Annotated in this window: 37 protein-coding genes and 1 tRNA gene; 29 read left to right on the forward strand and 9 right to left on the reverse strand. The window is 71.4% G+C overall.

Annotation, left to right across the window (positions count from 1 at the left end; all coding sequences use genetic code 11):
* The first annotated feature begins 241 nt into the window (after nt 1–241).
* On the forward strand, nt 242–961 hold the full coding sequence (locus AB0M18_RS33625; protein WP_365764786.1) for a DUF4232 domain-containing protein: 720 nt from the start codon (nt 242–244) through the stop codon (nt 959–961).
* Nucleotides 962–1040: 79 nt separating this feature from the next.
* Complete coding sequence (locus AB0M18_RS33630; RefSeq protein ID WP_365764788.1) at nt 1041–1523, forward strand: cupin domain-containing protein; 483 nt, start codon at nt 1041–1043, stop codon at nt 1521–1523.
* Here the strand turns inward: AB0M18_RS33630 and AB0M18_RS33635 are convergent.
* Entirely contained in the window at nt 1508–2620 is a 1113-nt protein-coding gene (locus AB0M18_RS33635; RefSeq protein WP_365764790.1) for a threonine synthase, read from the reverse strand. The two genes, AB0M18_RS33630 and AB0M18_RS33635, sit on opposite strands and share 16 nt — an antisense overlap.
* A 200-nt stretch (nt 2621–2820) precedes the next feature.
* Here AB0M18_RS33635 and AB0M18_RS33640 point away from each other — a divergent pair, with 200 nt between their 5' ends.
* On the forward strand, nt 2821–4401 hold the full coding sequence (locus tag AB0M18_RS33640; protein ID WP_365764792.1) for a S8 family peptidase: 1581 nt from the start codon (nt 2821–2823) through the stop codon (nt 4399–4401).
* 115 nt (nt 4402–4516) lie between these two features.
* Here the strand turns inward: AB0M18_RS33640 and AB0M18_RS33645 are convergent, their stop codons facing one another.
* Entirely contained in the window at nt 4517–5788 is a 1272-nt protein-coding gene (locus AB0M18_RS33645) for a serpin family protein (RefSeq protein WP_365764795.1), read from the reverse strand.
* 174 nt (nt 5789–5962) lie between these two features.
* Between AB0M18_RS33645 and AB0M18_RS33650 the strand changes: the two genes are divergently transcribed.
* The 6 genes from AB0M18_RS33650 (at nt 5963) to AB0M18_RS33675 (ending at nt 12557) form a co-directional block, all read left to right on the forward strand.
* Nucleotides 5963–7165, forward strand: coding sequence for a DUF4190 domain-containing protein (locus AB0M18_RS33650; RefSeq protein WP_365764797.1), 1203 nt, complete (start codon nt 5963–5965; stop codon nt 7163–7165).
* A 228-nt stretch (nt 7166–7393) separates the two neighbouring features.
* A complete protein-coding gene (locus tag AB0M18_RS33655) occupies nt 7394–8146 on the forward strand; it encodes a GntR family transcriptional regulator (RefSeq protein WP_365764799.1) in 753 nt (250 codons plus the stop codon).
* Nucleotides 8147–8461: 315 nt separating this feature from the next.
* Nucleotides 8462–8641, forward strand: a complete 180-nt coding sequence (locus AB0M18_RS33660; protein WP_365764801.1) for an SPOR domain-containing protein — start codon at nt 8462–8464, stop codon at nt 8639–8641.
* Nucleotides 8642–8702: 61 nt separating this feature from the next.
* Complete coding sequence (locus AB0M18_RS33665; RefSeq protein ID WP_365764803.1) at nt 8703–9134, forward strand: (deoxy)nucleoside triphosphate pyrophosphohydrolase; 432 nt, start codon at nt 8703–8705, stop codon at nt 9132–9134.
* A gap of 165 nt (nt 9135–9299) precedes the next feature.
* Nucleotides 9300–9722: an ATP-binding protein gene (locus AB0M18_RS33670; RefSeq protein ID WP_365764805.1), complete on the forward strand. Its 423-nt coding sequence runs from the start codon at nt 9300–9302 to the stop codon at nt 9720–9722.
* Between the two features lie 177 nt (nt 9723–9899).
* Entirely contained in the window at nt 9900–12557 is a 2658-nt protein-coding gene (locus AB0M18_RS33675; protein WP_365764855.1) for a SpoIIE family protein phosphatase, read from the forward strand.
* Nucleotides 12558–12589: 32 nt separating this feature from the next.
* Here AB0M18_RS33675 and AB0M18_RS33680 read toward each other — a convergent pair whose 3' ends face one another.
* A complete protein-coding gene (locus AB0M18_RS33680; protein ID WP_365764807.1) occupies nt 12590–13297 on the reverse strand; it encodes a PspA/IM30 family protein in 708 nt (235 codons plus the stop codon).
* 90 nt (nt 13298–13387) lie between these two features.
* Nucleotides 13388–15493, reverse strand: a complete 2106-nt coding sequence (locus tag AB0M18_RS33685; protein WP_365764809.1) for a TPM domain-containing protein — start codon at nt 15491–15493, stop codon at nt 13388–13390.
* A 141-nt stretch (nt 15494–15634) separates the two neighbouring features.
* Between AB0M18_RS33685 and AB0M18_RS33690 the strand changes: the two genes are divergently transcribed.
* A complete protein-coding gene (locus tag AB0M18_RS33690) occupies nt 15635–16660 on the forward strand; it encodes a hypothetical protein (RefSeq protein WP_365764811.1) in 1026 nt (341 codons plus the stop codon).
* Nucleotides 16661–16675: 15 nt separating this feature from the next.
* Here the strand turns inward: AB0M18_RS33690 and AB0M18_RS33695 are convergent, their stop codons facing one another.
* The 4 genes from AB0M18_RS33695 to AB0M18_RS33710 are packed head-to-tail and all read right to left on the reverse strand — an operon-like array spanning nt 16676 to nt 20429.
* Entirely contained in the window at nt 16676–17446 is a 771-nt protein-coding gene (locus AB0M18_RS33695; RefSeq protein WP_365764813.1) for a succinate dehydrogenase/fumarate reductase iron-sulfur subunit, read from the reverse strand.
* On the reverse strand, nt 17443–19371 hold the full coding sequence (locus tag AB0M18_RS33700; protein ID WP_365764815.1) for a fumarate reductase/succinate dehydrogenase flavoprotein subunit: 1929 nt from the start codon (nt 19369–19371) through the stop codon (nt 17443–17445). Before AB0M18_RS33700 ends, AB0M18_RS33695 begins: the two co-directional genes overlap by 4 nt.
* A gap of 1 nt (nt 19372) precedes the next feature.
* Complete coding sequence (locus AB0M18_RS33705; protein ID WP_365764817.1) at nt 19373–20194, reverse strand: hypothetical protein; 822 nt, start codon at nt 20192–20194, stop codon at nt 19373–19375.
* A 16-nt stretch (nt 20195–20210) separates the two neighbouring features.
* Nucleotides 20211–20429, reverse strand: a complete 219-nt coding sequence (locus AB0M18_RS33710) for a hypothetical protein (protein ID WP_365764819.1) — start codon at nt 20427–20429, stop codon at nt 20211–20213.
* A gap of 273 nt (nt 20430–20702) precedes the next feature.
* On the opposite strand from AB0M18_RS33710, the gene AB0M18_RS33715 reads away from it, so the two are divergent.
* The 13 genes from AB0M18_RS33715 (at nt 20703) to AB0M18_RS33775 (ending at nt 38903) form a co-directional block, all read left to right on the forward strand.
* The gene (locus AB0M18_RS33715; protein WP_365764821.1) at nt 20703–23147 is read left to right on the forward strand and encodes an ABC transporter family substrate-binding protein; all 2445 of its coding nucleotides are present in this window, start codon (nt 20703–20705) and stop codon (nt 23145–23147) included.
* A 444-nt stretch (nt 23148–23591) separates the two neighbouring features.
* A complete protein-coding gene (gene typA / locus AB0M18_RS33720) occupies nt 23592–25493 on the forward strand; it encodes a translational GTPase TypA (protein ID WP_365764823.1) in 1902 nt (633 codons plus the stop codon).
* A 457-nt stretch (nt 25494–25950) separates the two neighbouring features.
* A complete protein-coding gene (locus tag AB0M18_RS33725; protein ID WP_365764825.1) occupies nt 25951–27588 on the forward strand; it encodes an ABC transporter substrate-binding protein in 1638 nt (545 codons plus the stop codon).
* Between the two features lie 174 nt (nt 27589–27762).
* Nucleotides 27763–28695 (forward strand): ABC transporter permease, encoded by a 933-nt coding sequence (locus tag AB0M18_RS33730; RefSeq protein ID WP_365764827.1) that lies wholly within the window; start codon nt 27763–27765, stop codon nt 28693–28695.
* Complete coding sequence (locus AB0M18_RS33735) at nt 28688–29644, forward strand: ABC transporter permease (RefSeq protein WP_365764829.1); 957 nt, start codon at nt 28688–28690, stop codon at nt 29642–29644. The genes AB0M18_RS33730 and AB0M18_RS33735 overlap by 8 nt, the downstream gene beginning before the upstream one ends.
* Before the next feature lie 14 nt (nt 29645–29658).
* Entirely contained in the window at nt 29659–30717 is a 1059-nt protein-coding gene (locus AB0M18_RS33740; RefSeq protein WP_365764831.1) for an ABC transporter ATP-binding protein, read from the forward strand.
* Nucleotides 30710–31819 (forward strand): dipeptide ABC transporter ATP-binding protein, encoded by a 1110-nt coding sequence (locus AB0M18_RS33745; protein WP_365764833.1) that lies wholly within the window; start codon nt 30710–30712, stop codon nt 31817–31819. Before AB0M18_RS33740 ends, AB0M18_RS33745 begins: the two co-directional genes overlap by 8 nt.
* Before the next feature lie 151 nt (nt 31820–31970).
* Nucleotides 31971–33608, forward strand: coding sequence for an ABC transporter substrate-binding protein (locus tag AB0M18_RS33750; RefSeq protein ID WP_365764835.1), 1638 nt, complete (start codon nt 31971–31973; stop codon nt 33606–33608).
* Nucleotides 33609–33694: 86 nt separating this feature from the next.
* Nucleotides 33695–34618 carry an ABC transporter permease gene (locus AB0M18_RS33755; protein WP_365764837.1) on the forward strand — a complete coding sequence of 308 codons (924 nt, stop codon included), beginning with the start codon at nt 33695–33697 and terminating at the stop codon, nt 34616–34618.
* Complete coding sequence (locus AB0M18_RS33760) at nt 34611–35636, forward strand: ABC transporter permease (protein ID WP_365764839.1); 1026 nt, start codon at nt 34611–34613, stop codon at nt 35634–35636. Before AB0M18_RS33755 ends, AB0M18_RS33760 begins: the two co-directional genes overlap by 8 nt.
* Nucleotides 35637–35651: 15 nt before the next feature.
* Nucleotides 35652–36662: an ABC transporter ATP-binding protein gene (locus AB0M18_RS33765; protein ID WP_365764857.1), complete on the forward strand. Its 1011-nt coding sequence runs from the start codon at nt 35652–35654 to the stop codon at nt 36660–36662.
* The gene (locus AB0M18_RS33770) at nt 36655–37707 is read left to right on the forward strand and encodes a dipeptide ABC transporter ATP-binding protein (RefSeq protein ID WP_365764841.1); all 1053 of its coding nucleotides are present in this window, start codon (nt 36655–36657) and stop codon (nt 37705–37707) included. Before AB0M18_RS33765 ends, AB0M18_RS33770 begins: the two co-directional genes overlap by 8 nt.
* A 224-nt stretch (nt 37708–37931) precedes the next feature.
* Complete coding sequence (locus AB0M18_RS33775) at nt 37932–38903, forward strand: hypothetical protein (RefSeq protein ID WP_365764843.1); 972 nt, start codon at nt 37932–37934, stop codon at nt 38901–38903.
* An 11-nt stretch (nt 38904–38914) separates the two neighbouring features.
* On the opposite strand, the gene AB0M18_RS33780 is transcribed toward AB0M18_RS33775, so the two are convergent.
* Nucleotides 38915–41113: a prolyl oligopeptidase family serine peptidase gene (locus AB0M18_RS33780; RefSeq protein WP_365764845.1), complete on the reverse strand. Its 2199-nt coding sequence runs from the start codon at nt 41111–41113 to the stop codon at nt 38915–38917.
* Nucleotides 41114–41281: 168 nt separating this feature from the next.
* Between AB0M18_RS33780 and AB0M18_RS33785 the strand changes: the two genes are divergently transcribed.
* The 6 genes from AB0M18_RS33785 to AB0M18_RS33810 all read left to right on the forward strand — a co-directional run bounded on the left by AB0M18_RS33785 (nt 41282) and on the right by AB0M18_RS33810 (nt 45776).
* Nucleotides 41282–41476, forward strand: coding sequence for a hypothetical protein (locus tag AB0M18_RS33785; RefSeq protein ID WP_345485825.1), 195 nt, complete (start codon nt 41282–41284; stop codon nt 41474–41476).
* A 78-nt stretch (nt 41477–41554) separates the two neighbouring features.
* Nucleotides 41555–42535 carry an N-acetyl-1-D-myo-inositol-2-amino-2-deoxy-alpha-D-glucopyranoside deacetylase gene (gene mshB / locus AB0M18_RS33790; protein WP_365764847.1) on the forward strand — a complete coding sequence of 327 codons (981 nt, stop codon included), beginning with the start codon at nt 41555–41557 and terminating at the stop codon, nt 42533–42535.
* Nucleotides 42532–42969 (forward strand): DUF6113 family protein, encoded by a 438-nt coding sequence (locus tag AB0M18_RS33795; RefSeq protein WP_365764849.1) that lies wholly within the window; start codon nt 42532–42534, stop codon nt 42967–42969. The genes mshB and AB0M18_RS33795 overlap by 4 nt, the downstream gene beginning before the upstream one ends.
* A 174-nt stretch (nt 42970–43143) precedes the next feature.
* The gene (locus AB0M18_RS33800; protein WP_365764851.1) at nt 43144–45255 is read left to right on the forward strand and encodes a hypothetical protein; all 2112 of its coding nucleotides are present in this window, start codon (nt 43144–43146) and stop codon (nt 45253–45255) included.
* Between the two features lie 94 nt (nt 45256–45349).
* Complete coding sequence (locus AB0M18_RS33805) at nt 45350–45685, forward strand: hypothetical protein (protein ID WP_365764853.1); 336 nt, start codon at nt 45350–45352, stop codon at nt 45683–45685.
* A gap of 15 nt (nt 45686–45700) precedes the next feature.
* Nucleotides 45701–45776, forward strand: a tRNA-Trp gene (locus AB0M18_RS33810).
* Nucleotides 45777–46943 lie beyond the last annotated feature (1167 nt).

Below are 46943 nucleotides of genomic sequence, written 5' to 3' on the forward strand. Positions count from 1 at the left end.
CCTGTGGGAGAGTAGGACGCCGCCGAACAATCATTGTGGGAAAGCCCCGCACCTCTGGTGCGGGGCTTTTCTGCGTTCACCGCCGGAATCCCCCCGGAATCCCCCCCCCGGATTCCGGCCCGGAGCCTGCGGCAGCGGGGCGTTAGCGAGGCGACAGCGGGACGGCAAGGCCGGCAGGGATCGTGGTGTCATGGCGCCGAGCGCGCGCCGACCGACCGATTTGCACGGGGGAGAAACCACCATGCGCAGCACGCGTACGCATCGTAAGAACACCGTCCTGGCCGTCGCGGCCGTCGCCGTCCTCTCCATGGGGCTGACCGCCTGTGGCGGGGACGACACGGGGACGCGGGACGAGGGCGCGGCCACGAGCCACGCGTCGACGACGGCCTCGGCGCCGGTGACGTCGGCTGCCTCGACCACCGGCGAGACCGGGACCGGGACCGAGGCCGGGGCCGGGGCTGAGACCCAGGCTCCGGCCGGGACCGGGGCCCAGAAGGCAGCCGCAGCGAACAGCGGGAAGACCGGGAAGACGGTGTCCTGCACCTTCAAGGACGTGCGGATCAGCGCGGCCAAGGCCGACGAGACGCCGACCGAGCACATCGTGCTGACCGCCGTGAACCAGTCCGCGCGCGCCTGCCGGCTCGACGGCTACCCGCTGATCGCCTTCGGTGAGATCCATACCGCCAAGGACATCCCGGCCGTCGCCAAGAGCAAGCCGGCCGCCGCGGTCGTGCTGCAGCCCGGTGCCCCGGCGTACGCCAATGTCCGGATCTCCCTCGGCGGTGTCCACGAGGACAACAAGGTCGTCGACTCCTTCGACGTGAACCTCTTCACCGGAGACGCCCCCACCGAGGGCAGCATCGTGGTCAAGGCCCCGGCGGGCGGGATCGCGGTCGACGAGGCCGCCGCCAAGACCGGCTACTGGACCCGGGAACTCCGCAACGGCGCCGACGAGTTCTAGTCGGAGGGACGGGGGAGGAGGGGCAGGACCGCGTGCCGGCGCCTCCTCTTCCCCGTCCCCCTGACGATCGGAGCAACCCATGTCGTACCCCGAAGTCCGCTACCACGGCGAGACCGGCGAGATCAGCGCCGCGTACCGCCCGGCCGGCACGCCCCCGGAGTTCGTCTCCCCGGGCGGCACCCGCACCCACTACCTCGCCACCACCGCCTCCACCGGCGGCGAGTTCGGCCTCTACCGCATCGACATGCAGGCCAAGGCGGGCGGCCCGGCCACCCACTTCCACCGGACCATCTCCGAGACCTTCTTCATCCTCGACGGGACGGTCCGGCTCTACGACGGGGAGCGATGGGTCGACGCCGAGAAGGGCGACTTCCTGTATGTGCCCACCGGCGGCCTGCACGCCTTCCGGAACGACTCCGACGAACCCTCCTCCATGCTCCTGCTGTTCGCGCCCGGCGCGCCCCGCGAGGAGTACTTCGAGAAGGTGTCCACCGTCGCCGGCATGACCGACGAGGAGCGGACGGAGTTCTTCGTCAAGCACGACACCTACTGGACGGACTGAGCCAGGCCCGTCTTCGCGCCCGCGCCGCACAACGGCACCACTGTTGTGCCGGGACGCTCCGGCGCCGCCCGTACGGCCGCCCAGCAGGCCACCCCGGTCGGTTCCACGTACAGTCCGCGCCGGGCGAGGTCGAGCTGGGCGGCCCGGATCTGGTCCTCCGTCACGGTGCGGAAGGTGCCGCCGGAGGCGCGTACGGCGCGCAGGATCTGGGCGGCGCGGGGCGGGGCCGGGATGGCGATGCCCTCGGCGAGGGTGGGGCGGGCGGGGACGGCCGGGCCGGTGAGCTCGTCCGCGCCCGCGTGGAAGGCGGTGGCCAGGGGCGCGACCGCCTCGGCCTGGACCGCGACGAGCGCGGGGCGCCGGTCGATGAGCCCGTGCCCGTACAGCTCCTCGACGGCGAGGGCCACGCCGAGCAGCAGCGTTCCGTTGCCGACGGGGACGACGAGGGTGTCGGGGAGCCGGCCGCCGAGGTCCTCCCAGAGTTCGTACGCGTAGGTCTTCGTGCCGTGCAGGAAGTGCGGGTTGTAGACGTGCGACGCGTAGAAGACCCCCGGCTCGTCGGCCGCGGCGCGGGCCGCCCGCGCGGTGGCCTCGCGGTCGCCGGGGACGATGACCGGGTGCGCGCCGTGGGCGCGGATCTGCTCCAGCTTCTTGGGGGAGGTCCCCTCCGGTACATAGACGGAGCAGTCGAGCCCGGCGCGGGCGCAGTACGCGGAGACCGCCGTCCCCGCGTTGCCGCTGCTGTCGGCGAGCACCGAGCGGGGGCCGAGCCGGCGGGCGAGCTCGGCGAGCATCACGGCGCCCCGGTCCTTGAAGGACAAGGTGGGCATGAGGAAGTCGAGTTTGGCCGAAACCGTCTCGGTGAGCGGGACCAGCGGGGTGCGGCCCTCGCCGAGGGTGATGTGCGGGTGCTCGGTGGCGAGCGGCAGTGCTTCGGTGTAACGCCACAGTGAATTCACGCGGGACGCGAGGGAGTTCCGCGGCACCGGCGCGCTCGTGAAATCGAGGTCCCAGGGACCGCGGCAGCGGGGACAACACCAGGTGAGGGCGGATGCGGGGGAGCGGACGTCGCAGCGCGGGCACACGTAGGTCGTCATGATCCCAGGATGGCAGTGGTGTGAAGCGGGCGTGTCAAGGCGCTCGGAACCCTTGTGGGATTCCTATGGATCGGTCAATCTTTCGCCAGGCAACCGGAGATGACGAGCGGCGCGGATCCCTCGCGTTTGTCTTGTCATGTCCCTGCCGATTGCTCCACGACCCCCACAGCAACGCACCACCTATGAGGAGGACCCCTCACATGTCCGTGATGCGTGATTCGCGGCGCAGACTCGCCGCGGCCGGTGCCATAGCCGTCGCGGCCCTCGCGCTCGGCTCCCTCTCCGCCCTCCCGGCCAACGCCGCCGGGACCGCCGCCGAAGGCGTCATCCTGAACGCCGGCGCGGAGGGGACCGTCGCCAACAGCTACATCGTCACCCTCCGCGAGTCCGCCGCCCAGGCGGAGACCGCGCAGGGCCGGGCGGTGGCGACGAAGTTCGGCGCGAAGATCAAGCGGACCTACACGGCCGCGCTCAACGGCTACTCGGTCGAGCTCTCCGAGGCCCAGGCCAAGAAGCTCGCCGCCGACCCGGCCGTCGAGACCGTCAGCCAGAACCGCGTCTTCCACGTGGACGGCACGCAGCCCTCCCCGCCGTCCTGGGGCCTCGACCGGATCGACCAGAAGGCCCTGCCGCTCAACCAGAGCTACACCTACCCGGACAGCGCGGGCCAGGGCGTCACGGCATACATCATCGACACCGGCGTCCGCATCACCCACAGCGACTTCGGCGGCCGGGCCTCCTACGGCTACGACGCGATCGACAACGACAACACCGCGCAGGACGGGCACGGCCACGGCACCCACGTCGCCGGCACCGTCGCGGGCAACTCGTACGGCGTCGCCAAGAAGGCGAAGATCGTCGGCGTCCGCGTCCTCGACAACTCCGGCTCCGGCACCACCGAGCAGGTCGTCGCCGGCATCGACTGGGTGACCCAGAACGCCGTCAAGCCGGCCGTCGCCAACATGAGCCTCGGCGGCGGTGTCGACACCGTCCTCGACGACGCCGTCCGACGCTCGATCGCCTCCGGTGTGACGTACGCCGTCGCCGCCGGCAACGACGGGGCCAACGCGTCCAACTACTCGCCGGCCCGCGTCGCCGAGGCCATCACCGTCGGCGCCACCACGTCCTCCGACGCCCGCGCCAGCTACTCCAACTACGGCAGCATCCTGGACATCTTCGCCCCGGGCTCCTCGATCACCTCGTCCTGGAACAGCAGCGACTCGGCCACCAACACCATCTCCGGTACGTCGATGGCCACCCCGCACGTCGTCGGCGCCGCCGCCCTCTACCTGGGCGCCAACCCGACGGCCACCCCGTCGCAGGTCTCCTCGGCGCTCACCACGGCCGCGACCCCGAACGTGGTGACCAGCCCCGGCACCGGCTCCCCGAACAAGCTCCTGTACGTCGGCGACGGCGGCACCACCCCGCCGCCCACCGGCGACCGCTTCGAGAACACCGCGGACTACGCGATCAACGACAACTCGACCGTGGAGTCCCCGATCACCGTCAGCGGGATCAGCGGCAACGCCCCCTCCGGTCTCCAGGTGCCGGTGAACATCGTCCACACCTACATCGGTGACCTCCAGGTCCAGCTGATCGCGCCCGACGGGACCGCGTACACGCTGAAGGCCTTCGGCACCGGCGGCAGCGCGGACAACATCAACACCACCTACACCGTCAACGCCTCCTCGGAGGTCGCGAACGGCACGTGGAAGCTCCGGGTCACGGACAACGCCTACTGGGACACCGGGCGGATCGACTCCTGGGCACTGCAGTTCTGACCACCGGTCTGATGTCCACTCAGTGCCTGAGTGCCTGAGTGCCTGAGTGACCGAGTGATCGAGTGATCGAGTGATGGACCGAGGGGCGGTCGCCGTGACGGCGACCGCCCCTCGCTCACTCCTCGTCGAAGACGTACGGCACGGGTTCGTTCACCCATCCCGCCATGAGCACCAGACGCGAGGTGCGGTGTACGGCGAGAAAGCCGAAGGGGCGGTCGACATCCAGGTCGATCCGGCGGACCACGTGTCGAGTGCGCGGCGCGGCGCACCCGGCGGCCGCGGCGAACGCCGTCACCGACGCCGCCTCGAACCCCTGCGCGTCGAAGCGCGCCACGGTCGCCTGGGCGGCCTGGGTGAGCGCCAGCGGGAAGTCGCTGATCCCCGGGAAGTGGCCCCGCTCCAGGTCCCGGGCCGTGGTGAGGCCGAACACCTCGTGGTGGGCGAGGAGATCGTGCTCGGCGGTGAGCGAGAACGGCGAGGTCGTCACCGCGAGATACGGGTCGCGCGAGGTGCTGCGCACGTGGCGGACGTTCAGGCCGGGGCCCGGCTCGCCGAGCGGCAGCAGGTCACCCGGAACGGTCCGGCAGGTGCCTGACAGGACGTCGAGCCCGCCCTTCAGGACGGTGCCGCGGTCCGCCTCGTCCGGTCCGAGCAGCAGGTGCACGTCGATCCCGGTGCCGCCCAGGACCTTCAACACCGTGAGCGGGCCCGCGTCCGTCTCGGCCACCCCGACCCGGTCGAGCAGACCGGTCGTGCGGTGCAGCGCGGCCAGCTCGCGTCCTGCCCACGGGCCGGAGTCGGGAAGCATCCCGCCCTCCCAGAACGGGCGCAGCCAGCTCGTCCTGAGCGCCTGCGCGACGGCCAGGACCAGCTTCGAGGTCTCGTCGACGGTGACCGGCATGGTCGGGATCAGGCCATCCGTGCGCTTCGCGGCCCAGGCGTCCAGCTCCCGCTGGTTCTCGGCGTCGTCGGGGCCGAGCCGGCCGAGCGTCGCCGCGGGCAGTCCGGCCACCCAGGAGCCGTGCGGCTCCACGTCCGGCCGGGTCCACAGGCCGACCGCCGAGCCGACCCCCGGGATCCGCTCGACTCCGGCGAGCAGATCACGGGCCGCCTCCGCCGCCCGCTCGGCGGGCACGCCGAGCGCGTCCTCCAGCTCCGCCCGGGCCGGACCGGCCGCGCCGTCCGCCAGGAAGGCGAGCAGGGGCCAGACGCCGCACGCCGAGAAGACCGTGCCCGTGGCCTCGCCCGCGGCTGCGTCTGGGGCCTTGTCCCGGGCCGTCGGCGAGGTCGTCGGCGGGGCCGTGTCCGAGGCCGTGTCCGAGGCCGGGAGGGCGGTGGCCCAGCGCGCCGTCAGACCGTTGACCGCACGTACCGTCGAGCCCCACATGTCGCCCCCGCCCCGGGACCGCGTACGATGCGCGCGCCCGTTCGATTCCTTGAATTCGAAACCGTGAATCCGGTTCCCTGGATCCGCGCTCCCGGTGTCCTCGCGAGGATCCCCGCCACCAGGAGCCCTGTCCCACCCCTTCAGGATTCCCGCCCCAACAGGAGCACCGTACTCGTGGACCCGTTCAAGCCGCCTCAGGATTCCCCCTCCCCGGAGCAGCCCCCGCAGCCGCCCGGTCAGGGGTTCGGCCCGCAGGCGCCGGGACCCGTGCCCGGACCGTACGCCGCGCCCGGGCCGTACACCTCGCCGCCCGTCGGACCGTACGGCCCCTACGGGCCCGGCATGCCCGGCCCGTACGGGATGCCGCAGCAGTCCACCAGCGGTCTGGCGGTGGCCTCCATGGTCTCCGGCATCGTCTGCTGCCTGCCGCCGCTCGGCCTCGCCCTCGGGCTCATAGCCCTGCCGCAGATCAAGAAGAAGCAGCAGAAGGGCAAGGGGATGGCCGTCGCCGGCATCGTGCTCTCCTCGCTCGCCACGCTGCTCGTGGTCCTCGGCCTGGTGACCGGCGGACTCGGCGAATTCTGGAGCGGCTTCAAGAAGGGCCTTGACGACGCCGCGGCGGCCCAGTCGCCGTTCTCGCTGAAGAAGGGCGACTGCTTCCGCGTCGAGGGCAAGCTGGAGACGTACACGACGGACGTCGACACCGTGCCCTGCACCCGCCCGCACGAGGGCGAGGTCACCGGCAACTTCAAGCTCGCCGGCTTCGACAAGTGGCCCGGCGAGGACGCGATCGACAAGCTCGCCGAGGACCGCTGCGACCGCATGAACAGCGCCTACGCGCTGGACACCTGGGCGGTGCCGGAGGACGCGCTGGTCTACTACTACATCCCCAGCCGGCAGAGCTGGCGGGCCGGCGACCGCTCGGTGACCTGTGCCTTCGCGACCGAGGAGGCGCCCTTCACGCAGTCCCTGCGCAGTGACGCGAGCACCCTCGACGCCCATCAGCTGCACTTCCTGCGGACGATGAACCCGATCGACGACGTCATCGCCGAGGAGCCCGACGAGGACCCGGACGCCGACCTGGCGGCCAACAAGGCCTGGGCCCGCAAGATGCACCAGGCCGTCACGTCGGCGAGCACCGGCCTGCGCGGCCACACCTGGTCCGGCACCTCCGCCGAGCCGGTCGAGAAGCTGGCCGGCCGGCTCGACGCGGCCGCGGCGAAGTGGCAGAAGCTGGCCACGGCCAAGGACTCGGACGCCTACTGGGAGGTCTACGAGGACGCGTACGACGCCCTGTCGACCGACAACGAGTCGGCGTCGCGCGGCGCGCTCGGCCTGACCGACACCCTTGAGGACAGCAGCGGCGAGAGCGTCTGACGGGATGTGGACGTACGGGGCGCCGTACGCATCGGGGCCGCCTCGCCGGGGACGTTGCCGTTGAACCGTCAACGTCAGAGATTCCGACGGGAGTTCGGTGGCTATACCTGCGAAGAGGGGCCGCGTAAAGGCATGTCATCACTTCGGGTGAAACTCTGGCCCATGCTTGCGGCTGCGCACCCTCGGTTGTCAATCTGTAGCTGACAGTCAAGCTGAGGGGAGTGTCCAGTGACGTTCGGTGAGCAGCCCGCCTATCTGCGGGTGGCGAGCGATCTCCGCGAGAAGATCGCCAACGGCTCGCTTCCCCCGCACACCCGGCTCCCTTCGCAGGCACGGATCCGGGAGGAGTACGGGGTCTCCGACACCGTCGCACTGGAGGCGCGCAAGGTCCTCATGGCCGAGGGTCTGGTCGAGGGACGCTCGGGCTCGGGGACCTATGTGCGCGAGCGTCCGGTGCCGCGCCGGATCGCCCGCTCCGGGTACCGGCCGGCCGCCGGGGCCAGCCCCTTCCGTCAGGAGCAGGCCGCCGAAGAGGTGTGCGGCACCTGGGAGTCGGCGAGCGAGCAGGAACCGGCCGGTGCCGAGGTCGCCGAGCGGCTCGGCATCGAGCCGGGGGAGCGGGTCATGCGCACGCGGTACGTGTTCCGGGACGGCGGCGAGCCGATGATGCTCTCCACCTCCTGGGAGCCGCTCGCCGTCACCGGCCGCAGCCCGGTGATGCTGCCCGAGGAGGGGCCGCTGGGCGGCTGTGGCGTCGTCGAGCGGATGGCCGCGATCGACGTGGTCGTGGACAACGTGGTGGAGGAGGTCGGCGCGCGCCCCGGACTCGCGGAGGAGCTGCTGACCCTGGGCGGTGTGCCGGGCCATGTGGTGATGGTGATCGAGCGCACCTACTACGCCTCGGGGCGGGCCGTCGAGACCGCCGACGTGGTCGTCCCGGCCGACCGCTACAAGGTGGCGTATCACCTGCCGGTGCGGTGAGCATCGCCCGCGGGGTGCTTGCCGGCTGAGCCGCCGTCACCGGGCGAACGCCCGTACGGCGGCCCGCTCCGTAGCCCGCGACGGCCCCGCCACAGGTGTCTCATAGGCCTCTCGTGGCTCACCTGTAGGCCTTCTGCGGGCCTCTCGCGGCTCCGGAGACTCTCCCTCCGCCGGTTGTTACTGGCCAGATACGTATCTCTTTGTGAAAACCCGTATCCGGTGCGTAAAGGTCAGGCGTAAGGTCAGGCATATGCGCATTGCGGTTTCCAGGAGATCGTTAGACGTGGTGGCCGGACCGGCGGAGGGAGAAGTCCGATGAGCGACAGCGGTCCCGACCTTGCCTGGCTGGTCATACGACAGGACGACAACGGCAACCGCTACCGCGTCGGCCGGTACGCGACCCAGGACGAGGCCCAGAAGGTGGCCGACAGCCTCGACGCCCGCGGCCACAAGCAGCTCTACTGGGTCGAGCGCATCGGACAGCCCGCGCTCTGAGCCACCGGCCGGGGCGGTGACCCGGGCGGGCCCCGGCGCCGCCCGGGTTACGCTCCGGCTCATGACCGATCACCGCACCGACCGGGACCCCGTCGTGGTCGTCGTCGCCGGCGCCCTCTGCGACGGCGGCCGGCTGCTCGCCGCACGCCGCAGCGCCCCCGTCGAGCTCGCCGGCCGCTGGGAGCTGCCCGGCGGCAAGCTGGAGCCCGGGGAGAGCCCCGAGGAAGCCCTGGTCAGGGAGTTGCGCGAGGAGCTCGGGGTGGAGACCGAGACCGTCGAGCGGATCCCCGGCGAATGGCCGCTCAAGCCCGGCTATGTGCTGCGGGTGTGGACCGCCCGGCTGCTCTCCGGCGAGCCCGAGCCGCTGGAGGACCACGACGAGCTGCGCTGGCTCGCCCGCCACGAACTCGACTCCGTCGACTGGCTCGACCAGGACCGCCCCGCCGTCGCCGAGGCCGCGCTCCGGCTCCCGGCCGTGCCGTACGCACCCTGAGCCGGCTCCGGGGGTATGCGCCGCAGGAGCCGCGCCGCAGGGGCGCGCGGGCCGGGCTCCTACGCCGTTCGTGCCACCGTGCGCCGACGGGTCCAACCGGCGGGATATCCCGCTCCAGATTTCGGGTATGTCGTGATTAACCCCCCGAAATAGGACGTGGGCCTCGTGATCGACACCGAAGGCGACTGCGCGGAATGGCACTTTCCCGCGGAGGCCAACGCCGTGCGCACGGCTCGGCACGCGGTCCGCGACACCCTCCGGGCCTGGCGCCTCGACCATGTGATCGGCGACGTCACCGTCCTGCTCGTGAGCGAGCTGGTCACCAACTCGCTGCGCTACGCCTCCGGCCCCATCGGCGTCCGCCTGGTCCGGGTCGGCCCCGACGGCACCGGCCCCGGGCACGGCCCCGCGCTCCTCGTGGAAGTCTCCGATCCGCTTCCGGACAAGCCCACCGAACGCCCCGCCGGACCCGACGACGAGGGCGGCCGCGGCCTCCAGCTCGTGGCCTGTTCCGCACGCCGCTGGGGCACCCGTACGGGGCACGACGGGAAAACCGTGTGGTTCGAGCTGGCCCTCCCTGGTGAGTAAACAGGGTGGGACGACGATCAGCGGGACTCGGCCGGAAACGAACGAGACCACCCTGTGATCGTGAACGTCGTGCCGACGGGGGCCGTGGTGCTGAATACTTCGGTCATGGCCGGTCCGGTGCGGTGAGCTGGAGGGGACGGTCGCGTGAGCGAGATACCTGAGACGCCGAGTGGTGTCATGTGGCAGAGCAGCCCGCCCGGGTCGATCTATGACTACATCCGGGTCGCCTCCTTCTCGATCGGCCCCGACGGGCTGGTCGACCAGTGGAGCAGGCGCGCCGTCGAGCTGTTCGGCGTGACCGCGGAGGACGCCAGGGGCAAGGACCCGGTGGACGCGTTCATGCCCCCCGACCTGCGCGAGCGCGGCCACCGCAAGGTCCACGAGATCCTCGACGGCAAGGAGTGGACGGGCCTCGTCCCGTTCCGGATGCCGGGTCAGGACCGGCCGCACGGCCTCGCCGAGATATATGTGATGCCCAGTGAGACCCAGAGCGGCGAGCGGGCCGCGCTGTGCATCGTGGTCGACGTCCGGGCGCTGCGCCGTATCGAGACCGACCTCGCCGCCTCGCAGGCCATTTTCGGCCAATCCCCGTTCGGTTTTCTGCTCTTCGGCACCGACCTCACCGTGAAGCGCGCCAACCGCCGCTTCGCCACCGTCTTCGGCGGCAACGCCGACGACCACCGCGGCCGCACCGTCCACGACTACCTGCCCCGCGCCGAGGCCGACCGGATGACCGCCGCGCTCCGCAAGGTCCTGGAGACCGGAGAGTCCGTCACCGACCTGGAGATCGTCGGCGCCGCCCCCGGCGCCAAGGACAGCCGCCACTGGGCCATCAACCTCTACCGCGTGCACAGCGGCTCCGGCCGCCCCATCGGCGTCGCCGGCCTCGGCATCGACGTCACCCGCCGCTACAACGCGGCCCGCGAGGCCGCCAGCGCCCGCCGCAACCTCGCCCTGCTCAACGAGGCCGGCGCCCGCATCGGCAACACCCTCGACCTGGAGGCCACCGCCCGCGAACTGCTCGACGTCACCGTCCCCGGCTTCAGCGACCTCGCCACCGTCGACCTCTACCAGGGGCTGCTGACCGGCGACGAGGCCCCGCCCGGACGCTGGGGCAGCCCCCAGGACGTCGGTTACGGCTCCGGGAGCGCCGAACTCCGCCGGGTCGCCGTCGCCAGCGCCGTACCCGACAACCCCGTACGCGTCGGCAAGCCCCGCCCCAGCGGCGACGACGCCGTACCGGCGCCGGGCGAGACGGCCACTCAGGACGAGGCCGGCACCGGCACGAACCCCGGCACCGGCACGGACCCCGGCACCGGCACGGACCCGGGCACCACCACCGGCGGCGACCCGTGCTCCGGCGAACGCCCCATCAAGGTCGGCGCCGTCCACCACTACCCGTTCAACTCGGCCTGCGCCGGCGCCCTGCGCACCGGCCGGGTGCGTACCGTCCCCGGCGCCGAGGGCAGCCTCGTGCAGTCCACCCTCGTCGTGCCGATGGTCGCCCACGACACCGTCGTCGGCCTCGCCCAGTTCTCCCGCGTCAAGGGCAGCGAACCCTTCGGCGAGCGCGACCGCGCCCTCGCCGTCGAACTCGCCGCCCGCGCCGCCGTCTGCATCGACAACGCCCGCCTCTACCGGCGCGAACACGAACGCGCCCTCATCCTCCAGCGCAGCCTGCTGCCCCCCGGCGACCCCGAGGCCGCCGGACTCGACATCGCCTGCCGCTACCTTCCCGGCACCGTCGGCTCCGAGGTCGGCGGCGACTGGTTCGACGTCATCGAACTCCCCGGCCACCGCACCGCCCTCGTCATCGGCGACGTCATGGGACGCGGCCTGCGCGCCGCCGTCGCCATGGGCGAACTCCGCACCGCCGTGCGCACCCTCGCCCAGCTCGACCTCGAACCCGCCGAGGTCCTCTCCCACCTCGACGAGATCGCCCGCGGCCTCGGCGCCCCCGCCGGCGCCCAGCAGTCCGGCCGCGCCCACAAGGCCCGCGGCCCCGAACTCTCCGAGGTCTACCTCGCCACCTGCGTCTACGCCGTCTACGACCCGGTCACCCGGCGCTGCACCTTCGCCAACGCCGGCCACCTGCCGCCGGTCCTCGTCGAACCCGACGGCGAGGCCCTGCTCCTCGACGTACCGCCCGGGATGCCGCTCGGCGTCGGCGGCGAACCCTTCGAGGAGGTGCAGGTCGACCTGCCCGAGGGCGCGTTGCTCGCGCTCTACACCGACGGGCTCGTCGAATCCCGCGACCATCCGCTCGACGAGGGACTGAGCGCCTTCCGCAGCGCCCTCACCAACCGGGGCCGGCCGCTCGAGGACGTCTGCGACCACGTCCTGAACACCCTCGACACCCGGCACGGCGAGGACGACATCGCCCTGCTGATGGCCCGTATCCAGGGACTGCCCAGCGAGGCGGTCGGCGACTGGCGGCTGCCCAGGGAGCCCCGGTCGGTCGGCCGGGCCCGCGAACTGGCCCGCGCGCAGCTCACCGCCTGGGACCTCGAACCGCTGGTGGACACCGTCGAACTCCTCGTCAGCGAACTCGTCACCAACGCCCTGCGCTACGGCGAGGGCGAGATCCGGCTGCGGCTGCTTCGCGACCGCACCCTGGTCTGCGAGGTGTGGGACGCGGGCCTGGTCCAGCCGCGCCGCCGCCGGGCCAAGGACACCGACGAGGGCGGCCGCGGCCTCCAGCTCGTCGGCCTCCTCAGTGCCGCCTGGGGCTCGCGCCGCACCCCGCGCGGCAAGACCGTCTGGTTCGAGCTCCAGCTGCCGGACGGCGACGGCAACGCGGAACCGACGGTCGACCAGCTGCTCAGCATGTTCTGACCCTTGGACACACCGGCGCACACAGGCCCGGCTCAGCCCTTGAGGGCGGCGAGCCGGGCCTCGATCTCGGCCTGGTCGCCGAGGGCGTCCAGCTGCTCGAACTGCGCGTCCAGGGAGGAGGCGGCGAGCTCCTGCTTGCCCAGGGCCTTCGCCTCCTCCCTGCGCACCTTGTCCTCGAAACGGCTCAGCTCGCTCGACGGATCGAGCACGTCGATGTTCTTCACCGCGTCCATCATCGTGTTCTGCGCCTGCGCGGACTTCGCCCGCGCGACCAGCTCGTCGCGCTTGGCCTGCAGCTCGCCCAGCTTCGTCCTCATCTGGTCGAGGCCGGTCCTGAGCTTCTGTACGACCTCGGTCTGGGCGGCGATGGTCGGCTCGGCCGTCTTCGCCTCCTTCTCCGACTGGAGCTGGCGGCCGAGCGCGACCTTGGCGAGGTTGTCGAAGCGGTCGGCCTCGGTGGTCTGCCCGCCGGCCCGCATCTGGTCTCCCCGGCGGCTCGCGGCGAGGGCCTTCTCACCCCACTCCTTCGCCGCGGCCACGTCCTCCGCGTGGTCCTGCTCCATCAGCCGCAGATTGCCGATGGTCGCCGCCACCGCCTCCTCCGCCTCCGCGATGTTGTTCGCGTAGTCGCGGATCAGCTGGTCCAGCATCTTCTGCGGATCCTCCGCCTGGTCGAGGAGGGCGTTGATGTTGGCCTTCGCGAGCTGGGTGACCCGGCCGAGGACGGTCTGCTTGCTCATGTCCTTCTTCTCCTTGCGCGGTACGGGGGGTGCGGGGTTACGGGGAGGGTTACGGGGACGGGCGCGGGTGTACGGGTCGGGCGCCCGGGTTCAGAAGCGGCCGCCGCCGCCGAGCCGGCCGCGCGTGCCCCCGCCGCCGAAGCTGCCGGGACCGCCGCCGAAGCCGCCCCCGAAGCCGCCGGACCGGCCCCGGGACGGGCTGCCGGACGAGCCGCCCCCGCCGAAAAGGCCGCCCAGGATGATGCCGCCGAGCACCGCCCCGCCGAGGCCGCCGCCACCCGAGCCCGCGACGCCGCCCGTGGCACCGCCGAGGCCGTTGGGATTCCCGTACCGGCGCACGTCCTGCTCGGCGAGGTCCTGGGCGCGCCGGGCGAGTGCGTCCGCCTGCTGGGCCTCGGTCAGCGCCGCCGCCGGGTCCTCCTCGGCCAGCTGCTCCGCCCGGTCGAGCCGGCGCCGCGCCTCGGCGAGGCGGGTGCGGGCCTCCGCGCCGACCGCGCCGCGGTGGGTCGTCACGTAGTCGGTGGCGGCGCCGGTCGCGGAGCGGGCCGTGAGCAGGGTCTGGTCGAGCAGTGCGCGGGCCCGCCGGGAGCCGGACTCGCGCTCCCGGGCGCCCGCCAGGGCCTCGTCGAGCGCGGTGTCCGCCTCCTCGACCCGGCGCAGCGCGTCGATCGGGTCGTAACGGCCGGACTCCACCGCCGTCCGCACCGCGGCGAGCACCGACTCGGCCCGCCTGATCCGGCCCCGCAGGTCGGCCGTCGGCACGCCCTCGCCGATCCCCTCCAGGAGCCCGCGGGCGTCGGCGAGGTCGGCCTCCGTCTCGGTCAGCGCGCCGGACAGCTTTCCCACCGCCTCCGCGAGTTCCCGGGCCCGCCGGTCCACGGCCTCGATCAGCCGTGCCGCCTGGTCGACGGCGCCCTCGGCGGCGCGGATCTGCACGGCCGCGCCGCCGTTGTCGCCCCGGTCGATCAGCTGCCGGGCCTGGTCGACGGTGGCGGTGGCGAACACCAGACGGTCCTTGGCCTGTTCGACGTCGCCGGAGACGGGGGCCGCCGCGGACTCCGTGTAGCGCTCGCGCATCGCGGTCAGCGCCGCCTCCGCGCTGCCGACCCGGCCGGTCTGCTCGCGGAACGCGGCCTCCACGGCGGCGAGCGCGTCCGGGGCGGTGCGCTCCAGGTCCCGCAGCCGGTCGAAGTCCGCCGCCTCGCCGTCGAGGCGGGCGTCGGCGTCGGCGCAGCGCCGGAGGATCTCCTCCAGCATGGCGCGGCGGGTCGCGTCGTCCTCGGGGAACGCGTCGTCGAGCTGCTGCCGCAGCCGGAACGCGGCGGTCAGCTCGCCTCGCGCGTACGTCACCGCCTCCGTGAACGGCTTGACCGCCTCGTCGCCGAACTGGGCGGTCGCGAAGCCCAGTTCCTCCTGGCTGGTGCGGACGGCGTCGTCGGTGGCGACCAGGGTGGTGCGGGCCCGGCCGTCGAGCTCGTCGAGGGTGGGCTGCTGCGGGGCCTTCGGAGGTCCCCAGCCCTGGGAGTCGGCGGGGGTGGTGCGGGTCCGGGTCCGGCGGCGGCGTCTGGTGTACGCGTAGGCGGCGACGGCGCTCGCGCCGCCGACCAGGACCACGGGCAGGACGAGGTCGGAGGCGGAGGTCGAGTCCTCGTCGTCCGCGGAGCCGCCGGGGTCGGCCGGGCCGGGGGTGATCGTGGGGGCGGGGACGGGCTGTCCGGCGAGTACGGCGGTGTAGCCGTTCGCGGCGCCGACGGCCGCGCCGGCCCAGTCGTTCTGCCGCAGGGCGGGCTCGATGGCGGTGCGGGCGACGTCGTCGAGCTGGGCCTGGGTGAGGCGGGAGCCGGGGTCGGCCGAGTAGCCGTACCGGCGGTCGTGGGTGGCGACGGCGAGCAGCACGTCGTCCGTGCCGAGCCCGTTGCGCTCGGCGGTGGCGTCGGCCCAGTTCTGGGCGGCGCGGCCGGAGAAGTCCCGTACGTAGACGACGAAGAGCTGGACGCGGCGGGCGTCGTAGAGGCCGTCGAGGGCCCGGACCACCTCGGGCCGCCGGTCGCCGAGCGCGTCGACCCGGTCGGTGATCTGTCCCTCGCGGGACAGCACGACGGGGTCGTCGGCGTGGGCGCCGTGAACGGCGGGCACGACCAGCCACCACGTCGCCACCAGGACCGAGAGCAGGGCTCGGGCGGCTATTCGCGTCACATGAGGGAGGCTATGTCCGGGTTTGCGGGGGCGCGACCGGGGCGCGGGCGAATGCCGAAACCATTCTCCACAGGCTCGCGTCACTGTCGGTAGTCATCGCTACGGTGGTTCCAGTGATACGACAAGCCTTGGGGGGACCGGTTGAACGGACGGTGGAAGCGCGTGTGGCGGCGGGGCCGTCGGTGGGTGCTCGGACTCGTCCTGGCGCTCGTCGTGCCCGTTCTCGTCGCGGGCACGGCCCTGCGCCTCAACTACGCCGGCGATCCGGGGGAGGCGACGAAGAGCCGCGGCAAGGACGCGATATGGCTCGGGCACGCCTGGGTCGACGGCCGCAAGAAGGACGCCGACCTGACCGCCTTCGCCGCCCGGATCAAGGGCACCGGCATCCGTGACCTGTACGTCCACGCCGGACCGCTCGAACACGATGGCACCCTCCCGGCCGCCCGTCACCCCCGGGCCCGCTGGCTCGTCGACGGCGTGCACCGCACGATGCCCGGCATACGGGTGCACGCCTGGCTCGGCGATGTCCTCGCCACCGAGGGCCCCGACGGGCTGCGCCTGGAGGACGCCCGGACCCGGGCCGCCGTGGTGACGTCGGCCCGTCAGGTTCTCGACGCCGGCTTCGAGGGCGTCCACTTCGACCTGGAGCCGCTCCACTCCGACGACGCCGACTACCTCTCCCTCCTCGACGACCTCCGTGCCCTCACCCGCCCCCGCAAGGCCCCGCTGTCCGTCGCCGCCCACCAGATAGACCCGCTCCCGGCCGCGCACACGGTCCTCGGCGCGGTCTCGTCCAACGGCAGCGAGAAGTGGTGGTCGCAGGAGTTCTTCGGCCAGGTCGCCCGCCGCGTCGACCAGATAGCCGTGATGTCCTACGACACCTGGATGCCCCTGGAAGGGCTCTACGGGGGTTACGTCGCCCAGCAGACCGCCCTCGCCCTGGAGGTCACGCCCGAGGACACCGACCTCCTCATGGGCCTCCCCTTCTTCCACGAGGACGACCTCGGCCACCACGAGTCCGCCGAGACGGTCACGGCAGCCGTCCGCGGCGTCCGCCTCGGCCTGGGCCGGACGGATCCGGGACGGGACCGGTTCGGGGTGGCCCTGTACGTCGACTTCGCGGCGGAGGAGGGCGACTGGCAGGCCTACCGGGAGGGCTGGCACTGACCGGCCCCGCCGGGCTCAGCCCTTCCGGCGGCGGATGCGGCTGCCGAGCCAGACGACGGGGTCGTACGAGCGGTCCACCACGCGTTCCTTCATCGGGATGAGGGCGTTGTCGGTGATGGCGATGTTCTCGGGGCAGACCTCGGTGCAGCACTTGGTGATGTTGCAGTAGCCGAGGCCGTGCGTGTCCTGGGCCGTGCGGCGGCGGTCGAGGCCGGAGGCTCCGGCCGCGTCGAGGGGGTGCATGTCGAGTTCGGCGATGCGCATGAGGAAGCGGGGCCCGGCGAAGACGGCCTTGTTCTCCTCGTGGTCGCGGACGACGTGGCAGGTGTTCTGGCACAGGAAGCACTCGATGCACTTGCGGAACTCCTGCGAGCGGTCGACGTCCTCCTGCTTCATCCGGTACTCGCCGGGGGCGAGGTCGGCGGGCGGGACGAAGGCCGGGATCTCGCGGGCCTTGGCGTAGTTGAAGGAGACGTCGGTGACCAGGTCGCGGATCACCGGGAAGGCGCGCATCGGGGTGATGGTGACCGTCTCGTCGCGGTCGAAGACCGACATCCGGGTCATGCACAGCAGGCGCGGGCGGCCGTTGATCTCGGCCGAGCAGGAGCCGCACTTGCCGGCCTTGCAGTTCCAGCGGACGGCCAGGTCGGGGGCCTGGGTGGCCTGGAGACGGTGGACGATGTCGAGGACCACCTCGCCGTCGTGCACCTCCACCGTGTAGTCGGTCAGGCCGCCGCCCCCCGCGTCGCCCCGCCAGACCCGGAACCGTGCCTCGTACGTGCTCATGACCCCAGCTCCTTCGAGTCCAGCTCCTCCTCGGCGAGGTACTTGGCCAGCTCCTCCTTGTCGAACAGGGCGAGCAGATCGGGACGGATCGGCTCCGTGCGCACCCGTTCCAGGGCGATGCCCGCGCCCTCGGTCCGGCACAGCAGGTTCACCGGGCGCCAGGAGCGGTCCATGGCGGGGCGGTCCTCCCGGGTGTGGCCGCCGCGGGACTCGGTGCGTTCCAGGGCGGACCGGGCCACGCACTCGCCGACGAGCAGCATGTTGCGCAGGTCGAGGGCGAGGTGCCAGCCGGGGTTGAACTGCCGGTGGCCCTCGACGGCGACCCGCCCCGCCCGCTCGCGCAGCTCGGCGATCCGTTCCAGGGCCTCGGCCATCTCGCCCTCCCGCCGGATGATCCCGACCAGGTCGTTCATCGTCTGCTGGAGTTCCTGATGGAGGGTGTACGGGTTCTCGGCGGCGTCGCCGAAGGAGTCGCCGTCGAACGGGGCCAGCGCCTCCGCCCGCGCCGCCGCGACCGCCTCCTCACCGACCTCGGCGGCCCCGGCCCCCGCCGCCTGCTCGGCCGCGTACTCCGCCGCGTGCAGTCCGGCGCGGCGGCCGAACACCAGCAGGTCGGAGAGCGAGTTCCCGCCGAGCCGGTTGGAGCCGTGCATGCCGCCGGCGACCTCGCCGGCCGCGAAGAGACCGGGGACGCCGACGGTGGCGGCGGTCTCCGAGTCGACGTTGATGCCGCCCATCACGTAGTGGCAGGTCGGCCCGACCTCCATCGGCTCCGCCGTGATGTCGACGTCCGCCAGCTCCTTGAACTGGTGGTACATCGAGGGCAGCCGGCGCCGGATCACCTCGGCCGGCATCCGTGTCGACACGTCCAGGAACACCCCGCCGTGCGGGGAGCCGCGGCCCGCCTTCACCTCGGCGTTGATCGCCCGTGCCACCTCGTCGCGCGGCAGCAGCTCGGGCGGGCGCCGGTTGTTCTCCGGGTCCTCGTACCAGCGGTCGCCCTCCTCCTCCGACCGCGCGTACTTCTCCTTGAAGACCTCGGGGACGTAGTCGAACATGAATCGCTCGCCCTCGGAGTTCCTGAGCACTCCGCCGTCGCCGCGCACCGACTCGGTGACGAGGATGCCCTTCACCGACGGCGGCCAGACCATCCCGGTCGGATGGAACTGCACGAACTCCATGTTCATCAGCGGCGCCCCGGCGAGCAGGGCGAGGGCGTGCCCGTCGCCGGTGTACTCCCAGGAGTTGGAGGTCACCTTGAAGGACTTGCCGATGCCGCCGGTCGCGAGGACGACCGCGGGCGCCTGAAGGACGAAGAAGCGGCCGGTCTCCCGCTCGTAGCAGAAGACCCCCGCGACCCGTCCCGAAGCGTCCTCGAGGCTGTGTTCTTTCAAGATCCGAGTGACCGTGGACTCCTGGAAGACCTTCAGGCGGCTCTCGTGGTCGCCGGTCTCCCGGAAGTCCTCCTGCTGGAGCGCGACGGTCTTCTGCTGGAGGGTGCGGATCAGCTCCAGGCCGGTGCGGTCGCCGACGTGGGCGAGCCGCGGGTACTCGTGGCCGCCGAAGTTGCGCTGGGAGATCCGCCCGTCCGCCGTGCGGTCGAAGAGCGCGCCCCAGGTCTCCAGCTCCCACACCCGGTCGGGGGCCTCCTGGGCGTGCAGCTCGGCCATCCGCCACTGGTTGAGGAACTTCCCGCCGCGCATGGTGTCGCGGAAGTGGGTCTGCCAGGTGTCGTGCGGGTTGGCGTTGGCCATGGCGGCGGCGATGCCGCCCTCGGCCATCACCGTGTGCGCCTTGCCGAAGAGGGACTTGCAGATGACGGCGGTACGGGCGCCCCGCTGCCGTGCCTCGATCGCCGCGCGCAGCCCGGCGCCCCCGGCGCCGACCACGATCACGTCCCACCGCTGGCGTTCCACAGAAGTCATGTCAGAAGAACCTCGGGTCGTCGAAGGCGCCGGTGGCGAGCAGGTACACGTACAGGTCGCAGAGGGCGACGCTGATCAGCGAGGCCCAGGCGAGCCGCATGTGGTGGCGGTTCAGCCGGCCGACCCAGGTCCACAGCCGGTAGCGGACGGGATGCTTCGAGAAGTGCCGCAGCCGGCCGCCGACGACATGCCGGCAGGAGTGGCAGGACAGGGTGTACGCCCAGATGAGGACGATGTTGACGAGGAAGACCAGGGTGCCGAGGCCCGCGTGGCCCCAGGCGTAGTGCTCGTCGCGGAAGGCCAGCACGGTGTCGTAGGTGAGGATCCCGGCGACCGGCAGGGCGAGGTAGAAGAAGTAGCGGTGGACGTTCTGCAGGATCAGCGGGAAGCGGGTCTCGCCGCTGTACGCGCGATGGGGTTCGGCCACCGCGCAGGCCGGGGGAGAGGCCCAGAAGCCCCGGTAGTAGGCCTTCCGGTAGTAGTAGCAGGTCAGCCGGAAGCCGAGCGGGAAGACCAGGATCAGCAGGGCGGGGGAGAGGGTCCACCAGCTGCCGAAGATCTCCCAGTTGGGGCCGCCCCGCATCGGGACGCAGTTCTCGGCGAGGCAGGGCGAGTAGAACGGGGAGACGTAGGGGGCGGCGTAGTAGTGGGCGTTCGCGAAGGCCCGCCAGGTCGAGTACGCCACGAAGGCGAGCAGTCCGGCCGCGGTGGCGGCGGGCGCCAGCCACCAGCGGTCGGTGCGCAGATGGGGTGCGGCGAGGGAGGCGCGCCCGGTCGAGCGCACCCCCGTGGTCGCCGATGGGGGTTCCGTACCTGTGGCCAACAGGGCCTCCTCGGCTCTACGGCGCGTGGCGGTCGCGTGCTCCCAGGCCCTCGTCGTCGGTGTCCGTCCACTTCTGGGAGTCGTACGGGGTGTCGGGGATCGTCACCATGGGCTCGGTGCGGCTCCCGGCCGGCGTGCCCCGTTCTGCCCCGACGCGGCGTTCCAGCTCTTCGACCGTGTGTTCCAGGTCCTGCAGGCGGCGCCTGACGGCCGCCAGGTCGTCCTGAACGGACATGGTTGCCCTCACTTCCGCGAGCGACTTCCGCCGGTTTCCGCCGGTGCGGGACTCACGCGAGTGTCGCGCGTCACATCCCGCTTGGGAAGCCGTGTGCACGTGATTCCACTCGTCCGGAGCGCCCTGGTGTGCGGGCGATTGGGCCGCACGAGTGGGGTTTGCCGACCGTGCCGCCGTGTCGCCGTCACCGGATCCGCTCCGTCCTTTTCAGTGTATGAGCAATAGGTGTGATCATCTCCAAATGGCATAAAACTGGACGAAGGGGTACAAGTCATGTCCCAGGTCGGCGCCCCTCGCGGAAGGACATGCTCCAGGAGCCCCCGCTCCCGCACGCTCCGCTCCGTCGCCTCCCTCGGCAGCGCGGTCCTCGCCCTGGCCGTGCTCGCCGGATGCAGCTCCGGGGACGGCGGCGACGAGCCGCCCGCCGCCGCCCAGGACAACGCGCCGGCCGCGCGCGACAAGGTCGCCGACGGCGGGACCGTGCGCTGGGCCGTCGACGCCCTGCCCACCACCCTCAACGCGTTCCAGGCCGACGCCGACGCCGCCACCGCGCGCATCGCCGGGGCCGTGCTGCCCGCCCTGCACACCCTCGACGAGCGCGGCCGGCCGCAGCTCAACCCCGACTTCCTGGAGTCCGCGCAGGTCGTCGAGACCGAGCCCAAGCAGGTCGTCCTCTACAAGCTCAACCAGCAGGCGGTGTGGAGCAACGGCCGGGAGATCGGCGCACCGGACTTCGTCGCCCAGTGGCGCGCGCTCAGCGGCCGCGACACCGCCTACTGGACCGCCCGCAACGCCGGGTACGAGCGGATCGAGAAGATCGAGCGCGGCAAGAACGACCTGGAGGTGCGGGTCACCTTCGCCAAGCCGTACGCCGACTGGCGGGCGCTCTTCTCCCCGCTCTACCCGAAGGAGGTGATGGGCACCCCGAACACCTTCAACGACGGCGCCCGCACCGCCCTGAAGGCCACCGCAGGACCGTTCCTCCTCAAGAGCGTCGACCGCAAGACCGGCAGCGTCACGCTCGCCCGCAACCCCCGCTGGTGGGGCCAGGCCGCCAAGCTCGACAGCCTCGTCCTGACCGCCGTGCCCCGCGCCGACCGGGCCGCCGCGCTCGCCGCCGGAAAGCTGGACCTCGCCGAGATCGACCGGTCCGCCGCCGAGCGGATCGCGCTCGCGGTACGGGACGCCCGGGCCGGGCAGAACGGCGCCCAGGCCGCACTGGCCCACGGCCCCGGCGCCGGCATCACCCCGGCCGCCGCCCTGCGCTCCTGGGCGCTCGCCCACGGCTCCGACGAGGAGAAGGCCGAGGAGGTGCGGGCCGCCCGCGAGGAGAACCGCAAGGCCGTCGCCGCGTACGCCACCGAGCAGAACGGCCTCGCGAAGTTCGTGGTCCGCAAGTCCCTGGAGCCCGCCTACACCCAGCTCTCCCTGAACGGGGAGTCCGGGCCGCTCGCCGACGAGCGGGTGCGCCGCGCGGTCGCGCGGGCGATCGACCGGCGGGAGCTGGCCGAGACCGTCCTCAAGCCGCTCGGCCTGCCGGCCCGGCCGCCGGGCAGCCACCTGGCCCTCGCCGGCCAGCCCGCCTACGCCGACAGCAGCGACGCGCTCGGCGACCAGGACACCAAGGAGGCGGCGGCGCTGCTCGCCGACGCCGGCTGGGTGCCGGGCGGCGCGCTGAAGAAGCCCGCGACGAGCGACGGGACCAAGGCCGGGAGCGAGGCGGCCACGAAGGACGGCGCCGCGGCCAAGGACGCGGAGAAGGCCGAGACGGCCGAGAAGACCGACGCCGAGAAGAAGGCGGCCGCGGACAAGGCGACTGCGGACAAGGCGGCCGCCGAGAAGAAGGCCGCCGACGAGAAGGCGCGCGAGAAGGACGGCGACGCCGCCTCCGACGAGGGGCTCTACATCGTCGGCGACGACAAGCCGGGCGACCGCCGCACCAGCCCGCTGATCGGCGCCGGCGGCCCCGAGAACGGCACCAACATCCTCGCGCCCGCCCCCGTCGCCGCCCTCCAGAGCGCCGCGCTGCTCCGCCAGGCCGCGGCCCTCGACACCGGTACGGGCACCAAGCCGGTGGCCGGCGCCTACGCGCCGCGCGGTTCCGCCGCCCCGGCCGCCCCGGCCGCCGTCGACGCCGCCGCGGCGAAGGCCCTCGGCAAGGACGGCAAGGCGCTCAGCCTCCGCTTCGTCCTGCCGTCCGGGCCGGGCTCGGAGTCGCTGCGGGCGGTCGGCGACCGGATCGTCCGGATGCTCGACGCGGTCGGCATCCGCACCGAGGTCACCAAGGTCTCCGACGAGAGCTTCTTCAAGGACCACATCGCCTCCGGCGAATACGACCTGGCCCTCTACTCCTGGCCCGCCACCGCCTTCCCGGCGACCGACGCCCGGCCGATCTACGCCAAGCCGGAGCCGGCCTCCGACGGCTCGCTCCTGGTCGAGCAGAACTACGCGCGGGTCGGCACCGACCGTATCGACCAGCTCTTCGACCAGGCGGCGGCCACCCTCGACGAGGAGGAGGCCCGTGACCTGGTCCGCCAGGCCGACGCCCGGATCTGGGCCGCGGCCGGTTCCATCCCGCTCTACCAGCGCCCGCAGCTGGTCGCGGCCAAGCCGGAGCTGGTGAACGCCGGCGCCTGGGGCTTCGCCGCCCCGCGCTACCAGGACATCGGCTACAAGAAGCCGCAGAGCGCGCAGGGCGCGGAGCGCAACAAGCGCTGAGCCACCCAGAAGGACCAGGGCCCGGCCGGGCAGCCGCACCGGCCGGGCCCTCGCCTTGACCGGCCCCGCCTTGCCGGGCCCTCGCCTGGCCCCCGCCTTGCCCCGGACGGACGCCGCCCGATCCGGACGGACGCCCTCCGCCCCGTACGCGAATCGACCCCATTACCCGAAAGCGGCCGAAACTCCAAGTCGCAAGCTCAGAAGCAGCTCAAGTTCCTTGCCCGGCGGCGGGCCGGGCGGGCACGATCGCAGCGGCCCTTTGACCCGGCCCGCGTGACACTCCCCACACCCTTGAAACCTCCTAGTAGACCCTCTCGGATCGATCCGGGGAAGCCCCTTGCACGGCGGCCCCGTACCATGGGACATAGCCGTGGCGCGTCCGCCCGGCGGGCGTAAGAGGAACTGACGCCGATTCCCACGATCCGAGAGAAGCGCAAGCCACCCATGCCCACGCGCCACGACATCCGTAACGTCGCCATCGTCGCCCACGTCGACCACGGCAAGACGACCATCGTCGACGCCATGCTCAAGCAGGCCGGTGCCTTCGCCGCCCACCAGCAGGTCGACGACCGAGTCATGGACTCGAACGACCTGGAGCGTGAGAAGGGCATCACGATCCTCGCCAAGAACACGGCGGTGAAGTACCACCCCAAGGACGGCGGGGCCCCGATCACGATCAACATCATCGACACCCCCGGCCACGCCGACTTCGGTGGCGAGGTCGAGCGCGGTCTGTCGATGGTCGACGCCGTCGTCCTCCTGGTGGACGCCTCCGAGGGCCCGCTCCCGCAGACCCGCTTCGTGCTGCGCAAGGCCCTCCAGCAGCGCCTGCCCGTCATCCTCTGCATCAACAAGACGGACCGCCCGGACTCCCGGATCGACGAGGTCGTCAACGAGACCTACGACCTCTTCCTGGACCTGGACGCCGACGAGGACCAGATCGAGTTCCCGATCGTCTACGCCTGCGGCCGCGACGGCATCGCCTCGCTGACCAAGCCGGCCGACGGCACGGTCCCGCAGGACTCCGACAACCTGGAGCCCTTCTTCTCCACCATCCTGGAGCACGTCCCGGCCCCGGCCTACGAGGAGGACGCGCCGCTCCAGGCCCACGTCACCAACCTCGACGCCGACAACTTCCTCGGCCGTATCGCGCTGCTCCGCGTCGAGCAGGGCGAGCTGCGCAAGGGCCAGACGGTCGCGTGGATCAAGCGGGACGGCACGATCTCCAACGTCCGCATCACCGAGCTGATGATGACCGAGGCGCTCACCCGCAAGCCGGCCGAGGTCGCCGGCCCCGGTGACATCTGCGCCGTCGCCGGTATCCCCGACATCATGATCGGCGAGACCCTGGCCGACCCGGAGAACCCGATCGCGCTGCCGCTGATCACGGTCGACCAGCCGGCCATCTCCATGACCATCGGTACGAACACCTCGCCGCTCGTCGGCCGCGGTGGCACCGGCAAGGGCGCGGACGCCAAGGCCGCGGTCAAGGACCGCAAGGTCACCGCCCGCCAGGTGAAGGACCGCCTGGACCGCGAGCTGATCGGTAACGTCTCGCTCCGCGTCCTCGACACCGAGCGCCCGGACGCCTGGGAGGTCCAGGGCCGTGGTGAGCTCGCGCTCGCCATCCTGGTCGAGCAGATGCGCCGCGAGGGCTTCGAGCTCACCATCGGCAAGCCGCAGGTCGTCACCAAGGAGGTCGACGGCAAGGTCCACGAGCCCGTCGAGCGCCTCACGGTCGACGTGCCCGAGGAGCACATGGGTGCCGTCACCCAGCTCATGGGTGTCCGCAAGGGCCGCATGGACAACATGTCGAACCACGGCTCCGGCTGGGTCCGCATGGAGTTCGTCGTCCCGTCCCGCGGCCTCATCGGCTTCCGTACGGAGTTCCTCACCAACACCCGCGGCACGGGCATCGCCCACTCGATCCACGAGGGCCACGAGCCGTGGTTCGGCACGCTGACGACCCGTAACAACGGCTCGCTGGTCGCCGACCGCGCGGGTGCGGTCACCGCCTTCGCGATGACCAACCTCCAGGAGCGCGGCGTCCTGTTCACCGACCCCGGCACCGAGGTGTACGAGGGCATGATCGTCGGCGAGAACTCGCGCTCCGACGACATGGACGTGAACATCACCAAGGAGAAGAAGCTCACCAACATGCGCTCCTCCTCCGCCGACTCCTTCGAGGCGATCGTCCCGCCGCGCAAGCTCTCCCTGGAGCAGTCCCTGGAGTTCTGCCGCGACGACGAGTGCGTCGAGGTGACCCCGGAGGCCGTCCGCATCCGCAAGGTCGTCCTGGACCAGAAGGAGCGCGGCCGCTCCGCCTCGCGCGCGAAGAACGGCTGACCCTCCCGGTCCGCCCTCCGAGGAGGGCGAGCGGAAGATCACATCCGGAGGCCCGGCCCCCCGTACCACGTACGGGGGGCCGGGCCTCTTTCAGGACCGACTCTCAACTTTTCGTCAACCTGGTTTCAGAAGCCGAGCGTCCGGTTATCGGCCGTCGCTCTCCGGAACGTGTGTTAACGGTCCGTTTCGTCGGTGTCTGTCTGTGCTCGCTTTGTCCGGATTTCGGGCTTCCCGCCCCTGGCGATGTTGTCAAACCGAGACCGCTTAAGTGTGGTTTACAGCCCGGACGTACTTAATAGTTGGCTCCATTGAGCTCGGGTCAATGGGTCACGCACTGTGGGGAGTGCCGACTCACGAGCACACTGCGGGTGCAGAGGTGAAACGCCGTCAGGGGTGTCGGCGACCACCTTGCGCGCCCCTCTTGTAGTGACAAGTGGACTCATGAGGAGGAACTCCCATGCGCGGTGCCAAGAGCGCCAAGTGGGTAGTGGGCGCGATCGTCGTCGCCCTGGCAGCGACCGCCTGTGGCGGAGGTAAGGGCGGTAGCGGCTCCGACGCCAAGGGCGTGGACCCGAACGGCATCTTCACCGTCGAGAACGGCGAGCCGGAGAAGCCGCTGTACACGGGTGACACGATGGAGTCGTACGGCTCCCTCGTCATGCGTGGCCTGTACTCGACCCTGGTCGACTACAAGGCCGACGGCTCCCTGGAGATGATCAACGCCGAGTCGGTCACCACCACGGACTCCAAGACGTGGACCGTCAAGCTCAAGCAGGGCTGGACCTTCCACGACGGCACCCCGGTCACCGCCAAGTCCTACGTGGACGCGTGGAACTGGAACGCCAACGTCAACAACGCCATGGGCCTCTCGTCCTGGTTCGCTGACATCAAGGGCTTCGACAAGGTCCACCCCGAGGCGGAGGGCGCCAAGCCGACCGCGGACAAGCTCGAGGGCCTGAAGGTCGTCGACGACAGCACCTTCACCATCGAGCTGTCGCAGTCCGTTCCGTACTTCGGTCACAAGCTCGCCTACATCGCCTTCGCGCCGCTGGCGGACTCCTTCTACAAGGACACGAAGGCCGCGGGCCAGAACCCGGTCGGCAACGGTCCCTACAAGTTCAAGAGCTGGGACCACAAGAAGCAGATCGAGGTCGTTCGCTTCGACGGCTACAAGGGCCCGAACAAGGCGAAGAACGGCGGTGTGATCTACAAGAACTACACCGGCCTCGAAGCCGCCTACGAGGACCTGAAGTCCGGCAACCTCGACGTCATCACCCAGGTCGGCCCGAAGGACCTGCCGGTCTACCGCCAGGACCTCGGCGACCGCGCCGTGGACGAGGCGTACTCCGCGATCCAGTCGATCGCCGTCGCCTTCTACGCCGACCAGTGGTCGAAGCCGAAGCAGGTCGACCCGAAGGTCATCCAGGGTCTGTCGATGGCCATCGACCGCGCCACCATCACCAAGACGGTGCTGAACGGCACCCGTGAGCCCGCGACGGGCTGGGTGGCCAAGGGCGTTCTGGGCTTCCAGGAGAACGCGGCCGGCGACGTCACCAAGTACGACCCGGCCAAGGCCAAGGAGCTCATCAAGGCCGGCGGCGGCGTCCCGGGCAACAAGATCTCCATCCAGTTCAACGCGGACGGCGGTCACAAGGAGTGGGTGGACGCTGTCTGCAACTCCATCCAGCAGGCCACCGGCGTCCAGTGCGTCGGCGACGGCAAGCCGGACTTCCAGGCCGACCTGACCGCTCGTAAGACGAAGCAGGTCAAGTCCCTGTACCGCTCCGGCTGGGTGCTCGACTACCCGGTCAACGCCAACTTCATCAGCGACCTGTTCCGCACCGGTGCGGGTGGCAACCAGGGCGGCTTCTCCAACAAGGAGCTGGACGCCAAGATCGCGGCCGCCGACACGGTCAAGACGCTCGACGAGTCGGTCAAGGCGTACCAGGCCATCGAGAAGGACCTGGTCAACTACATGCCGTCGATCCCGCTCTGGTACTACAAGGTCAACGCGGGCTACTCCGAGAAGGTCAGCGGCGTCAAGTTCGGTCAGGACGGCGACCCGATCCTGACCGGCGTCGAGGTCAAGAAGTAAGCGCGTAAGCGCAGTCCGCAAGCCGCGCGTGGAGCTGGCCATGGGCCAGCTCCGCCCCCGGCGCCTTACGCAGCGGCTGGGGGGCCCTTCCACGACATACGCATGCCCGTATCCGGGCGTCGTATCGGGGGAGGGCCTGTCGGCTGTCCGCTGTCACATCTCAACGGAGGCACGATGGGGCGCTATGTCGCACGACGACTGCTCCAGATGATCCCGGTCTTCTTCGGGACAACCCTGCTGATCTTCCTCATGGTCTACAGCCTGCCCGGCGACCCCGTGGCCGGTCTGTTCGGTGACAAGGGTGTAGACCCCGCGACTCTCGCGAAGATCAAGCACCAACTCGGGCTCGACAAGCCGATCCTGGTGCAGTACTGGGACTACATGACCAACATCCTCCTGCACTTCGACTTCGGCACCCAGATCCGCAACGGGCGCCCGGTCACGGAGGTGCTGGGTGAAGCGTTCCCCGTCACGCTGCAACTCGCGGCCATGGCCTTCGCTTTCGAGATGGTCTTCGGTGTCACGCTCGGCATCATCGCCGGCCTCAAGGCCGGCCGCCTGGCGGACAACATCATCCTGATCCTCACCCTGCTGATCATCTCGATCCCGGTCTTCGTGCTCGCCTTCATCATCAAGCTGGTCTTCGCGTTCCAGCTCGGCTGGATGGCCCCGAACGTCAGCAACGACCAGCTGATCTCCGAGATGATCGCCCCGGCCATCGTGCTCGGTGGCCTCTCCCTCGCCTACGTGGCCCGCCTGACCCGTACGTCCATGGCGGAGAACCTGCGCGCCGACTACATGCGCACCGCCATCGCCAAGGGTCTGCCGAAGCGCCGCGTCATCGGCGTCCACCTGATGCGCAACTCGATGATTCCCGTCGTCACCTTCCTGGGCACCGACATCGGCGCGCTGATGGGCGGCGCCGTCGTCACCGAGGGCATCTTCAACATCAAGGGTGTCGGTGGTCTGATCTACGAGTCGATCACCCGCCGAGAGGGCTCGACCCTGGTCGGCCTCGTCACCATCCTGGTGATCGTCTACCTGGTCACCAGCCTGCTCATCGACCTGCTGTACGCGGTCCTGGACCCGAGGATCCGGTATGCCTGACGTGACCAAGACCGTCGCCACCGCGACCGAGGACGCCGTCGACACCCGCTCCGTCGCCAAGGACGCTCCCGCGCCGAAGCAGGAGAAGGCCCGCTCCCTGTGGGGCGACGCCTGGCGGGACCTGCGCCGCAACCCGTACTTCATCGTGTCGTCGGTGCTGATCTTCCTGCTGCTGCTGATCTCCGCCTTCCCCGGCCTGTTCACCAGCGCCTCGCCGACCGCGGGCGACCTCGTCCACCACTACATCGGCAAGCCCGAGCTGGGCAGCGTCGGTTCCGAGGGCTGGCTCGGCTACGACATCCAGGGCCGCTCCGTCTACGCCCGCCTGATCCACGGCACCCGCGCCTCGATCATCGTGGGCGTCTGCGTCACCCTGATCGTCACGGTCGTCGGCGGCATCACGGGCATGCTGGCCGGCTACTTCGGCGGCATCACGGACGCGATCCTCTCCCGGATCACGGACATCTTCTTCGGCATCCCGTTCCTGCTCGGCGCCATGGTCGTCCTGCAGTCCTTCACCGAGCGCACCATCTGGGTCGTCGTCTTCGCCCTGGCGTTCCTCGGCTGGACCCAGATCACCCGCGTCATGCGCGGTGCCGTGATCACGGTGAAGCAGGCCGACTACGTCCACGCCGCGAAGGCCCTCGGCGCCGGCACCACCCGGATCCTGTTCCGCCACATCCTGCCGAACGCCATGGCCCCGGTGATCGTCGTCGCGACGATCGCGCTCGGCGGCTACATCTCCGCCGAGGCCACGCTCTCCTACCTCGGCCTGGGCCTCGCCGCCCCGACCGTCTCGTGGGGCGTCGACATCTCGGCCGGTGTCGCGGCGATCCGCACCTCGCCGCACATCCTGCTGTACCCGTCGCTGATGCTGAGCATCACCGTCCTGGCGTTCATCATGCTCGGCGAAGCCGTCCGCAACGCCCTCGACCCCAAGCTGCGCTGAGGAGGGCGTACACGATGACCACCATCGACAAGACCGCGGCCGTCCCGGCGCCGCGCGGCGGCGACGACTACAACGGTCCGCTGCTCGAAGTCCGAGACCTGCACGTGGAGTTCCACACCCGCGACGGTGTGGCCAAGGCGGTCAACGGAGTCAACTACTCGGTCAGCGCCGGAGAGACGCTCGCCGTGCTCGGCGAGTCCGGCTCCGGCAAGTCCGTGACCGCGCAGGCCATCATGGGCATCCTCGACATGCCGCCCGGCAAGATCCCGCAGGGCGAGATCCTGTTCCGCGGCCAGGACATGCTGAAGATGTCCAACGAGGAGCGCCGGAAGATCCGCGGCCGTCGCATCGCGATGATCTTCCAGGACGCGCTGTCCTCGCTGAACCCGGTCCTCACCGTCGGCTACCAGCTCGGCGAGATGTTCCGGGTCCACCACGGCCTGTCCAAGAAGGACGCCAGGGCCAAGGCCATCGAGCTGATGGACAAGGTCAAGATCCCGGCCGCCAAGGCCCGGGTCGACGACTACCCGCACCAGTTCTCCGGCGGTATGCGCCAGCGCATCATGATCGCCATGGCGCTGGCCCTGGAGCCGGACCTGATCATCGCCGACGAGCCGACCACGGCCCTCGACGTGACCGTCCAGGCCCAGGTCATGGACCTGCTCGCCGAGCTGCAGCGCGAGTACAACATGGGTCTGATCCTGATCACCCACGACCTCGGCGTCGTCGCCGACGTCGCGGACAAGATCGCGGTCATGTACGCCGGCCGGATCGTGGAGCAGGCGCCCGTGCACGAGCTGTACAAGCGCCCGGCCCACCCGTACACCCGGGGTCTGCTCGACTCGATCCCGCGCCTGGACCAGAAGGGCCAGGAGCTGTACGCGATCAAGGGTCTGCCGCCCAACCTGCTCGCCATCCCCTCGGGCTGCGCCTTCAACCCGCGCTGCCCCATGGCGAGCGACCTCTGCCACACCGAGGTGCCGGCCCTGGTGCCGGTCACCGAGCAGGACGGCGCCGAGCTGCCGGGCCGCAAGAGCGCCTGCCACTTCTGGAAGGAGACGATCCATGGCTGAGCTCAGCAAGAACGACAACGCCGGGGGCGTGTCCGACGAGGCGGCCCTGGCCGCCATCGAGGCTCCCGTCGAGCGCGGTGAGCCGATCCTCCAGGTGCGCAACCTGCAGAAGCACTTCCCGCTGACCCAGGGCATCCTCTTCAAGAAGAAGGTCGGTGCGGTCAAGGCCGTGGACGGGGTCTCCTTCGACCTCTTCCAGGGCGAGACCCTCGGCATCGTGGGCGAGTCCGGCTGTGGCAAGTCCACGGTCGCCAAGCTCCTGATGAACCTGGAGCGGGCCACCGCGGGCGAGGTCTTCTACAAGGGGCAGGACATCACCAAGCTGTCCGGCCGCGCGCTGAAGGCCGTGCGCCGGAACATCCAGATGGTGTTCCAGGACCCGTACACCTCGCTGAACCCGCGTATGACGGTCGGCGACATCATCGGCGAGCCCTTCGACATCCACCCCGAGGTGGCCCCGAAGGGCGACCGGCGCCGCAAGGTGCAGGAGCTGCTCGACGTCGTCGGTCTGAACCCCGAGTACATCAACCGCTACCCGCACCAGTTCTCCGGCGGTCAGCGCCAGCGCATCGGCATCGCCCGCGGCCTCGCGCTCAACCCGGAGATCATCATCTGCGACGAGCCGGTCTCCGCCCTGGACGTGTCCGTCCAGGCGCAGGTCATCAACCTGATGGAGAAGCTGCAGGACGAGTTCAACCTGTCCTACATCTTCATCGCGCACGACCTGTCGATCGTCCGGCACATCTCGGACCGCGTCGGCGTGATGTACCTGGGCAAGATGGCCGAGATCGGTACGGACACCCAGATCTACGACCACCCGACCCACCCGTACACGCAGGCGCTGCTCTCCGCGGTGCCGGTGCCGGACCCGGAGGCCCGCGCGCACCGCGAGCGGATCATCCTCACCGGTGACGTGCCCTCGCCGGCGAACCCGCCGTCGGGCTGCCGCTTCCGCACCCGCTGCTGGAAGGCGCAGGACAAGTGCGCCACCGAGGTGCCGGTCCTCGCGATCCCGGAGCGCTTCCGCGGCCAGGACACCCTGGCGGCGCACGAGTCCGCGTGCCACTTCGCGGAGGAGAAGGACATCGTCGGCGCGAGCTGACCGTCCGACCCGAAGGCCCCCGCACCTCCATGGAGGTGCGGGGGCCTTCGCCTGTCCGACCCCGTTCATACGGACGCCGTAAAAATGCACTCTCCCGGCAAAGAGGTGATATTGGGGCCTAAGTAACAGTGAGGACATCGGGAGGCACTCCATGCGCGGAGCCACGCACGCCAAGTGGGCCGCTCTGGCCACCGCAGTCGCCCTCGCGGCGACCGCCTGTGGCGGTGGCGACGACGGCGGTGGGGGTGGCGGCGGTGGCGCCGAAGGGATCGTCAGCTCCTCCTGGGGCGACCCGCAGAACCCGTTGGAGCCGGCCAACACCAACGAGGTGCAGGGCGGCAAGGTGCTGTCCATGATCTTCCGCGGGCTCAAGCAGTACGACCCGAAGACCGGCGCGGCGAACAACATGCTCGCCGAGAAGATCGACACCACCGACTCGACCAACTTCACCATCACCGTCAAGAGCGGCTGGACCTTCTCCAACGGCGAGAAGGTCACCGCCAGGTCCTTCGTGGACGCCTGGAACTACGGCGCCAACCTGAAGAACAACCAGCGCAACGCGTTCTTCTTCGGCCAGATCGAGGGCTACGACCAGGTCCACCCCGAGTCCGGCGAGCCCACGGCCCAGACGATGTCCGGCCTGAAGGTGGTCGACGACCAGACCTTCACGGTCAAGCTGACCCAGAAGTTCTCCACCTGGCCCGACACCCTCGGCTACGCGGCCTTCTCGCCGCTGCCCCAGGCCTTCTTCACGGACCACGCCGCCTGGATCGCCAAGCCCGTCGGCAACGGCCCGTACACCATCCAGTCGTACGCCAAGGGCTCCCAGATGGAGCTCGTGAAGTGGGCCGACTACCCGGGCCCGGACAAGGCGCAGAACGGCGGCGTCACCCTCAAGGTGTACACCGACAACAACACCGCCTACACCGACCTGACGGCCGGCAACCTCGACCTCGTCGACGACGTGCCCGCCTCCCAGCTGAAGAACGTCCAGGCCGACCTCGGCGACCGGTACATCAACCAGCCCGCCGGCATCATCCAGACCCTCGCCTTCCCCTTCTACGACCCGGCCTGGAACAAGCCGGGCCAGGAGAAGCTGCGCACCGGCCTGTCGATGGCCATCGACCGCGAGCAGATCACCAAGACGATCTTCCAGAACACCCGCACCCCCGCCACCGACTGGACCTCCCCGGTGCTCGGCGAGGACGGCGGCTACAGCTCCACCCTCTGCGGCGACGCCTGCAAGTACAACGCCGCCGAGGCGAAGAAGCTGGTCGCCGAGGGCGGCGGCATCCCCGGCGGCACGATGAAGATCTCGTACAACGCCGACACCGGCTCCCACAAGGAGTGGGTGGACGCGGTCTGCAACTCCATCAACAAGGCCCTCGGAAACACCAAGGCCTGCGTCGGCAACCCCATCGGCACCTTCGCCGACTTCCGCAACCAGATCACCCAGTCCAAGATGCCGGGACCGTTCCGGGCCGGCTGGCAGATGGACTACCCGCTCATCCAGAACTTCCTCCAGCCGCTGTACTACACCGGCGCCTCGTCCAACGACGGCAAGTGGAGCAACGCCCAGTTCGACAAGCTGGTCGACCAGGCCAACGCGGAGACCGACCAGGCTAAGGCCGTCCAGACCTTCCAGCAGGCCGAGGAGGTGCTGCGGGACCAGATGGGCGCCATCCCGCTCTGGTACCAGAACGGCAGCGCCGGCTACTCGGAGCGCGTCTCCAACGTGACCCTGAACCCGTTCAGCGTGCCCGTCTACGAACAGATCAAGGTCGACTGACGCCGTAGCGGATCGGCGGCGTACGGCCCGGCCGGCGGCACCCCCGCGCCGGGCCGTACGCCTTCCCCCAACCCCCGGAGCCCCCCATGGGTCGTTATGTGATCCGGCGTCTGCTGCAGATGATCCCGGTCTTCTTCGGCGCCACGCTGCTGATCTTCCTGATGGTGAACGTGATGGGCGACCCCATCGCCGGCCTGTGCGGCGACCGGGCCTGCGACCCGGCGACCGCCGCCCAGCTGCGCAAGGAGTTCGGCCTCGACAAGCCCGTCTGGCAGCAATACCTGACCTACATGGGCAACGTCTTCACCGGCGACTTCGGCACCGCCTTCAACGGGCAGCCGGTCACCGAGCTGATGTCCACCGCCTTCCCGGTCACCATCCGGCTCACCATCGTCGCCATCTTCTTCGAGATCGTCATCGGCATCACCCTCGGCGTGCTCACCGGTCTCAAGCGCGGCCACCCCGTCGACACCTCGGTGCTGCTGCTCACCCTGGTCGTCCTCGCCATCCCGACCTTCGTCACCGGTCTGCTGGTCCAGCTGCTGCTCGGCGTCGAATGGGGCTGGATCGAACCGGCCGTCTCGCCCGAGGCGCCCTTCAACGAACTCATCGTCCCCGGCCTCGTCCTCGCGTCCGTGTCGCTCGCCTACGTCACCCGGCTCACCCGCACCTCGATCGCCGAGAACAAGCGCGCCGACTACGTCCGTACCGCGGTCGCCAAGGGCCTGCCGCGCCGCCGGGTCATCACCCGCCACCTGCTGCGCAACAGCCTCATCCCCGTGGTGACGTTCATCGGCGCCGACGTCGGCGCGCTCATGGGCGGCGCCATCGTCACCGAACGGATCTTCAACATCCACGGCGTCGGCTACCAGCTCTACCAGGGCATCGTCCGCCAGAACACCCAGACCGTGGTCGGCTTCGTGACCGTCCTCGTCCTGGTGTTCCTGATCGCCAACCTGCTGGTCGACCTCCTCTACGCCGTCCTTGACCCGAGGATTCGCTATGCCTGAGCCCGAGCCGTTTGAACCACTGGAGTCGTACGGCGAGGAAGGACGCGCCGTGGCCTCGACCGGCGCCGGAGGCGCGGCCGACTACGGCACCGCCGAGGCCGAGACCCTGGAGAAGAACCCCGAGCCGCCCGAGGAGACCGACCCCGGCAGCGCCGGCCCCGGCCCCGAGCAGAAGGCCCGCTCCCTCTGGTCCGACGCCTGGCACGACCTGCGCCGCAACCCGGTCTTCATCATCTCCGGCCTCGTCATCCTCTTCCTGGTGATCATCTCCATCTGGCCCCAGCTGATCGCCTCCGGAGACCCGCTCGACTGCGACCTGGCCAAGGCCCAGGAGGGCTCCCAGCCCGGCCATCCCTTCGGCTTCAACGGCCAGGGCTGCGACGTCTACACCCGGGTCGTCTACGGTGCCCGCACCTCCGTCACCGTCGGCGTCTGCGCCACCCTCGGCGTCGCGATCCTCGGCAGCATCCTCGGCGGACTCGCCGGCTTCTTCGGCGGCGGCTGGGACGGCGTCCTCTCCCGGATCACCGACGTCTTCTTCGCCATCCCCGTCGTCCTCGGCGGCCTCGTCTTCCTGTCCGTGGTGTCCAGTGCCACCGTCTGGCCCGTCATCGGCTTCATCGTGCTGCTCGGCTGGCCACAGGTCTCCCGCATCGCCCGCGGCTCCGTCATCACCGCCAAACAGAACGACTACGTGCAGGCCGCCCGGGCCCTCGGCGCCTCCAACTCCCGGATGCTGCTGCGCCACATCGCGCCCAACGCGGTCGCCCCCGTGATCGTCGTCGCGACCATCGCGCTCGGCACCTACGTCGCCCTGGAGGCGACCCTGTCGTACCTCGGCGTCGGCCTGAAACCGCCGACCGTCTCCTGGGGCATCGACATCTCCTCGGCCTCGCAGTACATCCGCAACGCCCCGCACATGCTGCTCTGGCCGGCCGGCGCGCTCGCCATCACGGTGCTCGCCTTCATCATGCTCGGCGACGCGGTGCGCGACGCCCTCGACCCCAAGCTGAGGTAGCCGCCCATGTCGACCATGCCGCCCATGCCGACCAAGGCGCCCAAGCTGCTCGAAGTGCGCGACCTGCACGTGGAGTTCCACACCCGCGACGGGGTGGCCAAGGCGGTCAACGGCGTCGACTACTCCGTCGACGCGGGGGAGACCCTGGCCGTGCTCGGCGAGTCCGGCTCCGGCAAGTCCGTCACCGCCCAGGCCGTCATGGGCATCCTCGACGTCCCCCCGGGGAAGATCACCGGCGGCGAGATCCGCTTCCAGGGCCAGGACCTGCTGAAGCTCAAGGAGGACGAGCGCAGGAAGGTCCGCGGCGCCAAGATGGCGATGATCTTCCAGGACGCGCTGTCCTCCCTCAACCCCGTGCTCAGCGTCGGCGAACAGCTCGGCGAGATGTTCGTGGTCCACAAGGGCATGTCGAAGAAGGACTCCCGCGCCCGGGCCGTCGAACTCATGGACCGGGTCCGCATCCCCGCCGCCAAGGAGCGCGTCGGCCAGTACCCGCACCAGTTCTCCGGCGGCATGCGCCAGCGCATCATGATCGCCATGGCGCTCGCCCTCGAACCCGAGCTGATCATCGCCGACGAGCCGACGACCGCGCTGGACGTCACCGTCCAGGCCCAGGTCATGGACCTGCTCGCCGAACTCCAGCGTGAGCTCAACATGGGCCTCATCCTCATCACCCACGACCTCGGCGTGGTCGCCGACGTCGCCGACAAGATCGCCGTGATGTACGCGGGCCGGATCGTCGAACAGGCCCCCGTCCACGAGATCTACAAGGCGCCCGCCCACCCCTACACCCGGGGTCTGCTCGACTCGATCCCGCGCCTGGACCAGAAGGGCCAGGAGCTGTACGCGATCAAGGGCCTGCCGCCCAACCTGCTCCACATCCCGCCCGGCTGCGCCTTCAACCCGCGCTGTCCGCTCGCCCAGGACGTGTGCCGCACCGACGAGCCGCCGCTGTACGACGTCACCGAATCGCCCGTACCGCGCACCAGCGCCTGCCACTTCTGGAAGGAGTGCCTCCATGGCTGAGGCGATTCTGCAGGTCCGCGACCTGCACAAGCACTACCCGCTGACCCAGGGCATCCTCTTCAAGAAGCAGGTCGGCGCGGTCCGGGCGGTCGACGGCGTCGACTTCGACCTCACCGCCGGCGAGACCCTCGGCATCGTCGGCGAGTCCGGCTGCGGCAAGTCGACCGTCGCGAAGATGCTGGTCAACCTGGAGCGGCCGACCTCCGGCACCATCAGGTACAAGGGCGAGGACATCACCAAGCTCTCCCCGCGCGCCCTCAAGGCGGTCCGCCGCAACATCCAGATGGTCTTCCAGGACCCGTACACCTCGCTCAACCCGCGCATGACGGTCGGCGACATCATCGGCGAGCCGTACGAGATCCACCCCGAGGTCGCGCCCAAGGGCGACCGGCGCCGCAAGGTGCAGGACCTGCTCGACGTCGTCGGCCTCAACCCCGAGTACATCAACCGCTACCCGCACCAGTTCTCCGGCGGCCAGCGCCAGCGCATCGGCATCGCCCGCGGCCTGGCCCTCCGGCCCGAGATCATCGTCGCCGACGAGCCGGTCTCCGCACTCGACGTGTCCGTGCAGGCCCAGGTCATCAACCTGCTCGACCGACTGCAGAACGAGTTCAGGCTGTCGTACGTCTTCATCGCGCACGACCTGTCGATCGTCCGGCACATCTCGGACCGGGTCGGCGTCATGTACCTGGGCCGGATCGTCGAGATCGGCACCGACGCCGAGATCTACGACCACCCCACCCACCCCTACACCCAGGCACTGCTCTCCGCCGTGCCCGTGCCGGACCCCGAGGCGCGCGAGCACCGCGAGCGCATCCTCCTCGCCGGCGACGTGCCCTCCCCGGCGAACATCCCCTCCGGCTGCCGCTTCCGCACCCGCTGCTGGAAGGCGCAGGAACGCTGCGAACTGGAGGTCCCGCTGCTCGCCGTCCCGGCGGTCTTCCGCCTCACGGACACCCCGGCCAAGCACGACTCGGCCTGCCACTTCGCGGAGGAGAAGCAGGTGGTGCCGCCGGAGGAGCCGCCGGCTCCGAAGACGCCGTAACAGTGCGGCAACACCGGGGAATCGGTTCCGATATACGGACGCGGGACGCTGAGGAACGTACGGCCGTGCGGGTGCCGTAGGCCGGCCGGGGCGGCGCATTCGGTGCCCCGACCGGCCGCCCCGCACCCCTCAAGGACCTCCGCACCGCCTTGACTTGACGCACACGCACCCCGCATATGCGGAACCGCTTGTTTCGGTCGATGGCGACCGTGAGTATCGGCCCCGTGACAGTGACACGAACGGCACGTCTCACCGGCGCCGCACTGTGCGCCGCACTCGCCCTCGTCACCCTCGTCTGGCTGCTGCGCGACCTCGCGACCTTCGGGCCCACCACCGAACTGCTCTGGTACTGGGCCGGCGACCACGGTTTCCGCCTCAAGGCCGCCGCGGCCACCACCCTCGTCGACCCGCTGCTGCTCGCCGCCTACGCGGTCACCGCCGGCGCCGCCCTGCGCTCCCCGCTCGCCGGCCCCGCGATGGCCGTCACCGGTCTCACCACCCTCGCCCTGCGCCTGCCCGGACTGTGGGCCTCCGGCGTCGAGGCCCTGGTCAGCACCATGATCGTGCTCGCCCTCGGCGGCGCGCTCCTGGTCACCGCCGCCGCCGGCCGCGAGCCCGCAGGCCGAGCCCCGGGCGACCCCGACGGCCCCGGCCACCCCGGCGCCCCCGGCCACCCCGGCGCCCCCGACCGTCCCCGTACCGGACCCGCCGTCACCGCCGGCGTCCTGTGCGCGCTCGCCGCGCTGATGTGGGCCGCCTGGGAGATCCGCTGGGCGACCCTGCTGCCCGTCGAGTACACCGTCGGCCGCTACACCGGCGGACGCTCCCTGCTCCTGCCCGCCCTCGCCGTCCCGCCCGGCTGGCTGAACGCCGTCCTCGTCCTGCTGCTCCTCGCCGCCGCCGGCAGCGCCTTCGCCCGCGCCCGCCACACCCGCCCGCTCGGCCTCCTCGCGGGCCTGCTGCTCGCGGGCGTCGGCGCGGGCGGCACGGCGGCCGCCCTGCGCCAGAACTGGCACACCTACGTGCCCGAGCAGGACGTCTACTCCCTGGCGTACGACATCGGCTGCGGCTTCGCCCTGCTCGCGGGCCTCACCGTGCTGCTCCTGCTCGCCCGCCCGGGCCGCCGCCGCTCCCCGTACCGTCCGGTCGCCGCCCTCCCCCCGGCCCCGCCCGCGCACCGCCCGCCCGGCTGGTGACCGGCCGGTGATCAGCGCAGACCCAGCGACCTCCGCAGGAAGTCCACCTGGAGCAGCAGCAGGTTCTCCGCCACCTGTTCCTGCGGCGTCATGTGCGTGACGCCCGACAGCGGCAGCACCTCGTGCGGGCGGCCCGCCGCGAGGAGGGCGGAGGAGAGCCGCAGCGTGTGGGCCATCACCACGTTGTCGTCGGCGAGCCCGTGCACGACCATCATCGGGCGGGCCGGCTCGCGCGGCTCCGTCAGACCGGTGTGGGACATCAGCGAGTTCGCCGTGTAGACGTCGGACTTCCCGCCGGACTTCTCGCCGGACTTCTTGTCGGCCTCCTCCTCGGCCTCAGCCTCGGGCAGGCCGAGATAGCGCTCGGTGTAGTGGGTGTCGTAGAGCCGCCAGTCCGTCACCGGAGCACCCACCACGGCCGCGTGGAACACATCCGGGCGGCGCAGCGCCGCCAGGCCCGCCAGATAGCCGCCGAAGGACCAGCCGCGGATCGCGACCCGGCCGAGGTCCAGAGGGAACCGCCCGGCCAGCGCGTGCAGCGCCTCGACCTGGTCGTCGAGGGTGAGCGTGAGGTCGCGGCTGATCGCCTTCTCCCAGGCGGGGGAGCGGCCCGGGGTGCCGCGCCCGTCGGCCACGATCACCGCGAAGCCCTGCTCGGCGAACCAGCGGGACGTCAGATGCGCGTTGTGGGCGGCGACCACCCGCTGCCCGTGCGGGCCGCCGTACGGGTCGAGGAGCACCGGCAGCGGCCCGTCCCCCTCCCGCCAGGACGAGGGCAGCAGCACGGCGCACGGGATGCGACGCTCGCCCGCCTCGACGAGCGTGAAGTCCGCGGACAGCACCGGCCGCTGGGCGTACGAGACGACCTCGGCGAGCCGCTTGCCGTCCCGCAGCACCCGTACGGTGCCGCCCGGCGCGTCCGGACGGGCCGAGGACAGCACGGTGACCGCGCCGGACCGCACCGCCGCGTGCACCCCGGGCGCCTCCGAGACCCGCTCCACGCCCTGTTCACCCACCCGGTACACATGGATCTCACCGGTCTCCGGAGCACCCTCGTCCTCCGCCGTCCCACCCGCCGACGCCGAGATCAGGACATCTTCCGCACCGACGTCGAGCACCGCCCGTACATGCAGCCGGGCGTCCGTCAGGGCCCGGTCGCCGACCACCAGGACCCGCGCCCCGTCCCGGTCCACGATCCGTACGAGCCGCCCGTCCGGCGTCCACGCCGGCACCCCGCCGTACAGCTCCAGCCACACCGGGTCCTCGTCCACCCGCAGCGTCTCGGTCGCGCCCGTCTCCGGATCGACCGTCAGACACGCCTGGCGACGCTGGTCCCGCGCCTGCACCTGGAGCAGCGGCGCGCCGCCGGACGACCAGTGCACCCGGGCCAGATAGGGGAAGGAGGCCCGGTCCCACAAGACCTCGGTGCGATTTCCGGTCAGATCCACGAGGAAGAGCCGGACCTCCGCGTTCGGCGTCCCCGCCGCGGGATACGCGACCGCCTGCGGTTCCCGCTCCGGATGCGCCGGATCCGCGATCCACCAGCGCCGTACGGGCGACTCGTCGACCCGCGCGACGAGCAGCCGGTCCGAGCCGGGCCCCCACCAGTAGCCCCGCGACCGGCCCATCTCCTCCGAGGCCACGAACTCCGCGAGGCCGTACACGACCCCGTCCTCCCCGGCCTCCGGCTCGGCGAGCGCCCGGTCACCGGTGCCGTCCGCCCCGGTCACCCGCAGCGCGCCGCCCGCCGCGTACGCCACCAGGCGCCCGTCCGGCGAGGGCCTGGGGTCCACCACGGGCCCCGGCACCGGCAGCTCGCGGGCCGTACCCGCCCGCAGCTCCGCCGTGAACAGGCGCCCGGAGAGCGCGAACGCCGCCAACTCCGCGGCCCCGTCCACCGCATAGCCCACGATCCCCGCCGAGCCCTCCCGGCTGCGCTCCCGCCGGGCCCGTTCCTCCGGCGACAACTCCTCGGCGGCGCCCCCGAGGAGCGTCTCCGGGTCCGCCGCGAGCCGCTCCGCCGGCCCGTCGGGCCCGTCCAGGTCGAGCACCCACAGCCGGTGCGCGCGGTCCGTACCCGAACCGGAGCGGACGAACACCACCCGGCCGCCGTCCGGCGCCACGGTGAACGCGCGCGGTGCGCCGAGGGTGAACCGCTGTGTCCTGGCGTACTGACGGGGGAACGAGACCTGCTCGTGAGACGAAGTCATGTGACCGAAACTAGCGTCCGTGCGCCCCCTCATGCCTCCGTACACCGATCGATGCGATGGCACGGATAGTTATGATCCGTAGCGCTAGGTGGGTATGCATCCATCAGGCACATGCCAACTGAACGTCCGACCGAACGTCCGACCGAAGAAGTGTGGAGGTGAACCGCCGTGGCACTCTCGATCTCGGTGGTGGTGCTGCTGGCGATCGTCGTCTTCCTGCTGATCCGGAAATCCGGACTCAAGGCCGGCCACGCGGCGGTCTGCGCGCTGCTCGGCTTCTATCTGGCGAGCTCGTCCATCGCCCCGTCCATCAGCACCCTCACCACGAACGTGGCGAGCATGATCGGCGGCCTCAAGTTCTGACCCGGGGTTCCGGCCCGAAGTTCTGACCTGCCGGTCTTTCCCCGGCCCCGTCTGGTGGGCGTCTCGTAGGGTGGGGCCATGACGGTTCTCCCAGCCCGTCGTCTGCTCCTGGTGCACGCGCACCCCGACGACGAGTCGATCAACAACGGCGCGACCATGGCCCGGTACGCGGCCGAGGGCGCCCTCGTGACCCTCGTGACCTGCACCCTGGGCGAGGAGGGCGAGGTCATCCCGCCCGAGCTCGCCCATCTGGCACCCGACCGGGAGGACCGGCTCGGCGAGTTCCGGGTCGGCGAACTCGCCGCCGCGATGAAGGAACTGGGCGTCACCGACCACCGCTTCCTCGGCGGCCCCGGCCGCTTCCGCGACTCCGGGATGATGGGCGCCGAGCAGAACCGCCGCCCCGGCGCCTTCTGGAACACCGAGGTCGACGAGGCCGCCCCGTACCTCGTCGAGGTGATCCGCGAGACCCGCCCGCAGGTCCTCGTCACCTACGACCCCGACGGCGGCTACGGCCACCCCGACCACATCCAGGCCCACCGGGTCGCCATGCGCGCCGCCGAGCTGGCCGCCGACCCCGGCTACCGGCCGGAGCTCGGCCCCGCCCACGCCGTCGCCAAGATCTACTGGAACCGGGTCCCCCGCCCGGTCGCCGAAGCCGGCTTCGCCCGCCTCGCCGCCGAGGGCTCCGTCTTCCCCGCCGACGCCGTGATCGGCGACGTGCCCGGCGTGGTCCCCGAGGACCGCATCACCGCCGAGATCGCGGGCGGGGACGCGGACGGGCACTCGTACGCCGGGCGCAAGAGCGCCGCCATGGCCGCCCACGCCACCCAAGTCGCCGTCGACGGGCCGTTCTTCGCGCTCTCCAACAACCTTGCCCAGCCGATCTTCACCACCGAGTACTACGAGCTGGTGCAGGGCACCTCCGGCGCGCCCGAGGGCACCCGTGAGACCGACCTCTTCGCGGGTATCGGGGGTATCGACGGCATTGCGGGTAGTGCGGGTAGTGCGGGAAGTGCGGGTGCCGCAGGTATCGAGGGCGGGGTGGCGGACGCATGACCGGACCCCGCAGCCGCGCCTCAGCCTCCGGGCCGACGCCCGCCCCCGCACCCCGGCCCGCCGCGGGACGGCCGTCCGGAGACCTCGCCCCCGGCGCCCGCTACGCCTGGTACGCGGTGCTCCTGGTCCTCGGCGTGCTCGTCGGCACCGCCGGCTCCCTCGTCCAAGCCGCCTGGTTCCCCCTCGGTCTGCTGCTCGCCCTGTTCGCCTCCGCAGCCCTCTTCTACGGGGCCCGGCGCGCCACCGGCAACCAGTTGGGCGTCGCCGCGGCCGGCGCCGGCTGGCTCGTCGCCATCGTCCTGCTCAGCTTCGGGCGCCCGGAAGGTGACGGTCTGTTCGGCGGCGGCATCGGCGAGATGGTCTTCCTGCTCGGCGGCATGGCCGTCGCTGTGATGTGCGCCACGATGAGCCGCATGGCCCGACCAGGCGTGTGAACAGGCCGACTTGACGCGAGAGTGTCTTGACTTCGGGCGTATTGGCCGTGGCGGATCCACGCCGGGTCGGGTGCGGATCGGCGGCGGCCAGTATGGTGGTGCGCGCCGCCGACCGCCCGGACCACCACGAGCATCAGCAAGAGCGGGCGGCGGAGCCAACCGGGAGATCCTGCTTTGAGTCGTGAAACTGGTCGAGAGACTGACAGTTCGTCCTCCGGCGCCCAGGGGCGCGGCGGGGCCGCGTACCCCTCGGGCACCCCGCCGTACGGTCTGCGCGGCGGACAGGAGGCGGACCCGGAGAACGGAACCGCCGCCGGGCCGCCCGAGGAGCCCAAGACCGAGACCACGCTGACCACGCGCATCCGGATCAACATCCCGGGTTCGCGGCCGATCCCGCCCGTGGTGGTCCGCAAGCCGGTCGGCGACGCGGACCGCGCGGCCGCCGGCGCCGCCGCCGCCGAGACCCCGGCCGAGCCGCCGCGGGCCGCCGAGCCGCCGCTGCCCACCAGGCCGGCCCAGGCCGCGGCCCGACCGGCACCCGCGCCCGCCCCCACGGCCGAACCGAAGCCCGCGGCCCCGGCCGACCCGGCCGCCGGCGCCGCCGAGGAGCGGCCGACCAGCAGCTGGTTCGCGCCGCGCAAGCCCTCCGCGGGCAAGCCGCCCGCCGAGCCCGCCCCGCAGGCGCCCGCCGCCCCGGCCCCTCAGGCCCCGGCCCCGGCGGCACCCGCCCCGGCCGCCCCCGGCTTCGCGGGCTCCGCCGGCGACGGCGTCCCGTCCGTGGGCAGCACCACCCAGAGCATGCCGGTGGTCACCCCGCTCACCGGCGGCCCCGCACCCACGCCGGCCGGCGGCACCCCGCGCTACGACGGTCCCGTCCCCGGCGACCCCTTCTACGGCAACGGCAACCCGCTCTACGACAACGGCCCCGGCCACACCCCGGCCGGCGGCACGCCCGTCGTCGACGCGGCCGCGCCCCCCGCCGGGCCGACCACCGGCCCCGTCACCGGCAGCAGCCCCGTCGTCGGTCCCGACCAGCGCCGCGGCGGCGCGCCGCGCCGGCCCATGGCGCCGCGGATGTCCGACGACACCGCGATCCTCACCCCGCAGCCCCCCGCGCCGACGCCGCCCGGCGGCCCGGGCAGCGGCCCGGGCGTCGGGGAGCCGGGCCACGGCCACGTCTCCGGCTCGACGCTCACCAGCGGCATGCCGGTCGTCCCGCCCGCCGGGCCCGACCTGACCCCGCGCATCCCCGAGCGCGCCGAGCCGGCCGCCCCGGCCGCCGCCGCGCCCCGGCCGACCCCGAAGCCCGCGCCGAAGCCCGCCCCCGCCCCCGCCAAGAAGGGCCGCTCCAAGCTGGTCCTCGCAGGCGTCGGCGTGGTCGGCCTGGCCGGCGTCGCCTACTGCGCGGGCCTGCTCCTCAACCACTCCGAGGTCCCCAAGGGCACGACCGTCCTCGGCGTCGACATCGGCGGCGGTACGAAGGAGGAGGGCGTCGCCAAGCTGGAGGCGTCCCTCGGCAAGCGCGCCCACGCCCCGCTCCAGCTCAACATCGGCGGCAGCAAGGCCGAGATCGCCCCGGACAAGGCGGGCCTCGCCCTGGACGCCCAGGCGACCGTCCGCGCCGCCGCGGGCAGCGACTACAACCCGGTCTCCGTCATCGGCTCCCTCTTCGGCGGTACGCGTGAGGCGAAGCCGGTCTTCCCGGTCGACGACGAGAAGCTGGCCGTCGCCCTCACGGACCTGGCCGGCACGTCCGGTTCGGTCACCGAGGGCACGATCCTCTTCGCCCCGAACAAGGTCACCGCGGTCGAGGGCAAGGCGGGCAAGGGCCTGGACATCCAGCGCTCGATGATCTCGGTCAAGGACGCCTACCGCTCCCAGGTCGAGACCGGCCGGCCCAACACCGTCGAGCTCCCCGTCGTCACCCGCCAGCCCAGCGTCACCAAGGACGAGCTGGACCGGGCGATGGAGGAGTTCGCCCAGCCGGCGATGTCCGACAAGATCACCATCAAGGCGGGCGCCAAGTCCATCGACTTCGGCCCGGCCCGGTCCCTGCCGAAGATCCTCTCCATGAAGGCCGTCGACGGCCGCCTGGTCGAGGTCTACAACAAGCAGGCGATCACCGAGCTCCTCGACGGCGTCTTCGACGGCATCATGATCACCAAGGCCGACGGCACCAAGCACCAGGTGAGCGCCGACGACGTCGCCTTCGTGATGCGCGACGCCCTGCGCGGCAAGACGAAGGCCGACCGGACGAAGACGATCGACCTGAGCGGCGAGGGCTGACGGCACCGAGGCCTCGCGTCTCTCGTACGAGGAGCCCCACCCGCCCCTGCGGGTGGGGCTCCGAGGCTTCTACCAGGAGTGGTTCTCGGTCCTCATGCCCAGGAAACGCCGCCGCGCCAAGGCCAAGCCGTCCATCCCGGTCCCCAAGGAAGTCATCCTGTTTCCCGGCCGAGGCCGGGACGGCCGGGGCTTCGCCCTCGTCGACCACAACAACGGGCTCTACTGTTGCGCGCTCCGCGACCTTCCAGGCGACACCCCGCTGTCCGAGGTGCAGGCCGCCGTGGACGCCAGTGTCCAGGACCTGGTCCGGGCCCTCCACGGCGTCGAGATCGCGTTGGCGTGGGAGCCGATGGACGACTCCGACTCCTGGCTCGGGCGGGTCACCACGACCGTCGGAAAGGACTCGCCTTCGGAGCCGCAGGACTTCTAAGCTGCGGGCGCGGGGCAGGGTCGTAGCGCAGAGGTCGACGCGCGCGGTCTCCAAAATCGCGAGGACGCCGGTTCGAATCCGGCCGCCCTGTTCCGTGCGGGTCTTGGGCCCAAGGGGCGCCCGTTGCGTGTCGGCTTCTGGTGTGGCCGCCCTCTCTCCGAGTGGGGCCCCCTCCACCACCGCGTCAAGGGCGCTCCCTTCGGTCGCGTCGCAAGCGATGGGCTGCGCCCACCCTTGACCCGGTGTCTCCGGGGGCCTTTGAACACTCGGAGGGCGGCCGGGGGCGGGGCCGCGCGGGGAGGCCCGGGTATCGGCCGGCCGCCGTGGGCGGATGGTGGGCCGGTGGTGGGTGGGCTCGGTTCGCGGTGGGGGCCGGCGGATCCGTATCCGCCGGTCGCGGGTGCGCGGAAGTGGAGTGGGGCGGCCGAGCCCGGTCCGGCGACCACGGGCGGTCTTCCGGCGGGGACTCATGCCCCGCTGGTCACCCCGGGTGGGTGGGGGGCGGTGTTCCGCCGGTCGTCCGTGCCGCCCAGCAGTTCCGGCAGGGTGATTCCCGAGTCGTCGGCCCGGCGGACCAGCGGTCGTGGGCCGACTCCCATAACGCGGCGAGCCGCACAGCCCACGGCAGCCGGTGGGTGATGGTCACCCCGCCGGGTCGCTCACGCACCCTGACCGGCGCAACTTCGCATGCCGGGGACATCCGCAGGCCGCCTCTGTCGCCACACGAGTCCCACTCGCGTCACTGAGGGCCGGGGATTCCCGACTTTGCATCGCCGGGTGGGGATCCGGGCGGCGGCTGGGCGGTCGAAGTCGGGAATCGCGAGGTGCGGGCCCTCACGGTTGCCTCTGGAGTCACACGGGCCCCTTCCGTCCCGCCGAGGTCGGGGATTCCCGACTTTGCATCGCGGTGTGGGCTTCGATCGGCCGGGGGCGCTGGGCCGTCGGCTCTGGTGTCACATGGACCCCTTCCGTCCCACCGGGGCCGGGGGATTCTGGGCCTTGTGTCGTCGGGCGGCTGTTGGGCGTGCAAAGTCGGGAATCGCGGTGGGGGATGGGAACCAGATCGCCTCACGAGTCCCACCCGCCCCAACTCGGCTGCGGATTGCGGACTTTGCACGCTGCGGTGACCAGCGGGGCATGAGTCCCGGCCGGAAGACGGCCGTCAGTCGCCGGGCCGAGCCCGGCCGCCCCATTTCACGCCCGCGCACCCCCAACGACGGACACGGCCCCACCCACCCCGAGAACAAGCCGAGCCCCC

The organism is Streptomyces sp. NPDC051909 (assembly GCF_040681095.1).
Classification (GTDB): Bacteria; Actinomycetota; Actinomycetes; order Streptomycetales; family Streptomycetaceae; genus Streptomyces.

What these genes read in the sequence shown, in the direction of transcription:
- AB0M18_RS33635 (WP_365764790.1), bottom strand. Translation starts at nt 2,620, where the DNA reads ATGACGACCTACGTGTGCCCGCGCTGCGACGTCCGCTCCCCCGCATCC.
- AB0M18_RS33630 (WP_365764788.1), top strand. Translation starts at nt 1,041, where the DNA reads ATGTCGTACCCCGAAGTCCGCTACCACGGCGAGACCGGCGAGATCAGC.
- AB0M18_RS33640 (WP_365764792.1), top strand. Translation starts at nt 2,821, where the DNA reads ATGTCCGTGATGCGTGATTCGCGGCGCAGACTCGCCGCGGCCGGTGCC.
- AB0M18_RS33755 (WP_365764837.1), top strand. Translation starts at nt 33,695, where the DNA reads ATGGGTCGTTATGTGATCCGGCGTCTGCTGCAGATGATCCCGGTCTTC.
- AB0M18_RS33660 (WP_365764801.1), top strand. Translation starts at nt 8,462, where the DNA reads ATGAGCGACAGCGGTCCCGACCTTGCCTGGCTGGTCATACGACAGGAC.
- mshB (WP_365764847.1), top strand. Translation starts at nt 41,555, where the DNA reads ATGACGGTTCTCCCAGCCCGTCGTCTGCTCCTGGTGCACGCGCACCCC.
- AB0M18_RS33765 (WP_365764857.1), top strand. Translation starts at nt 35,652, where the DNA reads ATGCCGCCCATGCCGACCAAGGCGCCCAAGCTGCTCGAAGTGCGCGAC.
- AB0M18_RS33695 (WP_365764813.1), bottom strand. Translation starts at nt 17,446, where the DNA reads ATGAGCACGTACGAGGCACGGTTCCGGGTCTGGCGGGGCGACGCGGGG.
- AB0M18_RS33725 (WP_365764825.1), top strand. Translation starts at nt 25,951, where the DNA reads ATGCGCGGTGCCAAGAGCGCCAAGTGGGTAGTGGGCGCGATCGTCGTC.
- AB0M18_RS33805 (WP_365764853.1), top strand. Translation starts at nt 45,350, where the DNA reads ATGCCCAGGAAACGCCGCCGCGCCAAGGCCAAGCCGTCCATCCCGGTC.
- AB0M18_RS33625 (WP_365764786.1), top strand. Translation starts at nt 242, where the DNA reads ATGCGCAGCACGCGTACGCATCGTAAGAACACCGTCCTGGCCGTCGCG.
- AB0M18_RS33795 (WP_365764849.1), top strand. Translation starts at nt 42,532, where the DNA reads ATGACCGGACCCCGCAGCCGCGCCTCAGCCTCCGGGCCGACGCCCGCC.
- AB0M18_RS33715 (WP_365764821.1), top strand. Translation starts at nt 20,703, where the DNA reads ATGTCCCAGGTCGGCGCCCCTCGCGGAAGGACATGCTCCAGGAGCCCC.
- AB0M18_RS33750 (WP_365764835.1), top strand. Translation starts at nt 31,971, where the DNA reads ATGCGCGGAGCCACGCACGCCAAGTGGGCCGCTCTGGCCACCGCAGTC.
- AB0M18_RS33735 (WP_365764829.1), top strand. Translation starts at nt 28,688, where the DNA reads ATGCCTGACGTGACCAAGACCGTCGCCACCGCGACCGAGGACGCCGTC.
- AB0M18_RS33680 (WP_365764807.1), bottom strand. Translation starts at nt 13,297, where the DNA reads ATGAGCAAGCAGACCGTCCTCGGCCGGGTCACCCAGCTCGCGAAGGCC.
- AB0M18_RS33675 (WP_365764855.1), top strand. Translation starts at nt 9,900, where the DNA reads ATGTGGCAGAGCAGCCCGCCCGGGTCGATCTATGACTACATCCGGGTC.
- AB0M18_RS33665 (WP_365764803.1), top strand. Translation starts at nt 8,703, where the DNA reads ATGACCGATCACCGCACCGACCGGGACCCCGTCGTGGTCGTCGTCGCC.
- AB0M18_RS33745 (WP_365764833.1), top strand. Translation starts at nt 30,710, where the DNA reads ATGGCTGAGCTCAGCAAGAACGACAACGCCGGGGGCGTGTCCGACGAG.
- AB0M18_RS33730 (WP_365764827.1), top strand. Translation starts at nt 27,763, where the DNA reads ATGGGGCGCTATGTCGCACGACGACTGCTCCAGATGATCCCGGTCTTC.
- AB0M18_RS33700 (WP_365764815.1), bottom strand. Translation starts at nt 19,371, where the DNA reads ATGACTTCTGTGGAACGCCAGCGGTGGGACGTGATCGTGGTCGGCGCC.
- AB0M18_RS33710 (WP_365764819.1), bottom strand. Translation starts at nt 20,429, where the DNA reads ATGTCCGTTCAGGACGACCTGGCGGCCGTCAGGCGCCGCCTGCAGGAC.
- AB0M18_RS33645 (WP_365764795.1), bottom strand. Translation starts at nt 5,788, where the DNA reads ATGTGGGGCTCGACGGTACGTGCGGTCAACGGTCTGACGGCGCGCTGG.
- AB0M18_RS33740 (WP_365764831.1), top strand. Translation starts at nt 29,659, where the DNA reads ATGACCACCATCGACAAGACCGCGGCCGTCCCGGCGCCGCGCGGCGGC.
- typA (WP_365764823.1), top strand. Translation starts at nt 23,592, where the DNA reads ATGCCCACGCGCCACGACATCCGTAACGTCGCCATCGTCGCCCACGTC.
- AB0M18_RS33760 (WP_365764839.1), top strand. Translation starts at nt 34,611, where the DNA reads ATGCCTGAGCCCGAGCCGTTTGAACCACTGGAGTCGTACGGCGAGGAA.
- AB0M18_RS33780 (WP_365764845.1), bottom strand. Translation starts at nt 41,113, where the DNA reads ATGACTTCGTCTCACGAGCAGGTCTCGTTCCCCCGTCAGTACGCCAGG.
- AB0M18_RS33770 (WP_365764841.1), top strand. Translation starts at nt 36,655, where the DNA reads ATGGCTGAGGCGATTCTGCAGGTCCGCGACCTGCACAAGCACTACCCG.